Raw genomic sequence first — 57,671 nt, 5'->3', positions numbered from 1 at the left:
GGAACTTTTAAAGATATCAATGTTCCACCTACTTTAGTGGCTTTTGCTGTGGATGTAGTAGATACTAATAAAGTTATATCTCCAGAATTTAAGAAAAAGGGAACTAGAGTTATTCTTTTAAAAGCTCCAAAGGATGAGTTTAACATACCTAAATTTGATGAATTAAAGAAAAACTATAATATAATTAATAAGCTTATAAATGAAGGACTAATCCTATCAGCACACAGTGTTAGAATGGGAGGTATTGCAGAAGCAGTATCTAAAATGAGCTTTGGAAATAAAATAGGAGTGAACTTTTCTAACAATATTAAACCTAAAGATTTATTTAGAGAAGACTATGGTTCAATAATCTTAGAAATAGAAGATAAAGTAGAGTTAAAAGAAGACTTTAAGGATGTAAATTATTCTCTAATAGGATTTACACAGGGTTCACCTAAGATAAAAATTCAAAACGTTGAAATTAAGATAGATGAGTTATTAGAAAAATGGGAAAGCCCACTAGAGAAGATATTCCCAACAAATACTGAAGAGATAAAAGAAAGTATAGAATTAAAATTATACGACACAAAATCAATTAAAACACCTACAATAAAAATTCCAAAACCTAAAGTATTTATTCCTGTATTCCCAGGAACAAATTGCGAGTACGACGTTGAAAAAGCTTTTAAAGTAGCTGGAGGAAAAACTGAAATAAGTGTATTCAGAAATTTAACAGCAACTGATATAGAAGAATCAATAGAAGTAATGGTGAAGCATATAAATGATTCTCAAATAATCATGCTTCCAGGTGGATTCAGTGCTGGAGATGAACCAGATGGATCAGGAAAGTTCATAGCTACTGTATTTAGAAATCCTAAGGTAAAGAATGCAGTAATGGATTTCTTAAATAATAAGGATGGATTAATGTTAGGTATATGCAATGGATTCCAAGTACTAATAAAGCTAGGATTAGTTCCTTACGGGGAAATAAGGGATATTGATGAAGAGTGTCCTACTCTAACTCATAATAAAATTGGAAGACATATGTCTAAAATCATAACTACAAAAGTAGTATCAAATCTTTCACCTTGGTTTAATAATGTAAAAGCAGGGGATATGCATAGCATAGCCATATCTCACGGAGAAGGAAGATTTGTATGTACTGAAAGCATGGCTGAAAAGCTATTTAAGAATGGACAAGTTGCAACACAATATGTGGATTTAAGTGGAAATCCAACCTATGATATAGAATTTAATCCTAATGGCTCTATGTATGCAGTTGAAGGTATAACAAGCCCAGATGGAAGAATTCTTGGAAAGATGGGTCACTCAGAGAGAATAGGAGTGAATGTCTATAAAAATGTAGTAGGAGAAACAGACCAAAAGCTATTTGAGGCAGGAGTAAACTACTTTAAATAAGGTGCTGAAAAATGGCGGCATTGAAAACTACAAGATAAAGTACTAAAAATCGAAGGTATATAATTCAACAGAGAATCTTCGCTGTGTTAAGAAGTTCTAAGTTTGTGCCTTTAAAAATTGTCTACCCAGTCCTATGCAGCGTCCTACTGCAGGTCTGGCTCCCATCCGTCCTAGATGGGAATTACGACAATTTTTAAATTCACAAACTAAGAACTTCTAAAACTCGCTCAAAATTCTCTTAATGAATTATATACCTTCTGCTTTTGGTACTTCAAATTAGGTAAATCAAGGCCGCTATTAATTATACAAAACATATATTGAGAACTGTGGTAATAATTATTATTTAGACTATAGCTAATTTACTAACCGGTGTAAGTATTATATTAATTGACTTACCAAAAAAGCGCATAATGCTTTAACCCGATGAGGGTGCAATGGTTTTAGGCGAAGCCTGTTGAAGTTGTATTAGTATTTTCTGATTGCAATTAATTATGGTATAATATAATACACATTATTACATAATTGAATTATATTGTATTATAAAAATGAGGAGGTTGCTTGTGAAAGAAAATAAACTACTATTAATATGTACTCTAATTCTATCAATATCAATAATTGTTGGAAGCATATTTATTGGCAGTTACATGTGTAGAGGCAATAAAGATACTAATGTAAATCAGGATTCATACTCATTGACCAATAGTAAAGCACTAATGACAGAGAAAGAGACAGCAGAATATTTAAATATGCCTCAAGATAAGTTTATTAGTTTAATAACTTATGAAGAATCGCAAATGAAAAAAATGAATAGCTATGATACTTATAGTTTTATACCATTTTTAAAAATTGATGGAGTAAAATATTTTAATAAGGAACAAGTGAACAAATGGGTGGAATATAACACAACAAATAGGAGAGATATTAATACTAATTCAAAATAAAGATTAGTGTAGAATCCTTTTAACATATTTAATCTAACAGAGCCTAATAATATGTACTTAGTAACTTTACAGTGTGGCTACGCCATGCAAAATTATCATTTTGCTTTTTGAAGTCCTCATAATATTTACTATAGTACTTTTTAATTGCAACTGATTAAGGCATGTAAGATTACTGGCCAGCATATATGCATTAGCCAAGCAATCTTACATGCCGCCATTTTTTTGCACTTTACTTATATTAACATGCAGATGTAGTTTTATGCTTTATTGACTGTTTAAACTATTATCATTATCATATATATCATAGACATAATAGATTTTGAGATTTGATAAAGTGTATGTAGAGATTAAAAATTTATATAAATAATCTATAAAATAAAAAGGATGAATAAATATGAAGGATTTAATTGACAAGCTTTATAAAGAAAATTATTTAAATGAAGTGGAATTACTAGATTTATTAAATAACATAACTGAAGAGGATAGGGAGTATTTAAGGTCTAAGGCTCATGATACTAGAATGAGGATATATGGAAATAGAGTATTTATGAGAGGACTAATTGAATTTACAAATTATTGCAAAAATAATTGTGTTTATTGTGGAATAAGAGCTTTAAATAAAAATGCTGATAGGTATAGATTAGATTTAGATGAAATTTTAGAATGTTGCAGGGAAGGATATAGATTAGGGTACAGAACTTTTGTGCTGCAAGGTGGAGAAGATGATTTTTATAGTGATGAAAAGCTTGTGGAGATTGTTAGAAGAATAAAAGATGAATTTAAAGATTGTGCAATAACCCTATCTATAGGTGAAAAGTCTTATGAGTCCTATAAAAGATATTATGATGCAGGGGCAGATCGTTACCTTCTAAGACATGAAACTGCATCTGAAGAATTATATAAAAAGCTACATCCTAATATGAGTTTTGAAAACAGAAGACAGTGCTTATTCAATTTAAAGGAAATTGGATATCAAGTTGGTGCAGGATTTATGGTGGGACTCCCAGGTGAGACTAATGAAGATTATGTAAAAGATTTAATGTTTTTAAAAAAACTTCAGCCTCATATGGTAGGAATAGGACCATTTATTCCTCAAAAGGATACTCCATTAGGGAAGGAAATTGGAGGAACAGTTGAAACTACAATATTAATGTTGTCTCTTGTTAGACTATTGCTGCCAGAAGTTCTTTTACCTTCTACTACTGCACTAGGTACAATAGATCCACTAGGAAGAGAGAAGGGACTAAAGTCAGGGGGAAATGTAGTTATGCCTAATTTATCTCCTCAAGGAGTAAGAGAAAAATATGCACTATATGATAATAAAATATGTACTGGAGATGAGGCGGCCCACTGCAGAAATTGCATTGAAAGAAGAATTAATAGTGCAGGTTTTACAGTGGATATGGGAAGAGGAGATAATTCACTCTGGAGTAGAAAATAGTGGAATTTTGTTATAAAATGTTGACTAATGTAAAATGAAATGATAATATTATAAAAAAATTAAATATTTATATTTATCTCATATAATTTCGGTAATATGGTTCGAAAGTTTCTACGAGGAGGCCTAAACTTCTCACTATGGGTAAATCTGTTTATGGTTATATTTATAAGTCTAGCAGCGGATTACCTTCCAAATGCTAGGCTTTTTATTATGCCTAATAATTTCTAAAAATGTTTTATTACATTTTTAGAATACCAACACAAAAAAAAGGGAGGACAACATGAACAAGACAAGTACAGGTAAAGAGTCACTATTTGAAAGAATCTTTAAATTATCTGAAAATAGGACAAGTGTAAAAACAGAAGTAATAGCAGGACTTACTACATTTATAACTATGGCATATGCATTACTAGTTATACCAAACATATTAAAATTTTCTGGAATGAATGCAGCGGGATTAAAAGGTGATGCAGCTGCAACACTTACAGCACTTAATGATCCAGTAATTGGATCGGCTTTTGCAGGAACATGTATAGCATCAGCTATAGGAACTATTATAATGGCATTATATGCAAACTTACCTTTTGCTGTAGCACCAGGTATAGGATTAACAGCTTTCTTTTCATATAGCGTTTGTCTAACATTGGGATATACTTGGCAGCAGGCATTAGCAGCAGTTTTAGTATCAGGAATATTATTTATTATAATAACTGTAACATCTATAAGAGAAAAGATCGTAGAATCTCTTCCAGAAAACTTGAAATTAGCTATAACTGGTGGTATTGGATTATTTATAGCTTTAATAGGCTTAAAAAGCGGCAGCGTTATAGTTGCAGATCCAGGTACATTAATTAAGTTTGGGGATTTTACTAATAAGAGTACATTGCTTACTATAATTGGAATAGTTATAATGGGAATTTTAATGGCACGTAATGTTAGAGGTGGTATGTTAATTTCAATAATAGTTACTACAATAATAGGAATACCTATGGGAATAACTAAGGCCTCTGAAATTCAAGTATTCTCAATGCCTGCCTTAGGTGATACATTCATGGCTTTTGACTTTAAAGGATTATTAAGTCATGGAGGCAGTGGATTTATAGGAGCAATAACAAGTATATTCATGGTAGTTATAACTTTTAGCTTGGTAGATTTATTTGATACAATAGGTACACTTGTAGGAACAGCTCAAAAAGCTAACATGATAGACAAAGATGGAAAAGTAAAAAATATGAGAAAAGCACTATTATCAGATGCTGTTGCCACTACAATAAGTGCGTTTTTCGGTACTCCAACTATGGCTACTTATGTAGAGTCAACTGCAGGAATAGCAGAAGGAGGAAGAACAGGACTTACAACCTTTGTTGTTGGAATTTTATTCTTTTTATCACTTTTCTTTGGAGGACTTGTTGGTATTGTACCAGCAGAGGCTACAGCTCCAGCCCTTGTAATTGTTGGAGTTTTAATGTTGGGAGCAGTTAAGGAAATAAATTTTGATGACTTCACAGAAGCTCTGCCAGCATTTTTTACTATAGCTATAATGCCTTTTAGTTATAGCATAGCCAACGGAATAGCAGCTGGAATAATATTTTACCCAATTATGAAGCTGGCAACTAAGAGAAGCAAAGAAGTTCATCCTATAATGTATATTCTAGCAGCACTATTTATATTGAGATTCTGGATGTTACCAGGATAAGCGTAATATTATAGGTTTATAAAATAAATTAAAACCTCTCTATTCTAAAATAATGTTTAAGAATAGGGAGGTTTTTGTATAATAAAACAGCCTTAACCTACTAATGGAAAGTTTTAAATAAATGTAAAAATCAATATTTATTTAAAACAAAACTAAAATTAAATATAATAAAATTATAGCTATTAAGTAAAACTATATAAAATGGGAAATGCATATAAATATACTTAAGACGAAAAATATTATTAGTTTAAGTTATTAATTATGGAGGATCTGATGTACCTTGGCTAAAGTTATTGTAAAAGGAGATTATTTGCACAATATATATGAAAAAAACCCTGACACAGGAAACTACATCATTCCTATTTCACTAGAAAAGTATACAGACGTTTTTAATGATTGGGATAATGCACCTTTCAAAAAAAGAGATATGAACCCTAATTTAGCAGATTTTTTGGAGGACTGTTCCAAAGATATCCCTTTTAAGTATGGACTAGATGTGGTTTTTTCTATATCCAATGAAAAAAAGGATGTATCAAGGGAGCGGATGTTAGTTTCCAGCTTTAGAATGTATTATTCTTCATATTTTAAGAATGAATCTAAATTTTTAAAAGGTGCATATACTAGACTTGTTAAGTATACTTCTACAGCATTTATATTCCTTTCTACTGCATTTCTTACGAAAAAACTATATGAGGAAAATGTGTTCTTTAATACTCTTAAAGAAGGTATACAAATAGGAGCCTGGGTATTTTTATGGGAAGCTATTACTTTCTTCTTCTTTAAGAGAGGAGAAGTAACTGATGAAATAAAAAGATATAAAAGATTAAGTGAATGTAATATTTTTTTTAAATACAATGGAGAGTTTTAAATGAATGTAAAAATCAACATTCATTTAAAACAGAGCCAAATAAATATGTACGAGGTGATGAAAAATGAAAATAGCATTAGCCCAAATGGATATACTTTGGGAGGATAAAGAGAATAACAAAATAAAATGTGAAAATTTCATAGCACAAGCTAAGGAAAAGGGAGCAGATATAATAGCATTTCCAGAGATGACCCTTACAGGCTTTTCTCAAAATGCTAGTAAAATAGGGGAGACAAATAATGAAACAATAGATTGGTTTAAAAATCAATCTATTAAATATGGAATAAACACTTGCTTTGGATACGTTGAAAAATGTGATTTAAAAGGCAAAAATAAATTGGCTGTCATATCTCCAGAAGGCAAAGAGATTAGCAGCTATACAAAAATTCATCCTTTTTCATATGGAAATGAAGATAAATTTTATTACAAAGGTACAGATATAAATTTATTTAATATAGGAGATGCTGTAGTATCAACAGCTATATGCTATGATTTAAGATTTCCAGAGATATTTCAAGCAGCTTCTAAGAGAGCTGAACTGATTATTGTAATTGCAAATTGGCCTAAAAGCAGGATAGATGCTTGGATAACTTTATTAAAGGCAAGAGCCATTGAAAACCAATGTTATATAGCTGGTGTAAATCGCGTAGGAAATGGAGATAGTATTGAATACTGCGGAGATTCTATGATTGTAGATCCTAAAGGTAATGTGTTAGCTAGTTCACGAGATAATGAAGAAATAATAATTGCTGAAATAGATACAAAAATTGTAGAACAAATTAGAGAAAGCTTCCCATATAAGATGGACAGGCAGGAAGAGCTATATATTAGATTATTTCAGCAAAATTATTAGGTTATGTTTTAAATGAATGTAAAAATCAACATTCATTTAAAACATAGCTAATTAATAAAGGTTGTCCTAAAACCAAAATAATTGATATATATGGCTATGTCTATTAATTAAGGTCTTAAGATAACCTATTGTAATTTTCAGTAGATTATTTTTTAAAATAATATAGCTTTCCGTCTTCAATAGAACAATCTATAAGATCTTTGCCATATAAGTAGGACAAGAAAGCAGAAACAGAGGATAAATTCACTATGTACTTTTTCATTCCCACAGAAATATCATTTAAAACTATTATGTTTTCTAATATATCTTCTCTTGTACAAGGTTGATCTAATAGTTCTAGAATAGTGTTTATATGTTTTTCTATATTGCATAAGTTTTTGTCTATTAAATCTACAAGTTCATCTTTTGTAAGGACATTTTTACCATGACTGATTATAAAATAATCTGCATCAATGTCTTTAGCCCTATTTAAAGTTTCAATAGTATCACCTATATCAAATAAGAAGGGAAAAGGGTATTTTTCTAAAGTTTCATGACTAAAAATACTGTCTCCAAGAAAACAAACTTTTTCCGGGGTTATTACAGCTATATGTTCTTGAGAATGACCAGACATTTGTAGAATCTCAATCTTTTCATCATTAATTTTATTTGTACCATAGTCCAAAACAAAATCTACTTCAAATGGCTTTATATTTTGAGAAAGCTTTTTTATGGGATTAGATGAAAATGCAATAACTGAAAGTAATTCTGGATTTTCCATATAAACTTTTTCTTTTTTTGATGTATAAACGAGAGTACCAGAATAGTTTTCTTTAAAGTAGTGATTTCCACCACAATGATCTAGATGGCCATGAGTGTTTATTATATATTTAGGGTGAAGATTATTACTTTTTAAAACTTCATCAATCTTTTTAGCAGAAGAATTATTAAGCCCACTATCTATAAGTAAACAAAATTTATTTTTAAAAGCATAAATACCTATATTAGTTGGAGCATCTAAATAATATGTATTACCTTTTATCTTATTTAGTTCCAATAGAGACACTTCCTTTGAATTAAATTTTATAATATAAAAATATATCATAATTAATTTAAAATAACAAATTTTCTTGTTGACAGGCAGTCAAGAAAGAGGTATTATACTAATGTAAATATTTACATCACATATATAAATATTTATACTTATGATGGCAGTTGACCATTAGGGCAATTGACATGATTAGTTCGTAGGCAAGCAGGCAGTTGACCGAATAGGCAATTGACCTGCTTTTTGGTTACAAAGTGGTTTATAAAGGCATAATTAAATCTAGGAGGGATGAGTAGTTGCTAGTAATAAAGAAGAATGGTAATTTTCAGAATTTTGAAACGAATAAGATGAAATTATCTATGATGGGAGCCTCAGACGATATAGATGAACCTTTAAACGAATCAGATTTAAAAATTTTATCCGATAAAGTTATGAAAACAATAAATAGTAATTATAGTGAAAAAATAAGTTCAGCAGATATACACAAAATTGTAGTAGATGTTTTGAATGAGAATGGATTTGCCAATGTAGCAAAAGCCTATGAAGAAGGTTCTAAGTAGATATATAAGACCTCTGGAAGATTTCAGAGGTCTTTTTTTTTAACGTTCTATTAACAATGTGGCATATTAGCTTTACATATTACCAATACTAGTGCATAATAGTTTTTAGTGATATTTCAATGGTTAAGGAGGAAAAAACATGTCAAACATAAGCAATGACGAAGAAAATATAAACGTTAATATTGAAGAAAATAATGAAAACAAAATTAATGAGGAAGTAAGTAATGAAAAAATAAATGAATTAGCTAATGAAGAAACAACTAATAAAGAAATGACTAAAGAAATAGCTAGAGAAGAAATAATTGAAGTAGAAAATAAAAATACTGAAGGGGTTAATAATAAAGTAAGCTTTAAAGATGCATTTTCATCAATAAGTGTAGACATATTAATCACAGCAGCGCTTTCAGTTGTAGGTATAATTTTATTTGATGTTATTCTAAGAGTAACTGCAGGCTATTATGTAAAAGAAAAAGCATCTGTGTTCTTAATTATATATTTAATAATGACACTATTATACACAAGCATTATGGAAAGCTCTAAAGGAAATACTATAGGAAAAAGATTAGCTAAATTAAAATTAACTAAAATGGAGTAGACTTAGGAGAATACATATGAAAAAGAGAAAAGTATATGAATTTGATATAGTTGATACAGAATTTCCAGGCTTTGGAGTAGCATATCATGAAGGCACAAAGGTATTAATAAAAAATGCTCTTCCAGGTCAGAGAGTAGAAGCTTTTGTAAATAAAAAAACAAAGGAATATGCTAAAGCAAAGTTAAACAATGTTATTAAAGATGTAGATTATAAAGTTAAGCCAGAATGTTCAATTTTTGAAATGTGTGGAGGCTGCAGTCATCAATTTATTTCATATGAAAAGCAGCTGGAAAATAAGAAAGAGCAAGTTTTGAAGTTATTTAAAGAAGCTAATATTGATGGATTTGAATTTCTAGGAATAGAAGGCAGTCCAGAAATTTATGGATATAGAAACAAAATGGAATTTACCTTTGGAGATATGGAAAAAGGGGGAGAACTTACCCTTGGAATGCATGCTCAAGGTAAAAGCTTTGGTATTATAACTGCAGATATATGCAAAATAGTAGATAGCGATTTTAGATTAATATTACAGACTGTACTAGATTATTTTAGAAATACTGGGTTACCTCATTATAGAATAATGAGCCACCAAGGCTATCTTAGAAATTTAGTAATCAGAAAAGGCAAAAATACTGGAGAGATCTTAATTAACTTAGTAACCACTTCTCAAGTAGAATTTGATATGGCTGAAATAACCGAAATACTTAAAGAGCTTAACTATATGGGAGAGTTAAAAGGAATACTTCACACAATAAACGACTCACTATCTGATGTAGTTCAAGCTGATAGAATAGAAACGCTATTTGGAAGAGACTACATAATAGAAGAAATACTAGGTTTAAAGTTTAAAATATCACCTTTTTCTTTCTTCCAGACAAACTCTAAAGGTGCTGAGAAGTTATATAGCATAGTTAGAGAATTTATGGGAGATGCAAATTCAAAGACAGTATTTGACCTTTACTGTGGAACAGGCACTATAGGCCAAATATCAGCCCATAATGCTAAAAAAGTTATAGGAATTGAACTTATAGAAGAAGCTGCAAAAGCAGCTAATGAAAATGCAAAACTAAATGGCCTTAATAATTGCCAGTTTATAGCTGGAGATGTAGCAAAGGCTATTGTAGATATAAAAGAAAAACCAGATATAGTAATTCTAGATCCACCAAGACCAGGAGTCCATCCTAATGCACTAAAATACGTGGCGAAGTTTAATCCTAAGGATATAATCTACGTTTCATGTAATCCAAAGACATTAGTTCAGGATTTGAAAGTGCTAATTAGTGAAGGCTATAAGGTGGATAAGGTTAAGGTAATGGATATGTTTCCGCATACGCCGCATGTTGAGGTGGTTGTTAAACTTATGAAGAGCGAAGTGATGAAGTAAGTTTTTTACAACCACCCATGCAAGGGCTCCCCAAGAATCCGAGAGAAGCGACAGATGATTGGTAGGAGCCTACTGCTGAGACAGTTGTAAGGCTAATAAATAGGCTGATATTAAAGGCTTTGAAGGCTTTTATGAAAATTTGATAGTGTGCTATATATTCCCTCAGACTAATGGTTTGAGGGAATTATTCTTTAGGGGGTCTAACTTTTACGCAGAACTATCTGGTCTTTTGACCCTTGTATTTCTTACGCGATCCATAGTTAAACTGGAGGAAAGTAGATTAACACTCTATATGCGTTATTCCTTGAATAGAACTTTTTCTCATACGTTTCATATAATATTATATAAATCATTAATCCAAAAAATAGTTAAAGTATGTAGTTTGTGAGGTGATACATTGGAAAGACTAAATCCAGATAAGTTGTATGTTGATTTCAGAACTGGTGTTACAATGACCCATCCAGTAATAGGACGTAAGTACACATTAACGCATTCAGATATAACCGCAGACCTTTTTCTTATCATAGGTCTAGAGTTTGCCTATGACAAGGTCAATGCCATGAGAGATGAAGTGCTTGCAGAATGGAGAATGAATAATGGATTTCTATTTCTATATGTATATGTTTATGTAGATGGTCAGTTTGGTCCAGCAGTATCAGCTGTGCGTAATGCAATTTTCAGGCGTGAGCTGCCGTTAGCTTTGGAAGCTATCAGATATGGGGATAGAAGATTTTTTGCTGCTCATCCTGATTTAGACAAAGCGCCGATATGGATACGTTTTGACTCAACAAATCCGGAGTATAACCGGTTCGAGAACTGGGGTACTCCTAATGATTATAAGTAAGATGCACCTCTAATATGATATTTTTGTCCGCCGCTGGATTCTTTCTTCCTATAATTGTTTATGTGTTATTGTCAATAAAAATTCCTCAAAAATGGGACTGAAAATTCCCCACTTTAGATAAAAAATTATTTGTGACTTTCGTCACAGGAGATTTCTTTTAATATACTTTCTCTTTGTTTCATCCTATAACTCTCACCTTTTATAACTACAAAGTGGCAATGATGTATGAATCTATCTAAGATAGCAGTAGCTAAAACTGGATCATAAAAAATCCTTCCCCATTCATCAAAAACCTTATTTGTAGTAATGATAATAGAGCCATTTTCATATCTTCGAGCGATAATTTCATAAAAATCATCTACATTGCTTTGTGTGAGCTTTTTTAAACCTAGCTCATCTAATATTAGTAAATCTGGTGATATGTACTTCTTTATTTTTGAGTTAAAAGAATTATCTGCTCTAGACATATATAGCTCTTCGAGCATTTGGTTAACTGTAGTAAATAGAACATTATATCCTTGGGCGATAGCCTTAAAACCTAAAGCTATCGCTAAATGAGTTTTGCCAGTTCCAGGTGGACCAATAAATGCTATATTCTCTTTTTTTCTTATAAATTCACAAGTCCCTAAATTATAAATAAATCTTTTATTAACCGTAGGGTGATAATTAAAATTATATTCTTCCAAAGATTTATGTTGTGGGAACTTTGCATTAGAAATTCTCTTAGTATTACTATTATTTTTTCTGTTTAATACCTCGTCATTTATTAATAACTCAATAAACTCCATGAAAGATAAATTATCTTTTATGGCTTCTTCATTCCTCATATCAATGGTTTTAATAACCCCTGAGAGTTTCAAATCTTTTAGTTTAGATAAAAGCAAATCATTCATTCTTTGCTACTCCCCCTGATAGTAATTTATTATATTCATGCAAACTTCTTGCTATTTCTGTAGCTTCAGAGTTAACATAGCTTTGAGCTGGTATCTCATCACAAACTACACCTCTATCACAGATATTTTTTATCATTTTATAACTTATAGCATTAAATGTTATAGCTCTTTTACAGGCTTCGGTTATAGTTCCACTATCATATTTTTTTCTTAAAGAGAGTACTCCAGAAATTGCTCTATAATCATATTTTCTATTTTTAAGATTGGTATTTAAGTATTTCTCATAAAATTCCAGTGCATGAATTCCTATTTTAGCCATTTCTAATTTTTGTCTTGACAAAATGTCCTTAATAGAGATATTCTTACTTCTAGGATAGTGGTTTATATCTGTTATGAAGTTGCCCTTTTCATTGGTCTGCAAACTATGGAGGGCGATTTCTTTTTCAGATAAAAATATCCTTAAAAGTCCATTCATTTCTATTACTTTAACAGTTTGTCCGATAAACCCATAAGGTACAGAATAGTAATTACCTTTATAGGAGATATGGCAGTTTGTATTTACAAGACACTCACTGCTGTGAGATAGGACGAAGTCCTCAATTGGTAGAGATAATAATCTATTCTTTTCTGTAGATGTGAATACTTCTATTGGTGTTTTTTTAGTAGTCCCATGTATTCTTTTATTTGCAATATTATCAAGCCACTCTCTTAGGAAAGTCTTTGCTTCGTCAGCATCCTTAAATTCTCTTCCTTTAAAGCAATTATTTTTTACATATTTGACAGATGATTCAACTTTTCCTTTATCCGTAGAAGTATAAACTCTGCAGGGCTCCGCCAAAAATCCATAATAAGATGCAAATGCAGCATATTCTTTTTGAATTACAGGCTCATAGAAGTCGGTTTCTAAAATACCAGCCTTCAAGTTATCAATTTTTATACTTTGTGGGATGCCTCCAAAATACTTAAAAGCAGCCTTATGGCACTCAATAAAGGTCTTAACGCTTTGGTCAAATACTATTTGAACGTACATATACCTTGAATAGCTTAATGTCATTACAAAGATCCAAGCTTTTTTATATGTGTTATTTATTTTTAAAGTCCCTATATAACCAAAGTCTACCTGAGCTTCTTCACCAGGCTGCGAATGAAGAACCATGTATACCTTAGAAGGGATATCCTTTATTGTTTTAACATATTTTTTAACAGTGTCATAACCTCCATCAAAGTTAAAATCTCTTATTAAGTCTTGATGTATTCTTTTGGCCGTCAGGCCTTTATTTGCTTGAATTTGAATATATTCCTTATGTGGATCTAAAATTGATGGCCTAGTCTTTTTAATAACCTCACCTTCGGTTTCTATTGCTGTCAAAACCTTTCTTACAGTCTTCCTATCAATTTTTAACATCCTTGATATTTGAGACTTATTCAATCCTTTTTTATAAAGTGTTTCGATTGTTGTATGCATTGCTATCCCCAACATATCCTTTCCTCCTATGTACTTGTTAAAATAATTTAACTACATAGGATAATATTTTTAAAGAGAGGTGAGGATTTTTTAATCCCATAAGTGGGTATTGTTATATTACCATTAACAGTTTATGTTAAGCAGATGTGCTTTGATTTAAAGGAATCTATTAAGGAATTATTAGAGATGCTGGAGGAACAATTATGAATTTTGGATTAAGAAATAGTGATTTAGAGTATATTGTTAATACTATAAAAAGTTTTCCAGAAGTAAAAAAGGCTGTAATTTTTGGTTCTAGAGCAAAAGGAAATCATAAACCTGGTTCTGATATAGATATAGCCATTTGCGGAGAAAAAATAGGTTTTAGTATAATAGCAAGACTTCATGTACAACTTGAAGATGAGAGCTCTATGCCATACTTATTCGATATAGTTGATTTTACTCATTTAAATCATAAGGAATTACGAGAACATATAGAACGAGTTGAAAAAGTTATTTATGATGATAAATTAATTTAATAAAGTAGAAGAAGTAAAAATCCTAAAAGTATAAAAGAAAATATATTTGTAGGATTTTTCAATTTAGAAATATGGAGGGAATATGTTCCTTGATACGGGCAAGACGAGTCAAGAAGTATAAGTGAAAACTGTACTTGGTGGATAAGAAGAAAATATGAACAGGGGAAGCTTTCGGTAAACTATACAAAATTCTTAGGCTACGACAAGGGTGAAGATGGTAATCTAGTGATTAATGAAAAATAAGCCAAGATTGTAAAAAGGATTTACACAGGTTACCTTGATGGAAAGGGTGCTAATAGAATAGCAAAGGAACTTGAAGAAGAAGGAGTTCCAAATTGGAATTGAAAGTCAGAATGGTACGAAAGTAGTATAAGAAAAATGCTTAGTAATGAAAAGTATAAGAGAGATGCACTATTTCAAAAGACCTACACGGTGGATTTCCTTATAAAGAAAAGGGTAGAGAATAATGGTGAGGTTCCTCAATACTATGTTGAAGAAAGCCATCCTGCCATAATAGATAAAGAAATGTGGGAGGCAGTACAGCTTGAAATGGAGAGAAGAAGAGTCTTTGCTGAAAAATATAACATTAGCAAATTAGATTATGCCACAGTTGATAATCCTTTTGCTGGAAGAGTTATTTGTGGACACTGTGGCAGTACCTTTGGGAGAAAGGTATGGAACTCCAACAATGAAAGACTTAGAAGAATTATTTGGAGATGTAATAAGAAGTATGTAGTTAAAGGTGAGAAAAGCTGTGAGAATAAGCATATAGATGATAGAGTTTTATACCAAGCTTTTATAAATACCTTTAATGTAATGATTGAAAGTAGGAATTACTTCATGGAAAAGTGGAAGGAACATTTGAAAAGTGATAACTTGCTTCAAAGATATAAGGCAAAGCAGTTTATGAGAATTATAGAAAATGCAGAACCAATAGAAGAATTTGATATGGATTTGTTTTTTAGGATTATCGAAAAGATTACTGTGTTTGAAGGGGAGAAAATCATTGTAACCTTGCTTGATGGAACGGAGATAGAAGTTGTAATTGAATAAGGTATGTAAGAATAGCCAGTTGGAGTGAACTATAAAATTCACTTTGACTGGCTTTATTTATTTGATAAAAAGATTGCAATGGTAATTTTGTGAAAAATATGGCAAAATGCTGTATTTTTATGTATAATTACAGTGTACTATTATACATATTTGAATATAGAGCGAAATTAATAAAAATTTTGTATTTTAGTCCTACATGGACATTATATGTCTATCTAAAAGATTATAATAAAGATAGATAGTGGTGATAAATATGATTGATGAAAAAGATGTAAAGGTTAATCGTATATTAACAATATACTCAAAATTAGTACATGGTGAGATTGTTAATAAAAGGGAAATGGCTGAACTATTTAATGTAAATGAAAAAACAATTCAGAGGGACTTAGATGATATAAGGGTTTATTTCAGTGACAACCGGGAAAGTTTAGGCTCTAAGGATATTGTATACAGGCGTGATAAGAAGGGTTATAGTCTTGATAATAGAGATGACATACTTACTAGAGAAGATATTCTTGCTATAACAAAAATATTACTTGAAAGCAGAGCTTTTTGTAAGGATGAACTAAAGCATCTAACTAATTCTATATTAGGACAAGTTGATGCTAAACAAAGGAAGTATGTTAAAGATATAATTGGGAATGAACTATTAAATTATGTTCCTTTGAAGCATAGTGACTTGCTCTTATCAAAAATATGGGATTTGAGTGAATTAATAAGGAATAAAGAAGTAACACAAATAACATATATAAAGATTGATGGTGTAGAAGTAAAAAGAATAGTTAAGCCAGTAGCAATTATATTTTCGGAATATTATTTTTACTTAATAGCTTATTTTAATGATTTTGATTCACCAACTGTATTTAGAATTGATAGGATTAAAGAATATAAAGCATTAGGAGAAAAATTCTATATACCAAGTTCAGGAAGATTTGAAGATGGAGAGTTTAGAAAAAGAGTTCAATTTATGTATGCTGGTAAGCTTATGAAAATAAAATTTGAGTTTACAGGATCTTCAATAGATGCAATATTAGATAAGTTGCCTACAGCAAGGATCATAGAAACATTAGAAAATAAATTTATATTAGAAGCTGAGGTTTATGGTAAGGGAATAATTATGTGGTTATTGAGTCAGGGGAAGAATATCAGAGTAATCTCACCAGTTGAACTATACGAGGAGATATTAAGTGAAATTGATCAAATCAGAAGATTGTATTAGATAACCTATAATAGTAATTGAAATGGATTATTTTATAATAACCATATTAGTTAAATACAATATGTTTTATGGAAAGAGAAACTATTAATATAATACTAAATTAAATGGAGGAATAGTAATATGGGAAAAAAAATGAACTTTAAAAATAGTGATTCGTTAACTTTGGTAAAAAAATTATTAGATGAAGCAGAGCTAACTCTAAATGATAAAAATAGAACTACAGCCGATGTTGGTGGAGAATTAGGAAAAATAATGGATAGAATGTTAAAATCAGAGGCCTTTGGTATTGGAGCTGCTGGAGCTGGTCTTGCAGTAGGTGGTATTGCTGGAGTTGGTCTGCTTAGTGCTATGGGAAGTGTTGCAGGATTAGGTGCAGCTGGAATAACCTCTGGATTAGCTGCCGCAGGTGCTTTAGTTGGAGGTGGAATGGTAGCAGGTATAGGAGTTTTAGCTGCACCAGCTGTAATACTAGGCGGTGGAGCTTATGCACTTGCAAATAAAGCAAAGGAAAAGAAATTAATCCAAGAGAAAGAAATGCTTATACAAAGAATTATGTTGGCTCATGATAGGATTATGATCAGACTTGAGCAAGATAAGGAGGCATCAGTAGAACGATTGAATCACTTAAAGTTAACATTAGATATGTTAATGGGGGTAAAAAAAGATATGGAGTCTGATTTAAATGGCTAAAAAAGCATTTGAAAATGAAGTAGATGTATTGAAATATCAACGTGAAAAAATAAATTCATTAGATAAAGGTTATTCTCAAATGAATAATGAGCTAGATGAGTTTGAAAAACAAATACAAGAATTTATTAAGAGTCAGAATATAGATAAAGCTAAAATTGCAGAATTTATTGCAAATAATAAAATAGAGAACCCTAGTTTAGAAAAAGTTGAAAGTAAACCTCAAAAGAATTTTGATGATTTAATAAATCAAGCACATCAGAGTGGATATTCAGATGTAGATTTATATGAGATAGCAACAATAAAAGAAATTAATGAGACTAATCAGTTATTAAACAGATATTATAGTGAATTTACTGATCAATACAAGTTAGATAAATATGATTATGCTATTTCTGGAATCATAGGTACAATTGCAGCTTTAATAGATTATTTCTTGGTCACAAATGTAGATGGTAAGAAAGTTGTGCCAGGTAAATTAAAATCAGGGGTTGAGGACTTTTGGAACAAGTTGTTAACAGAGGAAAAAATCGAAGTGTTGGAAGAAAAGTACAAGGTTCCTTATGATATTTCTTTAAATACTTCTAAAATTTCTCAAGAAATACTTGGATTATGTCCGTTATATCATAGATTTCAATCTTTGGGACACGATCCGATTATAGGATTCATATTTGGCGTTGCAGACTTAATGAAAGGTCAATTAACCGCTATAGATGGTAATGGAAGATTGATTATTCAATCAGTAAAAGGTGCAGAAACTAAATCACTTATAGAGGCTATAATTACAGTTTTTGGACATTTTTTATCTGATGTAGGTACAAAGAGTAAAACTGGAAAAATTCTTAGTGTACCAGCACCATTAACACCGGTATTACAGTTAATACAAACAGGTTCTATTGAATATAACGGACAAAAATTTACTGTGGCTGATTTGTCTAAAAAGATGTATTATGATGGATATAATTTTAATCATTTTATCGGAATGAGTATACCAGTTCTTTTAATTGAAATATTAACAAGATTATCTTTTGTTATAAAAGAAACATTCTTTTCAAAAAGAGATGTTTCTATAAAGGATAATCCAAAATTGATAATAATGTTATGTATAGCAAACGGAATATTATTTGCAGAAAATGTAGGTAAATTAGCATTAACTAAAAATCCTTTTTCTATAAATTATGTTTCATGGGTTGCTACTGCAAAATATGGTTTTAAAACATTAAAGTGGATTGCTTATGATAGAGAAATGCAAAAAGTAGCATATGCACAAGAGTATATTGATACTAGCTGGAAATATTTGATGTTATCAGCAGAGAAACTAGATAGAGAAATACCAGTTTATTACATTGATTAGCTAAGTAAAAATAATATTATTATTTTGATAAGTATTAAATAACTATGAATTTTAGAAGGGAGATTTTAAAATGGATCAAAAGAAAGAGATAACAGAGTTTTTAAAAAGTATTGAAAATAATATCGATATAAATATAATGTGGGATAAAACGATAGATAGGTATGCTAAGAGTATTGCAAAAGCAAAATTAATAATGAATCATGAAAAAATAAATGAGGAAGTTAATGATAAATTAATTGTTAAGTTAGATAATTTTATAAATAAATGTTCAAACCCAGAGTTTCACATAGCGTTTGTAGGAGCGATAAAAGCAGGAAAGTCGACTCTAATTAATTCGTTATTAGGATGTAATCTAGCATCAACGGCAGTTACACCAGAAACAGCTTCATTAACTAAGTTTAGAGCATCAAGAGGTAAAAATTATATTAAGTTAACTTTCTATAATGATGTTGAGTGGGAAATGTTATGGAGAAGCGTTCAACAATCTAAATCAGACATATTTTTAGAAGAGTTTAGTAGCTTAGGTGCAGAAAATGAAAAAGTAAAGTGGATAAATAAAGGAAGTATAATAAAAGAATTTGATGAGATTAAAGACTTAAAAGAAGAAATAGAAAAATGGACATCTTCAAAAAAAGCAACTCATTATTTTGTTAAAGAAGTTGAAGTAGCATTAAAAGATTTCTTATTGCCAGAAGGTGTTGTGTTTGTTGATACTCCAGGATTAGACGATCCAGTTAAATATAGATCAGACATCACTAGAAAATATATAGATAGAGCAAATGCGGTATTAGTTTGTATAAAATCCGATGCACTTACTGGTGGAGAATTAGCTACTATTTATAGTGTTTTTGCTAATTCAAGGTATAATCTAGAAAAGATATATGTTATAGGTACTCAACTAGATACTTTAAACAGACCAGAAGAAAATTGGAAAGATCAAAGAGCTGAATGGATAAAGATACTTAGAAGAGAAGATTGTTATAATAGTTTACAGTTAGCAGAAAAAAATATAGTAGCAGTAGCTTCTCACGTAAGCAATTTGGTAAGAGAATATTCTAATATAGAGCAGGGGTCAGATGATTGGTGGGATTTAAGTTCAATTGCTACAAAATTTAGAATCGTAAATATTGAAGAAAATCTAGACAAGCTTAATAATTTTTCAAATATTGGAAATTTAAAAATAAAGTTAAGAGATGAGATAATTGAAAAACACAAAGATTTATTATTAGAAGATTTAACGCAAGATTATAAGAGCAATAAAGAAGACATAATAATGAAGTTTAATGTTATCAAGGAAAGGCAAGAAAGTGTTTTAAAAGCTAGTAATGAAGGTATAGAAGAAATAAGAAAAAAAAGAGAAGAAAGTTTTAAACTTTTAGAAGAAAGTAAAGCAGAAGAAAAGGAAATGCAACAAGTATTAAAACAAATACAAATGGCTACATCTAAAAGAGCAGATCAATTATTTAACACTATAAATGGACTTTGGAGGGGATAAGCATGCTTACGAAATTTCCATCAAAATTTCCTTTTAAATTTCCGATACCAGGGCCTCTTGGAGGATCTTTAGTAGATATTATAATTGGTGGTGCAAAAAAACTATGGGATAAATTCACTAATGGTGAATCTACAAAAGAGATATCAGAAAGGGATAGATTAAACTCAGATAATATTAATGATGTTATAGATTATAATAAACTATTAAATGAATTTATAAAGGAAATTGAAGAAGATATATATGCACTTGAAAAAAAAGTTGTTGTAGAATGTACCGAATACTATGAAGAATTAATTTTATTAGTTCAGGCAGTTGAGGATAGCAAAGAGGTTAACTTGCAGAGTAATAACATAAAAAGGGCAGTTGAAAGACTTAAGAGAGATGCAAAAGGAAGTTTAGCAAAAAGTATTCATAGAAAGATTTCATTAGATAATAGTGAGCTAAAAAGAATTTTAAGTTTACCAGCAGGCCAATTAAAAAAAGATAGGATACAAGGTTTTAAAGAAGAAGTAATTAAGCAAGTATTAGGTGATTTTATAAATGATGTAAAAGCATCTATCGAGGATTTAAGCTATGATATATCAGAACAATTAGATAGAATAATTTCGGATGTAAGAAAAAATAATGAAATGTTATTAAATGAGCTCACACTATTAGAAAATGCTAAAGATAATGAAGAAGATGCTAAGAATTTAATAGAATTAGCTGAAACAAAAATAATATTAAGTAATGTAATAATAGATGAGTTAAGGATGTGATTTTATGGTTTTTTTTAGTTTTATTAGTAGTTGTGCTAAATCAGTAGGTAGAGCTATAGGCAAAGGGGTTGAAAAAGTTGGAGAGTGGACAGGTTCTGAAACACTTCAGAATATAGGCCAAGGAATCCAATCAGCTTGTGAGGATGTTTCAAAAGATACAGGTAAGACTGATAGATATGATAAGGAAAGAGCTAGGTTAGAGGAAACAAAAAGAATAAATATGATATTAACAGAGTTTTCTTTAAAACTTGAAAAAAAAGCAGATGAAATTGAGTGTACAGCTATAAATGAAAGTAAGGTTTATTTTAAAGAATTAATGAATGAATTACATAAGTCGAAAGCAAATACGGGGATTAATGTTTCTAGAATTGAAAGAACTATGTCAAGAGTAGAAAGAGAAATAAAAGGTAACTTAAAAACTTATATTTCCAAAAGGGTATCTATTGATGATAGCGAATGCTTACAAGTTTTAAAACTGGATGCAGGTTCAAGTAAAGAAAATAAAATGAGGAAATTCTCAGAAAAGATTTTGCAGCAAGGATTAAATAATCTAGTTAAAGATGTCAAAGTAGTTATAAAGGAACAAAATGATATACTGACTGATGTAATAGGAGAAAAATTGGAAGATATCAAGTTTAATTTAGATAAACAAATAGAAGAATTTAATCTGCTAGAAGATAGTAAGTCAAAGACGGAAGAGGAAGTAAATAAAATTAAAGATGAACTTATTGCAAAAATTAAATTAAGTGAGGCATGTATAGATTCACTTATATAATGAAGGAGTTAAATTATGGGGTTTTGGAACTATATTGGATTAGCAAGTAAAAAAGATATTGAGAATATAAATACTCAAATGGATGAAATAAAAAAAATAATTAATATAGGTATTAAATCTAATGGGGATATTAAGAAAAATAATAATCATTTACAACAAAGTATGTCTGATGAGTTTACTAGTATAGAAAACAATATTAATACTATGAACGCACAGTTAAAGGAAATAATTGAAGATGTAAATAACAATAATATTTCAAGAAATGAAAAATTGATTCAGAAATTAAATGAATCTAATATTCAAAACCTTAAATCTAACGATGAAGCTAAAAAACAAATAGCGGATTTAGGGAATTCATTAAATCCAATATATTTAGAGATTACAGAGATGAAGAAATATAATGATGAAAAATTTACAGATAATGATAAATCATTAAAGCAATTTATAAAAGAATTTAAAGAATATAAAAAGAATGTAGATTCTTTAAATAAAGATTTGTCAATAATACAACAGATGATAAGGATGGTTTGGGTAAATGATATAGTTGATACGTTAGAGAGTAAACTACCTAGTGAAAAGTAACAAATTCTGATTCATTTAAAATTTCGGGTGTATAAATAGCAATAAATTAAAATGAAACAGGATATAAGCAAAGCAATAATGAAGATGGGTAAGCTTCTTTACAAAAACAACCCTCTTAAATCCAAAGGGGGTCTTGGGGGTCTAATCCCAATATTAATGCGTATTAGTATCATCTTTCTATCAAAATACATGTTGAGGTGGTTGTTAAACTTACGAAGAGTGAAGTGGTGAAGTAAGTTTTTTACAACCACCCATGCAAGGGCTACCCAAGAATCTGAGGGAAGCGACGGATGATTGGTAGGAGCCTACTGCTGAGACGGTTGTGAGATTATATAAAAAATAGATAAAGAATTAATAATTATGAATTATAAGCCTTTGAGATTTTAATTATACTCAAGGGCTATATGTATAGTAATAAAATGTTTATTAAGGCTTAATTCAGTGCTTTGAATATACATTTGAATTAGCGTGGAAAACAATGAAAGATTATTTAGAGCAAGAAGTATGAACTGTGGGTTAAAAGATTCTGACTTAGAATATATTATTGATGTTATAGGTAGATTTTCAGAGATCAAAAAAGCAGTGATTTTTGGTTCACGTACAAAAGGTAATTATAAGCCAGGATCAGATATTGATATAGCTATTTATGGTGAAGATATAAATTTTGATATATTAGCTAGGCTTCATTCAATGCTTGAAGATGAAAACCTAATGCCATACCTATTCGATATAGTTGATTTTACTCATTTAAATCATAAGGAATTGCGAGAACATATAGAACGAGTTGGAAAAGTTATTTATGAGTATAAATTAACTTAATAAAGTAGAAAAAGTAAAAATCCTACAAGTATAAAAGGAAATATATTTGTAGGATTTTTTTAATTTGTAAGTTTTAAAAATGTGGGGGAAATATGTTCCATGATACGGGGCAAGACGAATTGAGAAATATTTCTGAAAACAGTAGATGGGGCATAGTTAGAAGGTTTTAACAAGGAAAGGTAAGGGTAAACCATAAAAGATTTTTAGGATATGATAAAGATGAAAATGGAGAACTTATTATAAATGAAAAACAGGCTGAAATAGTTAGAAGGATATATAAAGAATACCTAGAGGGAAAAGGTATAAGAGCAATAGCAAAAGGTCTTGAAGAGGATAATATTTTAACAGGTGCAGGGGGAAGAAAGTGGCATGACTCAACAATACAAAAGATTTTAAGGAATGAAAAATATTCAGGGGATGCTTTACTTCAAAAGACTGTAACAGTAGATTTTTTAACGCATAAAAGAGTTAAAAATAAAGGAGAAGTTCAACAGTAATATGTTAAAGATAGTCATCCACCAATAATATCAAAAGAAACATTTCAAAGGGTTCAGGAAGAAATAGAAAGAAGAGAAAATCTAGTAGGATACTCAGAAGAAACAAAAAGCAGACACACCAACAAATATGCCTTTTCAGGAAGGACAGTATGTGGCGCCTGCGGCAGTAAGTTTAGGAGAAAAAGATGGGGTGGAAATGAAAAATATAAAAAATATGTGTGGCTTTGTGCTAACCATATTGATAATGGGAATGAAGCTTGTAATATGCAAGCAGTAGATGAAGAAAAATTAAAAGCAGCTTTTGTTAAATCTATAAATAAGGTTATTGAAAATAAAGAAGCTTTTATTTCAAACATGATAGAAAATATAAATGGAGTATTAGAAAGCAAAGAAGATAGTAATGAGCTAAAGGTAATAAATAAAAGGTTGGAAGAATTGAAGGAGCAGATGATGAACTTGGTAAGGCTGAATGTAAGAAGTGGCTTAAACAATCAGATTTATGATGAGGAATACCAAAGACTCGAAGAAGAGATGCAGCAGTTAAAAGAAAAGAAAGCTAAGTTTGATAATACTGATTTAATAAGGGAGAAGGGGCTTCAGAAAGTAAAAGAAATTGAAAAGGTATTAGATGGGAGAGAAGATATTATTAAAAAGTTTGATGAGGAACTTTTTTCACAGATGGTGGAGAATATAAAGGTTATTAGTTTGGTGGAAGTGGAGATTATCTATAAAATAGACATTGTTGTTAAAGGAATTTTATGATATAATAAATTATTTAATTATATGTAGAATCAAAGTGGAAATTTATGGTGTAATTTAAGTATATTATATAATAGTATGTTTAGAAGGAGGTGTAATAGTATATGGCAACAGGAGAACATGTGAAATTGTTAATACAAGCTCATTATGATAATGAAGATCGTTTTAGAACAGTAGTATTACAACTTGCTGCATATGAAGCAAACAAGGGGCATAATGCACTTGCTAGAGAAATAAGAGATATTGTGGATTCATCTAAATTTAAAAGAAATAAAATTGTTCAATTAAACAATGGTTTTAATGAATTAATTAATAGTACATTACCAGAGCATAATTTGAGCGAAATAGTAGTAACTACAGAAATAAAACAAAGAATTCAAAGAATCCTTAAAGAGTATAGGCAGCGAGATAAGTTAAAAAAACATGGACTTAATAATAGAAGAAAAATACTATTAGCTGGGCCTCCAGGTACAGGGAAAACAATGACAGCATCTGTGTTGGCATCTGAATTAAACCTACCATTATGTACTATAATGATGGATAAAATGGTGACTAAATATATGGGAGAAACAAGTGCTAAACTTAGACAGATATTTGATAATATATTAGAGTGCCAAGGAGTATATCTTTTTGATGAGTTTGATGCTATAGGTTCTGAACGTAGTATGGATAATGATGTTGGAGAAATTAGAAGGGTATTAAATTCCTTTCTACAGCTAATAGAGCAAGATAAATCAGAGAGTATAATAGTAGCAGCAACGAACAACCCTAGGCTTCTAGATCAAGCATTATTTAGAAGATTTGATGATATAATACATTATAATTTACCAGATGAGTCTGAAATTGAAAGGTTAATTAGTAACAGATTAGGTGAGTTTGCTGATAAAGGAATAATTTATGCCAACATAACAAAGAAATGTAACACATTAAGTCATGCGGAAATATCAAAAGCTTGTGATGATAGTATTAAAGAATCAATTTTATGTGATAAAGAGTTTGTTGATGAGAAGTTGCTTCATAAGATGATAGAAGAGAGACTTTCATCTTATATGAGAGGTGAGGAGTTTGGAAATTAAGCACTATAGTAATATTTTTTTAGATAAAACAGGAGAAGCCTATAAATATACATCTAAAAGCCAAGGGGGAAGGGGAAATATCCTTCCTCCAAGGAATAGAATTGAACATGGGAAAAAGATTCAAAATAAGTTACAAGATATATGGAAACAAGTAGAAAATGAAAAAAAAGATACAACAGCTGTATCGCTAAATACGAAAATGGGAACTTATTTAGAATTTGAAAGTACACCTAATTTTAATTTAACTACAAAAAGTTTAGAATCTATTAGGGCTGGAATAAAACTTTTAAATGTTAAAAAAGAAATAAAAGATAAAGAAACATTTGTAAGTAAAGCAACTGTATTTATACCTAAAGGAAAAGAAAATCATTTTCTTAAAAAAGTAAATGAATATTTAACGAAGGAAACTAAAAAAGGACGTCCAGTAAATGAAAATTTAATTGCATCAGTTAATGATATAAAGCTAGCAGTATTAGAATCTTTTTGGACAGGTTCAAAAGAATGGATCCCGAAAGAAGAATTAGTATGGTGTGAGATTTGGATAAGTAGTGATTCTGATGAGGAAGAATCTGAATTTAGAAATGTATTAAAGGGATTAAATATTGAAAATAAAAGAGAAAAAATATCTTTTCCAGAGCGTAGAGTTTTATTTATAAAAGCAAATGGTCAATTGTTACAACAGCTAATAGAGCACACACATTTAGTTGCAGAAATACGAAGAGCTACAGAAACCGCAGCCTTTTTTGTCAATTTAGAAAATGTTGATCAGACAGAATGGGCTAATGAATTATTAAAAAGATTGAGAGTAAATGAAAATAGCAATACATGTATAAGTATATTAGATACAGGAATTAATAACGGGCATATGCTTTTAAAACCTATTTTAAATGATGAGAAATGTTATGCTTATGATAATGAATGGGGTACACATGATCATGAAGGACATGGTACAAGCATGGCAGGGTTAAGTGCATTTGGAGATTTACAAAATGCTTTAGAATGTAATAATGAAATAACGATAGATTACTGTTTAGAATCATATAAAATTTTGCCTCCTAAGGGAGAAAACAATCCTCAATTATATGGTGCAATAACAACAGAAGCAGTAAGTAATTTGATTATTGACAATCCTAAGAAAAAAAGAATCATATGCATGGCAATAACAGCGCCTATATATGAAACAAGAGATGGAAGTCCTTCTTCTTGGTCAGCATCAATTGATGAATTGACGTCTGGGTATATAGATGGTATTCAAAAGCTTTTTTTAGTTTCAGCAGGAAACATACAGGATAGAGATGACTGGATAAATTATCCTGACAGTAATATTACTAGGACGGTTCAAAATCCTGGACAATCATGGAATGCGGTTACAGTTGGAGCATATACTGAAAAGTGTACACTTGATAACGGTCAATATGGAAATATGAAAACAGTAGCCCAAAGTGGGGAATTATCACCTTATAGCTCAACATCAGCTATTTGGGATAATAAATGGCCAATAAAGCCAGAGATTGTTCTAGAAGGTGGAAATCTTATTAAAGATTCATATGGATGTTATGGTGGAGAAGATAACTTATCATTATTAACTACAAATTACATACCAAGTAGGAGTCAATTTACTACTATTTGGGCAACGAGTGCAGCTACGGCACAAGCTGCTTGGATGTCAGCTAAATTACAAAGCATGTATCTTAATGCTTGGCCTGAAACAATTAGGGCATTGTTAATTCACTCAGCAACTTGGACTGATGCAATGAGAAGCCAATTTCTAGATGGCGATACTAAAACTGATTATAGAAAGCTTTTAAGGACTTGTGGGTATGGAGTACCAAATTTAGATAAGGCTATTCAATGTGCAAATAATTGTGTCAATTTAATTATACAATCTGAATTACAACCGTTTGATAAAGTTGATAGTAATTATAAGAGCAAAGATATGCATATACATGAAATACCTTGGCCTAAAGAGGTATTAGAACAGCTTTTTGATACGCAAGTTGAAATGAAGATAACATTATCGTATTTCATTGAACCTGGACCAGGAGAAGTAGGTTGGAAAGATAGATATAGATATGCGTCATGTGCATTAAGGTTTGATGTTAATGGCTCGGATACAAAAGACGTATTTATGAGTAGAATATCTAAAGCAATAGAAGATGAAAATAATGATATAATTAAAAGTGGCGGTGGTAATGTTAATTGGTTATTAGGACCTAATAACGGAAATGTTGGTTCTATACATTCGGATGTTTGGCAAGGAACTGCAGCAGAGTTAGCTACTTCAAATTTAATTGCTGTTTATCCAGCAATTGGTTGGTGGAGAGAACGGCATCATTTAGGACGTTGGAATCACAAAATAAGATATTCATTAATAGTATCAATTTCAACTCCAAAAGTTACAACTGATTTATATACGCCTATAATCAATAAGATTAAAGTTGCTAATAAAGTTAAAGTGGAAATACCAACATAAAATATATTTCAATTAGTGTTTCCTTTTCACCTGTTATAACATCTTCATGCATGTTGAGGTGGTTGTTAAACTTACTAGGAGCGTAGCAACGAAGTAAGCTTTTTATAACGGTTCATGCAAGGCTTTCCCATGAAAAGGAGTGGAAGACGAACTTTGAATGGCAGAAAGCTACTGCTGAGACAGTGGTGAAGATAGTAAAGAAATAGCCTGATATCAAAGGTTTTCAAGGTTTTTAAGTAAATATTAAAGTGTGTTTTATGTTCCCTCAGACTTAGGTTTGAGGGAATTTTTATTTGTGGGGGTTGTATTTTTATGAAGAACTAAGGATATTTGCGTTATGGTATAGGTTTTGCGGAAATGTTTAGGAAGGAAGATGAGAATGTCAATACAGGCTATTTTATATGGAGATAATAATAAATACGAAAAAAATACGCAGTATATAGTCCAGTGACTTTTTAAAATGTTTAAATTATTTTTTAGTATTGACATACTAAGTTTTGAACAGTACAATATTAATTGTGATGATGTAAAAATATTGAAAGGAGGATTCTCTTGAATATAAACATAGATTTAGCTTTAAATATGTTATATCAAAGACAAATATTTACTCGAGAACAACTCTTAAATGAAATTCTAAGAGTTAAACTAACACAGAAGGAATTGCAGCTAAAAAATAAAGACATAAAGGATAAAGATAAGTTATTTCAATTTATGAAAAAGACAACAGAAGATGAGCTAGGTTTCTTCCCTGCAGATAGAGATGACTTTGTAGAAATATATGAAGCTTTAAAAGAAATCGACCTTATAGATTTTACCCTTGAGATATTCAAAAATGATAAAATGGGTACTATCATTTCACCAGGTTATTTAACAGCTTATATTAAGGATAAAACACAAAAGATTAATCCTAAAAAAATACTTATAACTGAGGCTGAGAAACATTTAGCAGGATTAAGGGGATTTATAAAAGAGTTTAAAGAGTCAGAAAGTACATTAACTACTCAAACAAAGCAAATGCATCTGCTTTTACAATTGGCATTTGGTGATTATGAAAATGTCAGGATAATATTCGAATCTATATATAGTAGGTGTCTTATTGATGAAAAATTTGATTACATATATTCAATTCCATATTTTGGAGGAAAACGAGATAATATTGGAGGCCAGTTTATTACAAGAGATAATGATGGCATAGCTATTGAAAATATGCTAGAGCACTTAGGTGAAAATGGTATTTTAGATATTATTGTTCCTGCAAAGATAACTTTTGCTGGCATGGAATATGAGAAGCTAAGAAAATTTATAACAAATAACTATAATGTAAAAAGTATATTTATATTGCCTGAAGGAACTTTTAGACCAGCAACAGCTATTAAAACTTATTTATTTACTTTCACTAAAATTTCACAAGATGAAATTGAAATAGGTACTTTAAAGCCGGATAAAGATATATTTTGTGTAGAAGACAAAAAACAAATAAAAACTAAAGAATTTCTATCTCATGAAGATTGGAGAGTAGAGCTCCTACTTTCTGATGACGATGAGAATATTAAAAAGTTTAAAAATTCTAATTTAGAAAAGACAAAGCTAAAAGATGTAGCTGAAGTCTTTAGAGGAAAATCTATTCTAAAAAAAGATACTAAAGTTGGAAGTATTTCAGTACTCAATATATCTAATATAGAAAATGGAGAAATTAACTATGATAGCATGGATACTATTGAAGAAGAAGAACGCAAAATAAAAAGATATGAACTAATAGATAATGATGTCTTGCTTTCTTGCAGAGGTACAGCTATTAAATCAGCAGTATTTAAACAGCAAGATAAACTGATTATTGCTTCAGCTAATGTAATTGTAATTAGACCTAATGAGAAAATACTTGGTGAATATATCAAGATATTTTTTGAAAGTCCTATTGGTATGGCCATTATTAAAAGCTTCCAAAGGGGAACAACTATTATGAATATAAATCATTCAGACATAATGGAAATGGAAATACCATTACTATCTATAGATGAGCAGGAGCAAATAATTAAAAATTATAATGAAGAATTAAACATCTATAAAACTGCAATAAACACAGCAGAAAATAGATGGAACAAAATAAAAAACAACATTTATAACAAATTAATGTAGGGGGTAACATGAATGGCAGTAAATTTAGATTTTGAAAACAATCTATGGGAAATGGCAGATAAGTTAAGAGGAAATATAGAAAGTAGTGAGTATAAGCACATAATACTAGGACTTATATTCTTAAAATACATCTCTGATGCATTTGAAGAAAAATATGCAGAATTAGTAGAAGAAGGCGAAGGCTTTGAAGAAGATATAGATGCTTATGCTGAAGAAAGTATATTCTTCGTGCCACCAAGTGCAAGATGGGAAGTTATAAAGCAAAATGCAAAACAAAGTACAATAGGGCAAATAATCGATGATGCTATGATTGCTATTGAAAGAGAAAATGCTTCATTAAAAGGAGTACTACCTAAAAACTATGCAAGACCTGAAATTAGTAAACCAAAGCTTGGAGAACTTGTAGATTTATTTTCATTTGATTTAGGAAGCAAAGAATCAAGAGCACAAGATGTGCTAGGTCGTGTATATGAATATTTTTTAGGGAAATTTGGAAGTTCCGAAGGTGAATTTTATACTCCACCATCAATTGTAAAGCTGCTTGTAGGGATGATTGAACCATTTAAAGGTAGAGTATACGATCCATGCTGCGGATCAGGCGGAATGTTTGTACAATCTGGTAAATTCGTAGAAGAACATCAAGGAAGAAAAGATGATATTCACATATTCGGTCAGGAATTTACAGCTACTACATGGAGACTTTGTAAAATGAACCTTGCCATTCGTGGAATTGATGGTAATTTAGGTGAAAGAGATGCTGATACTTTTGGAAATGATCTTCATAAAAATCTAAGAGCAGATTATATCTTGGCAAATCCACCTTTCAATATTAGTGATTATACATTAATACAAGATGACGTACGTTGGAAATATGGTATTCCACCACAAAATAATGCTAACTATGCTTGGATAGAGCATATTATAAGCAAATTATCACCTAAAGGTGTTGCCGGTTTTGTATTAGCTAATGGTTCTATGAGCACTACAACAAAACAGGAAGCTGAAATAAGGAAAAATATTATAGAAGCAGGACTTGTAGATTGTATCGTAACTATGCCAAGTAACCTATTTTATACAGTAACTATACCAGTATGCTTGTGGTTTATTTCTAAGAAGAGAGAAAATAGAAAAGACAAAATTCTATTTATTGATGCTAGAAAAATGGGTACAATGGTTACTCGTAAACATAGAGAGTTATCCGATGAAGAAATTAAACAAATATATGATACTTACCACAATTGGCGTGATGAAAAAGATTATGAAGATGTTCAAGGTTTCTGTAAATCAGCTAGTCTTGAAGAAGTTAGAGGTCATGAATATATCTTGACACCTGGAAGATATGTAGGAATTGAAGAAGTAGAAGAAGATTCAGAACCGTTTGATGAAAAGATGACAAGGCTAACAGGTGACCTTGCTGAAATGTTTGCAAAATCTCATGATTTAGAAGATGAGATAAAGAAGCGATTTGGGGTGATTGGGTATGAGTTTTAGTGAATGGAAAGAGGTTGCGTTGGGTGAAGTAGCTAAAGTTACAAAACTGGCTGGATTTGAATTTACTAAACATATTGAATATGTTGAAGATGGAGAAATAATAGCTATTAGAGCATTGAACGTTAAAAATGGTACATTTGATTTATCTGATGTAAAGAGAATTAAGAAAGATGTATCTCAAGGTCTTACTAGATCTAAATTGTATAAAGATGATATCGTATTAACGTATACAGGCGCGAAATTTGGTGAAGTTGCAATAGTCAAGTATAATGATAAATTTCATTTAGCTCCTAATGTGGCTAAAGTTACTGTGGAAGAAGAATACAATGCATATTTTATATATAGTTTCTTAAGAAGTCAGAATTTTAGACAGCAACTAATAAATTATGCAGGAGGAAGTTCTCAACCTACTATTCCAATGATGGCAATTAGGCAATTGAAAGTGCCTGTTCCACCATTACAAGAACAGAAAGTCATTGCTGATACTTTATCATGCCTAGACAACAAAATAGAACTAAACAACCGTATCAACAAAACCCTCGAAGAAATGTCACAGGCTATTTTCAAAAGTTGGTTTGTGGATTTTGAACCATTTCAAGATGGGGAGTTTGAGGATAGTGAATTAGGAATAATACCTAAAGGATGGAAAATAAATTCACTCTATGATTTTGCCGGATATATTAATGGAGCTTCATTTAAAAAGGATGAGTACGCTACTAGTGGCTGTCCAATTATAAAAATCACAGAGCTAAAGAACGGAATAACAAGTTCTACAGAATATTTTTCTGGAACAAAAGATGAGAAATACTATATTAAAACAGGAGATATTTTATTTTCTTGGTCAGGAAATCCTCAAACTTCAATAGATACATTTATATGGGTTGGTGGAGATGCAATTCTAAATCAACATACTTTTAAAATCTCTATAAAAAATAATGATTATTGTTTTATATATTTATTATTGAAATTTTTCAAACCAGAGTTTACAAGAATCGCAAGTAGTAAACAAACAACAGGACTTGGACATATTACTGTTAGTGATTTAAAAAGGATTAAATTCCCATATAATGATAAGGTCGTTGACGAATTTTGTATTATATTAAACCCTGTAATAGAAATGTATGTGAAAAACTTGATCGAAAATGAAAAATTGAGAGAGATTCGTGATACACTACTTCCAAAACTGATGAGTGGTGAAATAAGAGGTCCAATAGAGGAGGTGCAATAAGATGGAAGAAAAACAAAAATATACTCTATATGCAATTGACGCTAATAGTTGTCCTGAAAATGATGAACCTATAATTGATAAACAATGTTCAGGTTGTAAGTTTTATAAAGGGTTTGAATTTTATAATGGGCAAAGATGCATTAAATGTTCAGCTTATCATGAGGGGGAAATGGTAAATGAAGAATAATTTTTGTGAATCACATTTAGAGGAAGCCACTCTTGAGTGGTTTAAGGAGCTAGGCTACGAAGTAGTCTTTGCTCCTGACATTGCACCAGAGGGAGAGTATGCGGAGCGTGAGGATTACAGTGATGTTATATTGTGTGAAAGATTAAAAGATGCTCTTTCAAGAATTAATCCTAAAATGCCTAGTGATGCTATTGAAGAGGCTTATCGAAAGATTTTGATACCTCAAAGTCCAAGTTTAATTATGAATAATAAGGCATTTCAAAAGATGATAACTGATGGAATTGATGTTACGGTAAAGCAGGAAGATGGTAGTTACAAGACTGAAAAAGTTTATGTGTTTGATTTTGAAAAGCCACTAAACAATGATTTCATGGTAGCAAATCAATTTACAATTATAGAACATGGCAAGGAAAAGAGACCAGATGTAATAGTATTTGTAAATGGTATTCCACTAGTGATTATAGAGCTTAAAAGCGCTAGTGATGAAAATGTAGATATAACGGATGCTTATAATCAGCTTCAAACCTACAAGATGACAATACCTTCCGTGTTTACTTATAACTCATTTATGGTAACTAGTGATGGAATTAATGCAAAAGCTGGTACTTTAACTTCTGATGAGGATAGGTTTATGTCCTGGCGTACTATTGATGATGGAGATGTTGCCCCAGTATCCATTCCACAGCTTGAAGTGTTAATTAAAGGTATGTTTCAACGTGATCGTTTCCTCGATATCATTAAGCAATTCATATTATTCCAAAGTGATGGTAAGCATACTTTTAAAATACTTGCAGGATATCATCAATACCATGCTGTAAATAAAGCAGTAGAGAGCACAAAACGTGCAACTACGGAAAATGGAGATAGAAGAATAGGTGTTGTATGGCATACTCAAGGAAGTGGAAAAAGCTTATCTATGGTTTTCTATGCTGCAAAGCTTATAATTAGCACAGAACTTGGAAATCCAACAATTGTAATTATTACAGATAGAAACGACCTTGATGACCAGCTTTTTGGTACATTCCTAAAATGTAAAGATATACTTAGAACTACACCAGTTCAAGCTACTGATAGAACAAATTTAAGAGACTTACTTAATAACCGTACTAGTGGAGGCATTATATTTACAACTATTCATAAATTTGCACCAGAAGATAAAAGTGAAGATGTAAAACCGCTTACAGAGCGTACGAATGTAATTGTTATGGCTGATGAAGCACATCGTAGCCAATATGGATTTGGTGCTGATATTGTAAAAGGTAATGATGGTGCTGATATAAAATATGGTTATGCAAAATATATGCGTGACAGCTTACCTAATGCATCTTATATAGGATTTACTGGTACACCAGTAGAATTAACTGATAAAAATACTCGTGCAGTATTTGGAGATTATATTGATGTTTATGATATGACTAGAGCAGTTGAGGATGGTACAACCGTTAAAATATTCTATGAAAGCAGAATTGCCAAACTTGAACTTCCGGAGGAAATGAAGCCTAAGGTTGATACTGAGTATGATGAAATTACAGAATATCAAGAAATAGGGCAAAAAGAAAAGCTAAAGAGTAAATGGGCAAGGCTTGAAGCAATTGTTGGAACAAAGCAAAGAGTTAAGTTAATTGCAAAAGATATTGTTGAACATTTTGAAAAGCGCCAGCAAGCTCAGGAAACTGAAGGCGGCAAAGGTATGATAGTTGCTATGAGTAGAAGAATTGCTATTAATTTATATAAAGAGATTATAGCAATTCGTCCAGATTGGCATAGTGATGACTTAATGGCTGGTAAAATTAAAATAGTAATGACAGGCAGCTCTTCAGATCCTGCTGATTGGCAGCCATTTATAGGTACAAAGGCAAATCGTGAAACACTTGCTAAACGTATGAAAGATAAAAATGATGAGTTACAATTGGTAATTGTACGTGATATGTGGCTTACAGGATTTGATGTGCCAAGCATGCACACAATGTATATTGATAAACCAATGAGTGGACACAACTTAATGCAAGCTATAGCAAGAGTAAATAGAGTATTTAAGGAGAAACAAGGTGGTCTTGTCGTTGATTATATTGGAATTGCTGAAAACTTAAAAGAAGCACTTTCTGAGTATACGGAAAGTGATAAAAAGACTACTGGAGTAGACACAGAGGTTGCATCTATTGTACTGCTTGAAAAACATGATCTTATAAAAGAGCTACTTCACGGGCATGATTATAGTAAATTCTTTACTGGTAAAGCAAGTGAAAGAATGCAAGCCATTGTAGAAACTATGGATTATATCATTGGTCTTAGAGAGGATAGGAAGAATGATTATATAAAGCTAGTAACAGAGCTTGCAAGAGCATATTCTCTATGTGCAACAACAGATATTGCAGAAAGGTTAAATGTGGAAGTTGGATTCCATAAGGCAGTAAAAGTAAGTATCGTAAAAATGATTACTGATGACAATAAAAAGAAAACTACAGCTCAGCTTGATAATGAATTAAATCAACTAATTTCAAAATCAATATCTTCAAATGAAGTAGTGGATATCTTAGGATCAGTAGGACTTAATAAGCCTAACATTGCTATTCTTTCAGACGAATTTCTTGAAGAAGTTAAGGGGATGAAACAAAAGAATTTAGCAGTAGAGTTACTTAATAGATTGTTAAAAGATAATATAAAATCTTTCTCTAAACGCAACCTTGTTCAGTCTAAGAAATTCTCTGAATTATTGGAAGCTTCAATTAGAAAGTATCAAAATAGAACCATTGAAACTACACAAGTTATTATGGAACTTATAGAACTTGCTAAAGAAATCACAGAAGCAGAAAACCGTGGTGAAGCTACAGGACTTACTCCTGATGAATTAGCATTTTATGATGCTTTATCAGATAATGAATCTGCACGTGAAATTATGGGTGAAGATATACTAAAGCAAATAGCAAGGGATTTAACTGTTTCAATAAAAAACAGCATAAGCGTAGATTGGGCAATTCGTGAAAGTGTGCAAGCTAAGATGAAGATGACTATTAAAAGGCTATTAAAAAAATATGGTTACCCACCAGATAAAACAACTAAAGCAGTAGATATTGTAATGGAGCAAACAAAACTTATGTGTTTTAATGAAGTTATTTATGCACCAAGTGCTGGGGATAACTTTTACGCTGATAAGATTGCAGAGGACTCAAGAGAGTATTAATGAATAATGTAGGCAGAGATGGTGGGAACATCTCTGCTTATATGAATATTGATGAAAAGTATGGAGGTATAGTATCGCTGATATAAAATTTGAAATTAAACGATCCATCGGTACTCTTTCAGAAGTATCAAAAGGTTGGAAGAAAGAATTAAATTTTATAAGTTGGAACGATAAAGAAGTAAAATATGATATTAGAGACTGGGATCCTGAACATTAGCAAGTTCAACCTTTCAGGTTTCACAAATACCCACTGAGGTGTAAAAGTTTCCAATTTCAGATTGAAAATAACACCTAAGATATTAGATAGAGTGAGTTATACATAGATGATTCAGTTAGGTTTACTTCCAATAATAATTCGGTTGCCACAGTTAATTATAAAAGAATAATTACAGGAGTTGCTCAAGGAGAAGCTGTAATTAGAAAATGTATAGTATATAAAATTTTTTATTAATATTGTTCTCAATAAAGGAATGGGTTAAAAATGGCTGAATAAATCAAAGAAAAGCTTTCACAAAAATTTGATGTGAATTTGTTTTTAAAGCTAATAGATAAGATGACAGTATTTGAATAGGAAAGGATTATTATAAGCTTGCTTGATGGGCCTTAGATAGAAGTTGTAATCGAATAATAAATTAAGAGACTGATTGTGGTAATTTTTAGCACGTTCAGTCTTTTTTTATTGAATATAAAGAAGAGGATAATGGCTATAATTAAAATAAAATATTATGTTGTATTTTAATTGTAAAAAGGAAGCGGTGTTTTAGGAAATGTTCAAGTTGGAGGAATATATTACTAAGAGAAAAAAGGAAGATAAAATTGATGAATTCGATTTTAAGAAACATTCAGAGAATATGGCAAGTATTATTAAGTATGTAACAGATTATTTTAATAATTATTTGAACTTAGAGGATTACGATTATGAAAAGATAAAAACAGAACAAACAATTGACAAGTTTAAGAGTGATATACAAAAAAGATATCCAGAAACATATGACTATATAATTTCATATTATTTAGATAATAAAAAACGATTGGATAAATATGTTGCTAAAGCTTATGAAGACATGAAAGATAGTGAGCTATTTTATAAAGAAGAGGATTATGATCAAGTTGCTGAGTATGTTATTGAGAAAAAATTAAATGTTACTATGAATGAAACATTATTCTATAAGTTATCTGTAATGGCACGAGAATATAGAAAAAATGAAAATGAATGTCCATCTATTTCAGAAATGAAAGAACTTGATAATGTACTAGTGGACTGGGTAAAGTATGTATTTAGAAAATATCATGTAAATTTATTGAATTATGCAAGCGAGGTTGCATATCACTACTACAAAACTTATGTGGTTATAGAATATGATAGAGATACAGATACTTTTTACCATATAAATAAGTATGATTATAGGTATCAAGAAAATCCATTTGATATTGATAATATTTATACTAGAAATGAGCATAGAGAGTTTATTAAGAATCATAAGGGTGAACTTGAAATGCTGATAATGTATTGCTGGCTAAATGATGATATAAAAGATTTAGATTATTGGTCAGAATATGTTCAGCTTTCTATTGATTCAAATAGAGTAAAGTTATCAAAAAGAAAGCGTGTGTTTATACCAGTTCAGATTTCTAATATTAATTATCCATCTGAAATAATAACTGCAGGTAAATATATTGAAACAGTTAATGGATTAATTGAGAAAGACCCAGGACAAAACTATATATTAAGGATATCTTATGGAAAAAATAATGATGAAATATGGAAAGATAAAAAGTCATTAGAATCTATAATTAAAAATTTACAAAGTAGCTTTAAGCGATATGGAGCTCCTAGTCTTATAGAATTTCAATCTCCATATAAAACAGTAGGGTATAGTAAGGAAAATTTTTTTAATAGTTACCAAGGATTTGAGAAAGGTTTACTTAAATTTACTAAGACTAAAATAGCCATAATAAATGGAAATATTAAAGGAAGTAAAGGAAAAGAATTTTTATTTTCATCTATAGATGACATTGTTATGTTATATAATACCTGTAAACAATTGAACCTAAGATTAAAATTATCGGTGGATTTTACTGATAGTAATAGAAAAAATATTTTGAAGGAGAAGATGGAAGAGACAATTAACGCTTTATCTTCAATAAGAAGTTTTATTGTTGGAATTCATCTTAATAATATTGATTCATGGAGTAATTATAGGAGAATATTTGATGAAGATAATAATCATACATATATGAATATTTATGAATATCCAACAGTATCAACTTTTATGCGTGGGTTAGCTACTATTGTACAGGACAGCAAAGTAAGATATTTAATTCCGGAGAAGGTTAAAGATGAAGAGAAACTTGAAGGATTAATAGATATACTATATCGTGCTGGCTTTTGTTTTGAAAAAAGTGGTAGTATTGGTGAAAAGTAGTGAAATAGATATATATGATGAAACTGAATTTCACTCATGGGTTAAAAAGATTAATGTCACTTTAGCTGGAAAAAATTATTGCAATATGATTGAAGAACATAATCGTGAGATGGAAAACAGAAAAAATATCAATAAAAATGCGTACTTAGATAATCTACCTTTTGGAGTAAGGTTGAGGATGAAAGGGGAAATTTTTCCTAGCCTAAATGGAAGAAAAACAGTTGTATTGAGTATAGACACTTCAGAAAAGATAAGAGGTAAAGCTTATAAATTTATGAGTACTTTTATAAATTGTATATCTAAAATTGGTGGCAGAGTATATGTTGACAAAACGGAAGATAGTGATAATACGATGTTTACGTTGTTAGAAAGTAGATATAAATGTAGTTTATATGAAAAGCAAGTTAAGTTAAGAGATAAGATAAAAACAGAAAACAGAAAAATGAGTCCTTTATACGAGTTGGAATATAGTGGTGATTTGTATTTTGAAGTTTTTGGTGAAAAGAAAGATAAAAATATAAAGGATAATTGGGAATTATTACAGGCCATAGAGATTTATAAGTCAGATATTTTAGAGAGTAAATTAGTAGATTTGCTTTATAAATTAAGAGATGATGCAATATCTAAAAAAATTATCATAGATCAAGAAATGGTGAAGCAGCAAGAAGAGAGAAAAAAAGAAATTAAAAAATGGGAAGAAGATAAGATACGTGAAGAACAAGCTCGTATAGAAAAAGAAAAATTGATAAATAAACAGAAAATGCAAGAAAATATAAAAATTCATATGGATAAATGGGAATATATTAATAAAGTTTTAATGTATATTAATGATTTGCGTTCTATGTCAGGTGTAAGCGACAATGAAAGAAAGCTAATTTTATATTATTGTGATTATGTTGAAAAAATCTATAGTAAATCAGAATTTTACAAAGAAATTTTAGAGTTTTCACAAGAATTAGAGACGTAAAGGTAGGAATAGAAATGAAAATAATAATTGAAGATACTAATCTAGTTGATAAAGAGTTAGATAATAAAATTCGTGAAAAATTAAAAGATAAAGTTCAAGAACTTGATAAGAGCAAAAAATATACAATGAATCTAGAATTTTGTGAAGATTTGATTAGATGTGAGTTTGAAATAGATTCATATGAAATACCGGAAGAGGCCTTGCCACCATATCAAAGGGGAAAAGAATTAAAGGGTGAAGAGAAAATGTACGAATTATTAGACTATCGAGTTGATTCTGCTAAAAATATAGTTAAGGAATATGGAATAAAACTAGGAAGCTGTAATATTAAAGGAACACCATTCATGGAATTAAATAAAATAGAGTTATGTTTTGAGGAAGAAGATGCTCAGTTAGATTATAGTAGTAAACGAAAAAAAGAAAATAAAATCACAGTTAATATGGTAATGCCAAGTCTTTCAGGATTTATTGAAAATATCAAGAAGGTTTCTGAGTATATTGAAAAGAAAATAGAAACTGAATTAGAGAATGCATTTGATGATAAAAAAGATTATGATAAATATAAATCACTTGTTGATAAATTTGAGTTATATAATATATTAACCGATTTTAAAAAAGAATATGGTGATAGGTGGATGTATTCTAGAGAGTATAAATCGGAGGTGAAAGAGAAGTTTATAAAGACAATAGAAATTAAAGCTGGAATTGTTTCTGATGATATATTAAAAGAGAGTATTTTGAAACCACTTGAGTTTAAGATGGTATTAATATATGAAATACCTGTTTATAAAATGAATAAGAAAAATAGCAGAGTACATAAGTATATTGGCCATATTAGATTATTAACAAATGGAAGAATAATTAATGTTAAGTATCGACCAAATAGTAAATCATATGTAATTCCTGATGAAATTTTTGAACAGTGTTTTGTTAGTGTAACCTCCAAGGAAGATAATAGAAAACTTTTAAAAATGATCGAATATCTTATTAATAAAGTTGATGAAAATTGCCAGAGCTTTGGTTATAAACTTGAAAAAGAAATAATTTATAATATATTAGTATATATGGATCTAAAGAGTGTTTTAAAGAAAGCTAGAGAAGCATGATGAAGAACATATCAAGTTAAACCTTTCAGGTTTCACAAATACCCCTGGGGTATAAAAGTTTCCAGAGAAAAAACTCAAAGTGCAGTGGACTGGACAAACAAAGAAGATGTTTAGGAAAATATAAGAGCAACGGTAAAAAGATTATTAAAAAGAAATGGTGCAAAGGATGTGGAAGATTTAGAGAATATAAAATTAATGTAATTCATTGTAAGAGATATAATAAATTATGGAGGTGACGACATGGCGGATATAAAATATGAAATTAAAGAAACTATAGGAGTACTTTCAGAATCATCTAAAGGATGGAAAAAAGAACTAAACCTAATAAGCTGGAATGACAAAACTCCTAAGTTCGATATTAGAGATTGGGATCCTGAGCATAAGAAGATGGGTAAGGGAGTAACTTTAACAAATGAAGAATTAAAAAAGTTAAAAGATATTTTAAATAATATGGAGTTATAGATATAGTAGACAAATGTATTTAAGTACTTTAACGTAGTTTTATATGTAGGAAATCAGCAGAAGATTACTGTCAAGAAAATTGTTAGGATTTTAGTTTCAAAAGATTAGTAATATATAAGTAGTATTATAAAAAACAGTATATTATTTTATATAAGAACATTTCTAGGTTAGAGTAAGACTTAGAGATGTTTTTTTATTATTAGCAAGTATTTTATCACAGGAAAAATATAAAACTCCCTAACCTGACATTATTGCTAAGTTCAAATTAGAAAGTTAAAGTTTAGATTGAGGAGCCACTGCGATAGCAGTTTAGTACAATAGGTTAATATGGCTATGAAGGTGGCAAGAGGGTAGGAATAATTACCTTGAGTGAAAAACAACTTAAAATATTTTTTAAATGTCATATTGAACATTATTTATTAATAGTATATTATTAATAATGAATATTAATTAATTTTAAATATTTCTTGATTATAACTGACATAGATTAAATAATAAATTTTTGAGGGGATGAAAATATATGGTTAAAAAGCTATATTATACTGCATTTACTTATTTAGTGTTAGGACTTGCTGTAGGAGTATTTTATAGGGAATTTACTAAGATGAATGGATTTAATGGCTATACAACCTTAAGATTTACTCATAGTCATATATTAGTTCTAGGATTTTTATTCTTTATGATACTTTCCATACTTGCTTCAATATCAAAATTTGAATATTTAAAAGGGTTTAATGCTTGGTATTGGACATATAATATAGGGCTTATATTTGTTATTGTAACCTTTATATGGAGAGGAATTCTTCAAGTAAAGGGCTTAAATTTCAATGGATTAAATCACATCGCAGGCTTGGGCCATACTATAGTAGGAATTTCTTTGATATGGTTTATGATTATATTTAAAAGAATTTTACAAGAAAAGGTAGCAGCTACCGAGAACAAATGTCATTAAGTTAAGGATAAGTAAAATGAGAAATAATTAATCTGGAAATTTCAAAACACCCCAATAATTGATTTGGATACCTTTTTACTAGGTATATCTTATAAATTATTGGGGCGTTTTAATCGAGATATAAGTATAGTCTCTTAAGAAACTATTACAGAAACAGGCAATAATAGAACTTAGAAAATATTAATGTAGCTAGAAAAATTGGGACACTAACAAATAGTGCCATTAGCAAGTTCAACCTTTCAGATTTCACAAATGCCCCTTGAGTGTAAAAATACCCCTGGGGTGTAGAAATTTAATGATTGAGCATTATAAAAAGATACATACCAGAAAAAGAGCTTTTAAGGCAGAATTTGAATTGTTGAATGAGTAATAGAAAGGAGCAGAAGATGAAAAATAATATAGGTGCAATAAAAAATAAGATTGCTACAGTACGTCTTCATTTAGAATTGAAAGACGATTATCTGTCGGATTATCAGAAAAGAATGCTGAGAAGATATGGAGAATCTACTAGTGGTGAGTCCATAACTAGAGATATCCTTATACCTTCAGATATGCCATTGCATAACCTTCATTATACAATTCAAAAACTATTTGGATGGCAGAATTCACACCTGCGTAGTTTTTATTTACCAGAGGATATATATAATAAATTGACCGGTAGTACTGTTAAGGGCTGGTCTGATTTAATAGGTATGCTATTCCAACCACCATCTGAAACAGAAGATGATATTTTCTGGGATGATGATTATCAGAAAGGAAGTATCACTACATGGCTAAAGAAGAAATACACAGGTCCATATATATATGGCGGAACTATGGAGCATCCAGAAATAGCGAAGCAAGATATACAGGAGTTCCTAGACCATTTTGAGATGGTGGAGGTTAAGGAATCATTCGGAGACTATATGGAACGAGCAAAACAAGATAAGAATGCTAAAATAAGAATAATACGAAGAGCACCGTTAATTGAGCTGACTCTTGAAGAGATGAATTCATCCCTTATTATTGATGGTGGCACTGAAAGCTTGCTAGAACGATTAGAAGTAAATGAAGTTATTGCAGCTCAAGGTGAAGATATTGCTTCGAAAGGGCTATTTCCTGTAACAAAGGAACTTTTTTATAATTATGACTTTGGAGACAATTGGATAGTTAAAATAACTAAGCACGAAAATTGTGATGACCTACTGAAACAAAACATTATTGGCGAGTATGAGCTTGAAAAAGCAGAAGATACTGTATTGATTAAGCATAAACCAGTTTGTATTAATAAAGATGGCATATCTGTACTTGATGATGTTGGTGGATTAAGTGGATTTGCTGATTTCTTAGGGATTATTTATGAAGGAGAAGATAAGGAAGAAAGGGCTAGTACTCGTGCATGGGCACAGAGTTTTGGCTGGAATACTAGAAAAGTCTCCAATAAAATGATGTTGTAGTTATGAACTGTTTTCATAGTAAAAGGAGGAAGTTAAAATGGACAAATATAATATAATAGACTGGAAGTAAGAAAGTCACGATGGTTTTAGAGTAAGGAGAATTGTTAAAGGAACATTAAGAGGATGGGCTAAGACAAAAAATCTTTGTTTTTGCAATTTGTAAATTTAGTATATAATTCAAATCTTATAATCGCATATAGTACTATTGTAATTGTTCGCAAGTACGAATATAATAAAAGTAATAAGTTTATAATTAAGATATTAATTATGTAAAGCAAGTTTTAAAGTGTCGGAGGATTTACTATGGATTATATTTCTGTAAAGCAAGCAGCAGAGAAATGGGGAATATCCGAAAGGCGTGTTCAAGTTTTATGTGGAAAAGGTAGAGTTAAGGGCGTTTTCAAATTAGGGAACTCTTGGGCAATTCCTAAAGATGCGGAAAAACCTTTTGATGCAAGGAAAAAGGATAACACTTAAAGTAAAATATAGGTATAGTATATAAACGGAGGTGTTTAAGAATGAGCATTGATAACATACGCCTAAAAAACATTACAGTTTTCGAGGAACTAAAAATGGATTTTTCAAAAGGGATTAATGTTATTATAGGAGAGAATGGAACAGGTAAAACAACTTTACTAAAGATGATATATGCTGCGTGTGAGTGGAGTAATGAGACTACAGATAAAGATAGAGCTAAAAATATCTTTAGCTATTTTAATTATGGGAAAAAAGATATAAATTTATTAAAAAGCTATGAGAGAAAAGATGATTATTCAGTTTTTGAAGCAATAAGTGAAAATACTAAATTTGAACTTAGTTTGTCACATGATGGTATATTTAGCTTAGATAAATGGCTGGAGTTAGGTATAAAATCAATTTTTATACCTACAACTGAGATGTTATCACATTCTAAGGGTTTTTTAGCTATGAATCAAAAATATACAATGCCATTTGATGCAACACAGATTGATATTATAGTAAATGCAGAGCTTCCAGAAACAAGAGAAGTATCAGAGTTAAATCAAAAATTATTAGATGTAATTTCAAAAGTAATCGATGGAGAAGTGATTTACGAAAATGATACTTTTTATGTGGTTAAAAATAATGGAATGAAGGTAGAATTTTCTTTTGAAGCAGAAGGACTAAGGAAGTTTGGGCTTCTATGGAAATTAATTAGAAATGGCTTAATAGAAAAAGATACAATACTGTTATGGGATGAACCAGAAGCAAATATCAATCCAGAATTAATGCCAGTGCTTATTGAGGTGTTATTAGAGCTGCAAAGAAACGGTGTTCAAATATTTATTGCAACGCATAGTTATAATCTTGCAAAATATTTTGAAATAAAAAGAGCAGAAAAAGATAGTGTATTATTCCATAATTTATATAGAGAGAAAAAAACTTCGCAAAGAAAAGATACTGATGAAGAAAAAATATTAGGTTTCTTTGAAAATAGAGGTGTTAAGGCTCAAAGTAGTGAGTATTTCGGAAAATTAACCAATAATCCAATAATTGTAGCAGATACTAAACTGTTTGATGAAGTTATTGACAAGACTTTTTAGGAGAATTTTATGATAAATAGAGTATTGTTAGATGAAAATAAACAGTATTGGTTTGATTTTTCAAAAGTAGAGTCAGTATGGGAAATACATGATATTAGTAATAAAATTACTTTGAGTGATGTGGATTTCATTGCTAAAACAGATAAAGAAATACTATTTATAGAGTATAAAAATGCTAACATCAGAGATGCAAGCAAACCTAATGAGTTATATGAAAGTTTAAAAAGTGATAGAAAAATGAATCAACTTGTTAAAAAATATTACGATAGTTTATTAGTGTTTTGGGCTTTTCATAATAAAAGTGAATTACCAATAAGGTATATTTTCTTAGTAGAGGGACCACTTATAGATGCAGATTTTAGAAGAAGAATAAAACTTAATTTAATGAATAGATTACCATTTAAGTTAGATAATAAAGATGATACGAAAAAGTTTATTTCATCACTTGAAGTATATGATTTAGAGGAATTTAAAAATAATATACCTAATATTGTTATTAAACCAGTGGTTGAAGTGGAGAAATAGAAGTAGCAAGTTCAACCTTTCAGGTTTCAGAAATACCACTGGGGTATAAAAATTTCCATAGTAAGCTCGTTCCACTGAGTTACCAGCAAGAACCCCCGGGGTTGTAAACATAGGAGTGATGTTATGAAAAGAGATGAAATAATTATGTTAGCAGAGGAATTGCTTAAGAGTGTTCCGGATATAAAGAAAGATATAAGGTTCATAGACGTTGATATGCTATAGATATTTTGGTAAGTTAAACTACAAGGTTATTGAAACAATGGTGGGATATTCAACAAAAACAATACAAAGAGAAATTGAAAAGAGTAAACTGGCAATGGTTGGAATTATGTTCGGATTTGAAGATGAATTCTTTAGGGCATTATTAGAGGAATAGAAAGTATCTACGAAATGTGGGTACTTTTTTATTATTTAGAAGGATTAAAAAAATCTTATGTAGAAGATATATTGTGTTAATGTTTTTAAGAATATTTATAGAAAATTTGACAATATATATTATAATAATAATTAGTATAACTAATGAGGAGGATAATTTTATTATGTATGATAGTGATATTAGATCGTTTCTATATAAAGATTTTACAAAAGAACCAATGTATATAAATGACATTAGCACTATCGTTGTTCCTGAAATGAATTTATTTAATGGGTATGTTAGAATAGATATTGCTGTAATTAATGGATTATTTCATGGATATGAAATAAAGAGTGATATGGACACTTTGCAAAGATTACCAAGGCAATCTGAATATTATAGTAAGGTTTTTGACGAAATGATACTAATAACAACTGAAAAATATATAAATGAGGTAGAAAAAATAATACCTTCATGGTGGGGAATTAAATACTGTGACAAAAATGGTGAATTAAAAATTAAAAGAAACGGACAGTACAATAGTAATGTAGATTCATATTCAAGGTTAACACTTTTATGGAAAGAGGAACTTATAGAGTTACTTTCTAGGTATAGTGATAAAAAATATAAGAGCAAAACAAAGATTGCTCTTATAGATATAATTTTAAAGGAAGTGCCTAAGGATGTGATAATAGACTATACAAGAGAAATTATCAAACTTAGGACTGATTGGAGAGCTGTTTCAATATTGCAGTTATGTGATGAACTGTAGAGATTGTAACCCAATCTTTATTTCCTCCGGGTTTGTTCTTTTCTATAGCTTTTTCATGTATTAATTTGTCGCCATATGAAAAATCTTTTCCATAGAAGAAACTGGAATTGATTATATTATCACACATATCAAATATTGAAACGGTATAAACGCTGCACATGGAGACGGTAGTAAAGCTGCAAAGGAAACACAGTTAGAACCTTCATATAACTGGGATTAAACAATGGTGAAAATAGTATATGCCTCTTAATATGGGGTCAGAAAACAGGGAGAAAAATTTAATATATTTATTAAAGTTCTTGAGATATTTGTTTATACTCAAGAACTTTTGCTTTAAAATTATAATAGTAAAATTAATAGAAGGGATGGTATTTAGATGAATAAGAAATTTATAATTGAACAATGTAAAAGACTTGATGCTATACATAGAGAAGAGAATGAAGAATTAAAACAGGAAAATGACCCAAATTGTAAATGGATACTTATTCATAATGAAGGACATAAAGAGTTAATTGATAGATTTGAAAAATTTCTTGAACATACAAGTACTGATGATAAAAGAATTGCTAAAAAGTGGTTAAGAAAAAATATTAAAAAGTCTAATGATATTATTAAAAGCTTAGATGAAAAATATAATAGGTTTGCTAATGATGAAATTATGAATGAAGAGGATGAAAAAATTTATAAGTTAAATGACGGAATTTGCTGTATTGCTTATGCTTTAATTAATATTATTGACAGAAGAAGATATATAAGCAAATTAAAATAGCTTTGTTTTGCTAATACAAAACAATAGGATGTTAAGTTGTAGATTAAGAATGGGGGATAGGAGAACTGTAAAATGAGTAATTTAAATAATTTAGTAAATATGTTTACAAATGATATTGCGGAATTAGTAACTGATTCTTTAAAAGATGAAAGAATAGAAACTATTTTAAATACTGATGGAAGATTAAAGGGGGCCAGTGAGTGTTGCAAAAAAGGTTCATTCATATATTTTTTGTATGATAAGAATAATGAAATAATCTATATTGGTGAGTCTGGGCAAACCATAAAGAACAGATTGTATACAGATGGTAGTGGATCTCATTGTAATAAAGAATGGTTTAATGAAGTAAAAAGCCTAAAGTACTATAAAAATAATGAAATGGATTTTAATAGCAGAAAGTTAATAGAAAGAGCATTAATAAAGAAGTATAATCCTAAATATAATGATGGGAAACTTAAGAAAGAAAAATAAATTAGAACTAATATATTAAAATAGCAGTGTATGTTATGCTATGAGTAAAATTATTATCTAAATAACCACTACAAATATTTAATGTAAGAAATAGATGAAAATTGACTCTATCACATACTCTTTCAGGAGAGGTTCTGCGTTTATAGTGGAGTTTCCATTCATTTAAACCTGTTTGTCAAATGCAAAGTGTTCTTTTTAGTTTTTCTTCGCAAATAATATAAGTATCCACTTTTTTCTGCGCTGTACATGGTGACATGAAAATGTAGGGAAGTTCCAACATCGAAATAGAGTTAATATATTATGTTGGAATATTTATGCGTTTTGTTATCAAGCATTCATATAAAGATTTAAACGAACTATTTAAAAATGCAAAAACAAAAGAAGAACAAGATTTTTATATTGCTTTATCTGATATAATATTACAAAAGGAACAAGAAAGAGTAATAGATAAAAATTAATAGATACTTAATACTATATTGGAGTGGAAACATTTTATAATAAAGCTGGCTTAGTATATTGATAATAAGCTAGTAGAAACTTATTAAATAAATTGTTAGATAAAGGTTTACTTAAAAAGGTAGAGGCATCTAAAACCGATCTACATCAATATTATATTTTTGGTATGCATTTAAAGGAGCTAGCAGAAAGTGAAGAAGAAAAGAAAGCAATCAGATAAGGATATTTATGATATGGATAATCAAGAAAGTGATGAATATTTTTATTTTATAGTAGGATATACATCTAATGGAGCTCCCTACGGTATAACATGGGAACAAGCGGTAGAAGATGGATTGATAGACCGTAAAGAATTAGATGATGATGAAGAATTACCCTTTTAGTAAGGGAAAGTGAGGGCTTATAGATGAATATAAATAAATTTGAAAATCATATCAATAAAACTATTTTAGATAGAGGATACGATTACTATATTGATGGTAAAATAGTTGAAACTTACAGCCGGTGAGATAACGAATATATTTTTCAAGTCCAAGGAAGTGAGGACTACGAGGTTGCAGTAAAGATAGATAACCAGGGAGAAATTATTTATTCAGAATGTGATTGCCCCTATGAGTAAGATATGATGCCTATAAAAAGCTTTCCTTAAAAGAAGAACAGAAAAGATTAGCAAAGGAGCTTCTCTTTAATGGGAATTTTGAGTATTACAAAGAACTTAGAGAATTAACGACAGGGGACAAGACAGCATTATATAATAACCTAAAGCAAGAACTTAAAAAGGATAAGGGTTGGTATGGCGTTTAGTTATAATAAGCTTTGGAAACTGCTCATTGATAAAAATATGAATAAAGTGGCTTTAAGATATGATTTAAAGATTGTTTATATAATGTTATGATAAGGAAGATGATAATGGTTTATTTAAATGTTTTTACATTTCCAAATGATGATATGGAATTTGATTTTTTAATAGAGGAAAAAAGAACCTGCTATGACTCCTTTTATCCGTTTAAGATATTATCAAGACATGGTTTTGAAAGAATTGATTTTGAGCCAGTCACCATTTTATATGGTGGAAATGGTTCGGGAAAATCAACGGCATTAAATGTGATAGCAGAAAAAACAGGAATCAATCGAGATTCTATCTATAATAAATCTAATTTCTATTCCGACTATGTGAATATGTGTGAGATGCAGCTTGAAGATGATATTCCTAAAAATAGCAGAATAATAACAAGTGATGATGTATTTGATTATATGTTGAATATCCGTAATCTTAATGAAGGAATTGATCAAAAGCGGGAAAGACTTTTTGAAGAATATTTGGATGCAAAATATTCTCATTTCCAAATGAAGTCTATAGCAGATTACGAGCAACTAAAAAAAGTAAATATTGCTAGAAGTAAAACGCAGTCACGGTTTGTGAGAAATAAGTTAATGGATAATGTTAGGGAATATTCAAATGGGGAGAGTGCATTCCGATATTTTATTGAAAAAATTGATGAAAATGGACTATATATATTGGATGAGCCTGAAAACAGTCTTTCTCCAAAGCGCCAGATGGAATTAGTGAAATTTATTGAGGACTCTGCACGATTTTTAGGGTGTCAATTTATTATATCAACACATTCGCCGTTTCTGCTTGCTATGCGTGGAGCAAAAATATATGATCTTGATGAAAATCCAGTTGATGTGAAAATTTGGACAGAATTAGAAAATGTGCGCACATATTATGAATTTTTCAAAAGATATGAAAACGAGTTTTGTTGAAAATTATCTTTACCATTTTAATATGTAGAGATAGGATTTTTATTCAAACTAAATTAGATAAAAATAGCATATGTTTCTTGATATCAGGTTAGAAAACAGGTATAAAATATTGGCGATACAGAGTCCTTGAGTGCAGGTGATGCATTTGAGGACCTTTTTTATCTATGAAAAATGGATATAATATAACACTATCAATTGGAATTTCCTATGCTATAATATCTATGTAACCTACAGCGGAGGGGGGGTTGTGAGATGGATAAGCAGTATAAGAAATATCTTTGTATACTAGTAACTACACAAATATTAATTTGTGCAATTGTTGCATCTATTCTTATATTTTTGTCAAAAAATCTTTATTTCCATAATAATGATGTTCTACGGATGGTAGCAATTAAGGATACAGAAGAGGGTATGCGTGAAATGGTAGATAACACCATTATTCGTATTGATTCTAAGAGGAAGAATGCAATTAAAGAAATAGAAAGTATTATGGATCTAGCATCAGAGTCTCTATCTACCATTGATGAAGGTACAATGTATATTACTGCACAAAACATGATGAATAACATAAATCAAATGGAGTATGGCAAGCCAATTAAGCTGATTATTCATAATATTCTAAAGGGAAAAGTTACTTTGTTTTTAAATGGACAAGTTGTTGATATTACGGATCAGTACAAGGTACAAAAAAGCAAATTTATGAAAAATTCTAGCCTTCATCGAACAGTTAAGGTTGGTGATTCTACACTGTATTTATTTGCAGAAGAAGCAGATATTGATAGAATAGCGAAGAATTATATTTATAAGGAAATCCATAGCTCTGTATATAAAGAAAATGAATATATCTGGGTAAATGAGATTTTAGATTATGCCGGTGGAGATGATTATGCAATTCGAGTGATACATCCAAATCTTAAGGATACTGAAGGGAGCTACCTATCTACCAACACACAAGATATTAAAGGCAACTTACCATACTTAAAAGAACTAAACGGTATAAAACAAAAGGGAGAAATTATCCATTCATATTATTTTAAAAATAAAGTTAACGATGAAATAACGCAAAAGATATCATATGCAAAATTGTATAAACCATTTAACTGGATTATTGCAACGGGAAAGCCTTTAAATGATATTTTTGTTTATATAAATGAGTTGAAAGATTATAATACACGAGTTGTTAACAACACAATGATAATTTGCTTAATCTTCATGATTATTATATTTTTAATTGGTATAGTAATCATCATAAAAGTTCATGGGAAATATCGTAAAAATATTGATACATATGTTAAAACGGAAACGGAACTTGATCCATTGACTTGTGCATTCAGTCGAAAAGCAGCTGAGACCATATTGTCGGAGCGTTTTGAGTTATCAAAACATAGTATTTCTTCCTCATTATTAATGATGTTGGATATTGATAATTTTAAAAAAATCAATGACACCTTTGGGCATGATGTAGGGGATCTTGTTTTAAAGAAAGTATCTCAAGCTATTTTAGATAATATTAGAGAAGCTGATCGGCTATTCCGTTGGGGTGGAGAAGAGTTTGTTGTATTATGTAATAATGTTGATAAGGCTAGTCAATATCAAGTTGGACAAAAGATATTGGAATGTGTAAATGCCATAGTGTTTGAAAGCAACGAAGAATGCTTTAGCGTATCTATTTCAATTGGTAGTTCTTATTTTCATGAAGGAGATGATGATTACATGCAGGCTTTAAAGAGAGCAGACGTAGCACTATATCATTCAAAAAATACAGGAAAGAATAAATATACCAACTCCGAGGAGCTTTGAGCAAGATCAGTTCATACATGTCCTTCACAATGACCCCAGAGGTGTATAATTTTAAAACAAAAAGAAACACTAAGATTATCTTTGCGCTAATCTTAGTGTTTTTTTACGAGAATTGATAGAAAATTCACATGGATTGCAAGTGGTTAGAATAATTTAAATAGTTTATAAAATTTTTTGCATGCCTATTTAGGCAAATAAGCCATCTTATACGAAATAAAGCATGTTATTTTATTAACAATTATGGAAATATTATGACAATGTGATATAATACATGTATGATGGTAAGACCAAAGTTTAAATATATAATGGTTTTATAAAAAATAGTTTAATAATGTAAATATTATAATAATATAAAATGTGAGGGAGAGGGAAAGTATGCAGATTCTTGTATGTGTAAAACAGGTTCCAGATGATTCTATTGAAATCCATTTAGATAAGGATAAGAAAAAACCTAATTTGAATGGAGTCAGTTTAGTAGCAAATGCATTTGATACATATGCATTGGAGTTAGCAGTTCGTTTTATGGAAGCTCATGGAGGAAATGTTAGTGTATTAACTGTTGGAGCAGATGATTCTTTAAACACATTAAAAAATTGTCTTGCTGTAGGGGCTAAAGAAGCTTTTTTTGTAAAAGATGAACTATATGCAAATTTAGACGCTCTTGGAACAGCCGATGTTTTAGTAGATGCTATTCACAAGATTGAAAAAGATAAAGGTGAAAAATTTGATTTAATTCTTTGTGGAAAGGAATCCACAGATGAAATTACTGGTCAAGTAGGAGCAATGCTTGCTGAAAAATTGGGAACAGGGTTTGTTAGTAGCGCAACTGAAATCGATTTAAAAGATGATGCAATGGAAGTTCACCAAGAAACTGATGAAGGATATAATATAGTTTCTATAGAATCTCCAGCTGTAGTAACAGTAAGTAAACCAGATTATGATCCACGTTATCCTACTATTAAAACTAAGATGGCAAGCCGTAAGGCAGTCATTCCGACTTATTCAGCAGCAGAAATTGGAGAGGTAAAACAAGCAAAAGTACGTTGCATTGAATATGTTGAACCTCCTAAGAAAGAGGCTGGTATCAAAATTCAAGAGAAAGATGCTACATTAGCAATAAGCGCTGCTATGGAGCAAATGAAAAAAGATAAGGCAATCTAAGTCAGAGGAGTTTCATTTTGAGGAGGGTAAAGTATGAAAGCGTTATTGTTTATTGAAACATATGGAGAAAAAGCATTAGGCGGAAGCCTTGAATTGATTAGTGCAGTAAAAGCATTAGATGCAGAAGGAACGGCCCTTGTAGTAGGTAACAAGGCTGTTGCAGATACAGTAGCTGCTTTAGGAATTCCAGTTATTTTTACAGATACTGCTACAGACTGTGATACTTTAACAGAAGTATTATCACAAACTGTTAAGGAACAAAATCCAGAGATTATTCTATTAGCCAATACATCATTAGCTAAAGATATTGCACCACGTATTGCAGGACGTATGAATTTAGGATGTGTAAGTGACGTAACAGGAATGAGTATAACTGATGGTAAAGTTATGTACACTAGACCAGCTTACGGCGGTACAATTTTAGAACATATTGAAGTAGAAGGTACAGCCGTAGTTACAGTTAGAAATGGAAGTTTTTCAAAGCCAGAGGCTGGTTCAAATGCAGGTGTTACAGAGAAAAAAGTAGAAATTCCAGCTAGTGCTATTAAGGCAAAAATTGTTGATACAGTAAAAGAGATTTCTGAATCTGTTAATTTAGAAGAAGCACAAGTTATTGTTTCCGGTGGACGTGGAATGGGAAATGCAGAAAATTTCAAACTTGTTGAAGAATTAGCACGAGTACTTGGTGGTGTAGTAGGTGCAACAAGACCGGCAATTGAAGATGGATGGATTTCTCGTGCACACCAAGTTGGACAATCAGGAAAGATTGTAGCACCAAAACTTTATATTGCATGTGGTGTTTCTGGAGCAACACAACATACATCTGGAATGTTAGGTTCTAGTTATGTTGTGGCAATTAATAAAGATGAAGATGCTCCAATTTTTGAAATCGCAGATATAGCTATTGTTGGAAATGCAACTGAAGTTCTTCCAGTTATGATTGAAGAAATGAAGAAAGCAAAATCAGAGTAGATATCTTCCTATCCCCTTTAGGTTAGGAATGAAAATAAAATTACATGTAATTATGTTTTGTGTATAAGTATAATGCTCTATTAATTAGAGCATTATACAATAAAAAATTGGAAAGGAATGATTATCATGTCAGAGTATAATCAATTGACAGAAGAATTAATCTCAAAATTACAGGAGGCAGCTCCAGGACATATTTTAACGGGTGATGATATCAATGAAGATTATTCTCATGATGAAATGCCTATTTATGGAAAGATGGCTCCACAAGTTGTATTTATGGCACACTCTACAGAAGAAGTTGCTGCAGTATTAAAAATATGTAATGAAAATAAGATACCAGTAACTCCAAGAGGAGCAGGTACAGGACTTGTAGGAGGAGCAGTTCCGCTTTTAGGAGGAGTTTTAATTGATATTACAAAGATGAATAAAATACTTTCTTATGACTTAGAAAATTTTGTTGTTCATGTGGAGGCAGGTGTTTTGTTAAACGATCTTGCAGAGGATTGTGCAAAACAAGGATTATTATATGCTCCAGATCCTGGCGAAAAGTTCGCTTGCTTAGGTGGAAACGTTTCAACAAATGCTGGTGGAATGAGAGCTGTTAAATATGGTGCAACACGTGATTATGTACGTGCAATGACAGTTGTTCTTCCAACAGGAGAAATTACTCACTTTGGAGCTACAGTATCAAAAACAAGTTCAGGTTATAGCCTTTTAGATTTGATGATTGGTTCAGAAGGTACCCTTGGAATTATTACAGAACTTACTTTGAAAGTTATGCCAGCACCAAAGGTAGTTGCAAGTTTAATTATTCCTTTTGAAAATTTAAATGATTGTATTTCTACTGTTCCTAAATTAAAAATGGGAAACATAAATCCACAAGCATTGGAATTTATGGAAAGAGAAATTGTTCTTTCTAGTGAAAGATATATTGGAAAGAGCGTATTCCCACAAGTAATTGATGGAACAACTGCAAATGCTTATTTGCTTGTTACTATAGATGCAGGTAGTGAAGATGAATTAAATAACCTTATTGAACAAGCTAGTGAAATAGTATTAGAAGAAGGAGCAATTGATGTTCTTGTAGCTGATACACCTGCAAAGATGAAAGATGCATGGGCAGCTCGTTCAAGCTTCTTAGAGGCAATTATGGCAGAAACAAAATTATTAGATGAATGTGATGTGGTAGTTCCTGTAAATAAAATTGCTTCTTATCTTGAATTTGTAAATAAAGCTGGAGAAGAGTGTGGACTTAATATTAGGAGTTTTGGACATGCGGGAGATGGAAATCTTCATATATATCAATGCAGTAATGATTTAGAAGAATCAGAATTTAAAGCAAGAGTTGATAAGTTCTTCGATATTATTTACCCAGAAGCAACAAAATGTGGCGGACTTGTTTCAGGCGAACATGGAATTGGTAGTGGAAAAATTCGCTATTTAGTAGATAGTGTTGGAGAAATAAATATGAACTTAATGAAAGGCATTAAAAAAGTGTTTGATCCGAATTCTATTATGAATCCAGGTAAAGTATGTTGCCAATTAGATAGTAACAACTAATAAAATAAAATTGACATGCACATATAAAAAAGAAAGGTAGGGAATTAATATGAATTTTAAACAAGATGAAAATCACCAACAATTACAAGAAATGTATCGCGATTTTGCACAAAATGAGGTAAAACCAATTGCAAAAGAAATTGATGAAACTATGCGCTTTCCAAAAGAAAATGTAGCAAAAATGGCTGAGATGGGCTTGCTTGGAATTCCATTCCCTGAAGAATATGGCGGAGCTGGAATGGATACATTAAGTTATATACAATGTGTAGAAGAATTATCTAAATGTTGTGCAACAACAGGTGTTATTGTTTCAGCACACACAAGTCTTGGTGCAACACCAATTTACACATATGGTACAGATGAACAAAAAGAAAAATATTTAAAACCACTTGCTTCAGGTGAAAAGTTAGGTGCCTTTGCATTAACAGAACCTTCTGCTGGAACTGATGCTTCTATGCAAAAGACAACAGCTGTACTAGAAGGAGATCATTATGTATTAAATGGCAGCAAGATCTTTATTACTAATGCAGGATATGCAGACATATATATTGTTTTTGCTATGACAGATAAAAGTCAAGGAACAAAGGGTATTTCAGCATTTATCGTTGAAAAAGATTTCCCTGGTTTCTCTGTTGGAACTCATGAAATAAAGATGGGAATCCGTGGATCTTCTACATGCGAATTATTCTTCGATAATTGCATAGTTCCAAAGGAAAATCTTTTAGGAAAAGAAGGAAAAGGATTTAGCATTGCAATGGCAACTCTTGATGGAGGCCGTATTGGTATTGCTGCACAAGCTCTTGGTATTGCAGAAGGTGCAATAGAAGAAACTATAAAATATGTTAATGAACGTGTTCAATTTGGACGTACTATTTCAAAATTCCAAAATACACAATTTGAACTTGCTAAAATGCGTGCAAATACAGAAGCTGCAAAACTTTTAGTATATCAAGCTGCATGTGCAAAGGATGATCATGAAAGATTTACACATTTAGCTGCTATGGCAAAATTAGTTTCTGCTAACAATGCCAGCGATGTAACAAGACGTTGTTTACAATTATTTGGTGGCTATGGATATTCAAGTGATTATCCAATTGAAAGAATGATGCGTGATGCAAAAATAACAGAAATTTATGAAGGAACATCAGAAGTTCAAATGATGGTAATTTCCGGATGGATGGGTGTTAAATAATATATACCTAAGATTAAATAAAAACAACTTAATAGCAGTATGTATAACCCCCAAGTGTATAAGATATGCACTTGGGGGTTTTCTTATTTTTAAAAATAGCAAGAATAGATAAAGAAATCCAGTATAGCCTGAGATGGAGAGCTATTTCTGGACATTGTGCAACCTATTTTTGTGCAATTGTTTTATATATTGCACAAAAGAAAGTTGCACAATGATATAAAAGCCTTAAAAATAAGCACTTCTAAAAGTGGCATGAAACTTGTTGTAAACATAATGTATAATTTTAAAAATATGTAAATAAATAAGTTGACAAGTGAAAATCAATATGACTACTAAGCTAAGAAATTAAAAAAATATTTAGGAGGTAGAATAATGGGATATATTTTGAATGAAGAACAAACGAGTCTAGTGGATATGGTGAAAGAATTTATGAATAATGAGGTAAAACCATACGTTGCAGAATTTGATACAACAGGAGAATTTCCTAGAAAATTATATGAAAAAGCATTTGAAATGGGTTTGCACTGTCTTGAAATTCCTGAGGAATTCGGTGGTAGCGGTGTTGATTATATGACTACCGCTGCTATTTATGAAGAAATAGGAAAAGTTGATGCTGGATTTGCTACGGGTTTATGTGCCACTAGTTTATCACTAAAACCTGTTTTAATTGCAGGAACACCTGAACAGAAAAAACTTTTTTCAGATAT

57 protein-coding genes, 3 pseudogenes and 1 riboswitch (2 of these 61 running past the window's edge) are annotated in these 57,671 nt (G+C 30.5%); of the genes and pseudogenes, 56 read left to right on the top strand and 4 right to left on the bottom strand.

Translation table 11 applies throughout. From position 1 onward, the window contains the following. From ACWW38_RS02035 to ACWW38_RS02010, 6 genes are all read left to right on the top strand, one after another. Positions 1 to 1,398 carry the 3' portion of a phosphoribosylformylglycinamidine synthase gene (locus ACWW38_RS02035; RefSeq protein ID WP_456259161.1) on the top strand. It extends 2,361 nt beyond the left edge of the window, so the window shows 1,398 of its 3,759 coding nt (coding positions 2,362–3,759); the start codon falls outside the window, past its left edge; its stop codon occupies positions 1,396 to 1,398. A 560-nt stretch (positions 1,399 to 1,958) separates the two neighbouring features. Then, a complete protein-coding gene (locus tag ACWW38_RS02030) occupies positions 1,959 to 2,339 on the top strand; it encodes a hypothetical protein (RefSeq protein WP_456259160.1) in 381 nt (126 codons plus the stop codon). Positions 2,340 to 2,733: 394 nt separating this feature from the next. Beyond that, entirely contained in the window at positions 2,734 to 3,780 is a 1,047-nt protein-coding gene (gene hydE, locus ACWW38_RS02025; RefSeq protein WP_456259159.1) for a [FeFe] hydrogenase H-cluster radical SAM maturase HydE, read from the top strand. A gap of 58 nt (positions 3,781 to 3,838) precedes the next feature. Further along, a riboswitch (purine riboswitch) is annotated at positions 3,839 to 3,938 on the top strand. A gap of 122 nt (positions 3,939 to 4,060) precedes the next feature. Further along, positions 4,061 to 5,476 carry an NCS2 family permease gene (locus ACWW38_RS02020; protein ID WP_456259158.1) on the top strand — a complete coding sequence of 472 codons (1,416 nt, stop codon included), beginning with the start codon at positions 4,061 to 4,063 and terminating at the stop codon, positions 5,474 to 5,476. A 280-nt stretch (positions 5,477 to 5,756) separates the two neighbouring features. Further along, a complete protein-coding gene (locus tag ACWW38_RS02015; protein WP_456259157.1) occupies positions 5,757 to 6,344 on the top strand; it encodes a hypothetical protein in 588 nt (195 codons plus the stop codon). A 64-nt stretch (positions 6,345 to 6,408) separates the two neighbouring features. Continuing rightward, the gene (locus ACWW38_RS02010; protein WP_456259156.1) at positions 6,409 to 7,197 is read left to right on the top strand and encodes a carbon-nitrogen family hydrolase; all 789 of its coding nucleotides are present in this window, start codon (positions 6,409 to 6,411) and stop codon (positions 7,195 to 7,197) included. Positions 7,198 to 7,342: 145 nt separating this feature from the next. Here ACWW38_RS02010 and ACWW38_RS02005 read toward each other — a convergent pair whose 3' ends face one another. After that, entirely contained in the window at positions 7,343 to 8,233 is an 891-nt protein-coding gene (locus ACWW38_RS02005) for an MBL fold metallo-hydrolase (RefSeq protein WP_456259155.1), read from the bottom strand. A 287-nt stretch (positions 8,234 to 8,520) separates the two neighbouring features. On the opposite strand from ACWW38_RS02005, the gene ACWW38_RS02000 reads away from it, so the two are divergent. From ACWW38_RS02000 to ACWW38_RS01985, 4 genes are all read left to right on the top strand, one after another. Next, complete coding sequence (locus ACWW38_RS02000) at positions 8,521 to 8,784, top strand: ATP cone domain-containing protein (protein WP_456259154.1); 264 nt, start codon at positions 8,521 to 8,523, stop codon at positions 8,782 to 8,784. A gap of 139 nt (positions 8,785 to 8,923) precedes the next feature. After that, a complete protein-coding gene (locus tag ACWW38_RS01995) occupies positions 8,924 to 9,379 on the top strand; it encodes an RDD family protein (protein ID WP_456259153.1) in 456 nt (151 codons plus the stop codon). Positions 9,380 to 9,395: 16 nt separating this feature from the next. After that, entirely contained in the window at positions 9,396 to 10,763 is a 1,368-nt protein-coding gene (gene rlmD / locus ACWW38_RS01990) for a 23S rRNA (uracil(1939)-C(5))-methyltransferase RlmD (protein ID WP_456259152.1), read from the top strand. A gap of 397 nt (positions 10,764 to 11,160) precedes the next feature. After that, positions 11,161 to 11,607: a staygreen family protein gene (locus ACWW38_RS01985; protein ID WP_456259151.1), complete on the top strand. Its 447-nt coding sequence runs from the start codon at positions 11,161 to 11,163 to the stop codon at positions 11,605 to 11,607. 125 nt (positions 11,608 to 11,732) lie between these two features. On the opposite strand, the gene istB is transcribed toward ACWW38_RS01985, so the two are convergent. Continuing rightward, on the bottom strand, positions 11,733 to 12,500 hold the full coding sequence (gene istB / locus ACWW38_RS01980) for an IS21-like element helper ATPase IstB (protein ID WP_456259150.1): 768 nt from the start codon (positions 12,498 to 12,500) through the stop codon (positions 11,733 to 11,735). Beyond that, positions 12,493 to 13,965 (bottom strand): IS21 family transposase, encoded by a 1,473-nt coding sequence (gene istA / locus ACWW38_RS01975; protein WP_456260396.1) that lies wholly within the window; start codon positions 13,963 to 13,965, stop codon positions 12,493 to 12,495. The genes istB and istA overlap by 8 nt, the downstream gene beginning before the upstream one ends. Before the next feature lie 203 nt (positions 13,966 to 14,168). Here istA and ACWW38_RS01970 point away from each other — a divergent pair, with 203 nt between their 5' ends. The 35 genes and pseudogenes from ACWW38_RS01970 (at position 14,169) to ACWW38_RS01800 (ending at position 46,816) form a co-directional block, all read left to right on the top strand. Beyond that, on the top strand, positions 14,169 to 14,483 hold the full coding sequence (locus ACWW38_RS01970; protein WP_456259149.1) for a nucleotidyltransferase family protein: 315 nt from the start codon (positions 14,169 to 14,171) through the stop codon (positions 14,481 to 14,483). Between the two features lie 249 nt (positions 14,484 to 14,732). Continuing rightward, positions 14,733 to 14,984: pseudogene (locus ACWW38_RS01965) on the top strand (recombinase family protein); the annotation flags it as partial. 24 nt (positions 14,985 to 15,008) lie between these two features. Beyond that, positions 15,009 to 15,536, top strand: coding sequence for a zinc ribbon domain-containing protein (locus ACWW38_RS01960; RefSeq protein WP_456260395.1), 528 nt, complete (start codon positions 15,009 to 15,011; stop codon positions 15,534 to 15,536). A 253-nt stretch (positions 15,537 to 15,789) separates the two neighbouring features. Then, positions 15,790 to 16,755 (top strand): helix-turn-helix transcriptional regulator, encoded by a 966-nt coding sequence (locus ACWW38_RS01955; RefSeq protein ID WP_456259148.1) that lies wholly within the window; start codon positions 15,790 to 15,792, stop codon positions 16,753 to 16,755. Between the two features lie 120 nt (positions 16,756 to 16,875). Next, the gene (locus ACWW38_RS01950; RefSeq protein WP_456259147.1) at positions 16,876 to 17,445 is read left to right on the top strand and encodes a hypothetical protein; all 570 of its coding nucleotides are present in this window, start codon (positions 16,876 to 16,878) and stop codon (positions 17,443 to 17,445) included. Further along, the gene (locus ACWW38_RS01945) at positions 17,438 to 18,796 is read left to right on the top strand and encodes a hypothetical protein (RefSeq protein ID WP_456259146.1); all 1,359 of its coding nucleotides are present in this window, start codon (positions 17,438 to 17,440) and stop codon (positions 18,794 to 18,796) included. Before ACWW38_RS01950 ends, ACWW38_RS01945 begins: the two co-directional genes overlap by 8 nt. 70 nt (positions 18,797 to 18,866) lie before the next feature. Then, a complete protein-coding gene (locus tag ACWW38_RS01940) occupies positions 18,867 to 20,291 on the top strand; it encodes a dynamin family protein (RefSeq protein WP_456259145.1) in 1,425 nt (474 codons plus the stop codon). Positions 20,292 to 20,293: 2 nt separating this feature from the next. Beyond that, positions 20,294 to 21,049, top strand: coding sequence for a hypothetical protein (locus ACWW38_RS01935; protein ID WP_456259144.1), 756 nt, complete (start codon positions 20,294 to 20,296; stop codon positions 21,047 to 21,049). 4 nt (positions 21,050 to 21,053) lie between these two features. Further along, positions 21,054 to 21,824, top strand: a complete 771-nt coding sequence (locus tag ACWW38_RS01930) for a hypothetical protein (RefSeq protein ID WP_456259143.1) — start codon at positions 21,054 to 21,056, stop codon at positions 21,822 to 21,824. Positions 21,825 to 21,839: 15 nt separating this feature from the next. Continuing rightward, positions 21,840 to 22,406: a hypothetical protein gene (locus ACWW38_RS01925; RefSeq protein WP_456259142.1), complete on the top strand. Its 567-nt coding sequence runs from the start codon at positions 21,840 to 21,842 to the stop codon at positions 22,404 to 22,406. 436 nt (positions 22,407 to 22,842) lie between these two features. After that, positions 22,843 to 22,914: a nucleotidyltransferase substrate binding protein gene (locus tag ACWW38_RS01920; RefSeq protein WP_456260394.1), complete on the top strand. Its 72-nt coding sequence runs from the start codon at positions 22,843 to 22,845 to the stop codon at positions 22,912 to 22,914. Beyond that, complete coding sequence (locus tag ACWW38_RS01915; RefSeq protein WP_456259141.1) at positions 22,911 to 23,225, top strand: nucleotidyltransferase domain-containing protein; 315 nt, start codon at positions 22,911 to 22,913, stop codon at positions 23,223 to 23,225. Before ACWW38_RS01920 ends, ACWW38_RS01915 begins: the two co-directional genes overlap by 4 nt. A gap of 236 nt (positions 23,226 to 23,461) precedes the next feature. Next, positions 23,462 to 23,722 carry a recombinase family protein gene (locus ACWW38_RS01910; RefSeq protein ID WP_456260393.1) on the top strand — a complete coding sequence of 87 codons (261 nt, stop codon included), beginning with the start codon at positions 23,462 to 23,464 and terminating at the stop codon, positions 23,720 to 23,722. 24 nt (positions 23,723 to 23,746) lie between these two features. Then, a pseudogene (locus ACWW38_RS01905) lies at positions 23,747 to 23,977 on the top strand (zinc ribbon domain-containing protein); the annotation flags it as partial. Positions 23,978 to 23,986: 9 nt separating this feature from the next. Next, positions 23,987 to 24,484, top strand: a complete 498-nt coding sequence (locus ACWW38_RS01900; protein ID WP_456259140.1) for a hypothetical protein — start codon at positions 23,987 to 23,989, stop codon at positions 24,482 to 24,484. 101 nt (positions 24,485 to 24,585) lie between these two features. Beyond that, the gene (locus ACWW38_RS01895; RefSeq protein WP_456259139.1) at positions 24,586 to 25,557 is read left to right on the top strand and encodes an AAA family ATPase; all 972 of its coding nucleotides are present in this window, start codon (positions 24,586 to 24,588) and stop codon (positions 25,555 to 25,557) included. Further along, entirely contained in the window at positions 25,547 to 28,030 is a 2,484-nt protein-coding gene (locus tag ACWW38_RS01890) for a S8 family peptidase (RefSeq protein WP_456259138.1), read from the top strand. Before ACWW38_RS01895 ends, ACWW38_RS01890 begins: the two co-directional genes overlap by 11 nt. A gap of 552 nt (positions 28,031 to 28,582) precedes the next feature. Further along, on the top strand, positions 28,583 to 30,166 hold the full coding sequence (locus tag ACWW38_RS01885; RefSeq protein WP_456259137.1) for a restriction endonuclease subunit S: 1,584 nt from the start codon (positions 28,583 to 28,585) through the stop codon (positions 30,164 to 30,166). Positions 30,167 to 30,178: 12 nt separating this feature from the next. Continuing rightward, positions 30,179 to 31,657, top strand: coding sequence for an N-6 DNA methylase (locus ACWW38_RS01880; RefSeq protein WP_456259136.1), 1,479 nt, complete (start codon positions 30,179 to 30,181; stop codon positions 31,655 to 31,657). After that, positions 31,647 to 32,885: a restriction endonuclease subunit S gene (locus ACWW38_RS01875; RefSeq protein ID WP_456259135.1), complete on the top strand. Its 1,239-nt coding sequence runs from the start codon at positions 31,647 to 31,649 to the stop codon at positions 32,883 to 32,885. The genes ACWW38_RS01880 and ACWW38_RS01875 overlap by 11 nt, the downstream gene beginning before the upstream one ends. Position 32,886: 1 nt before the next feature. Next, on the top strand, positions 32,887 to 33,072 hold the full coding sequence (locus ACWW38_RS01870) for a hypothetical protein (RefSeq protein ID WP_456259134.1): 186 nt from the start codon (positions 32,887 to 32,889) through the stop codon (positions 33,070 to 33,072). Then, entirely contained in the window at positions 33,062 to 36,253 is a 3,192-nt protein-coding gene (locus ACWW38_RS01865; protein WP_456259133.1) for a type I restriction endonuclease subunit R, read from the top strand. The genes ACWW38_RS01870 and ACWW38_RS01865 overlap by 11 nt, the downstream gene beginning before the upstream one ends. A gap of 73 nt (positions 36,254 to 36,326) precedes the next feature. Next, a pseudogene (locus ACWW38_RS01860) lies at positions 36,327 to 36,467 on the top strand (YdbC family protein); the annotation flags it as partial. 105 nt (positions 36,468 to 36,572) lie between these two features. Next, positions 36,573 to 36,704, top strand: a complete 132-nt coding sequence (locus ACWW38_RS01855; protein ID WP_456260392.1) for an Ig-like domain-containing protein — start codon at positions 36,573 to 36,575, stop codon at positions 36,702 to 36,704. Between the two features lie 316 nt (positions 36,705 to 37,020). Further along, on the top strand, positions 37,021 to 38,679 hold the full coding sequence (locus ACWW38_RS01850; protein WP_456259132.1) for a hypothetical protein: 1,659 nt from the start codon (positions 37,021 to 37,023) through the stop codon (positions 38,677 to 38,679). Then, the gene (locus tag ACWW38_RS01845; protein ID WP_456259131.1) at positions 38,669 to 39,646 is read left to right on the top strand and encodes a hypothetical protein; all 978 of its coding nucleotides are present in this window, start codon (positions 38,669 to 38,671) and stop codon (positions 39,644 to 39,646) included. Before ACWW38_RS01850 ends, ACWW38_RS01845 begins: the two co-directional genes overlap by 11 nt. A 14-nt stretch (positions 39,647 to 39,660) precedes the next feature. Further along, positions 39,661 to 40,752: a hypothetical protein gene (locus tag ACWW38_RS01840; RefSeq protein ID WP_456259130.1), complete on the top strand. Its 1,092-nt coding sequence runs from the start codon at positions 39,661 to 39,663 to the stop codon at positions 40,750 to 40,752. Positions 40,753 to 40,992: 240 nt separating this feature from the next. Then, positions 40,993 to 41,214: a YdbC family protein gene (locus tag ACWW38_RS01835; RefSeq protein WP_456259129.1), complete on the top strand. Its 222-nt coding sequence runs from the start codon at positions 40,993 to 40,995 to the stop codon at positions 41,212 to 41,214. Between the two features lie 520 nt (positions 41,215 to 41,734). Then, the gene (locus ACWW38_RS01830; protein WP_456259128.1) at positions 41,735 to 42,166 is read left to right on the top strand and encodes a DUF2871 domain-containing protein; all 432 of its coding nucleotides are present in this window, start codon (positions 41,735 to 41,737) and stop codon (positions 42,164 to 42,166) included. Between the two features lie 386 nt (positions 42,167 to 42,552). Continuing rightward, on the top strand, positions 42,553 to 43,602 hold the full coding sequence (locus tag ACWW38_RS01825) for an IS1096 element passenger TnpR family protein (protein WP_456259127.1): 1,050 nt from the start codon (positions 42,553 to 42,555) through the stop codon (positions 43,600 to 43,602). 303 nt (positions 43,603 to 43,905) lie between these two features. Beyond that, positions 43,906 to 44,079 (top strand): helix-turn-helix domain-containing protein, encoded by a 174-nt coding sequence (locus ACWW38_RS01820; RefSeq protein WP_456259126.1) that lies wholly within the window; start codon positions 43,906 to 43,908, stop codon positions 44,077 to 44,079. Positions 44,080 to 44,120: 41 nt separating this feature from the next. Further along, positions 44,121 to 45,164 carry an AAA family ATPase gene (locus ACWW38_RS01815; protein ID WP_456259125.1) on the top strand — a complete coding sequence of 348 codons (1,044 nt, stop codon included), beginning with the start codon at positions 44,121 to 44,123 and terminating at the stop codon, positions 45,162 to 45,164. 9 nt (positions 45,165 to 45,173) lie between these two features. Further along, positions 45,174 to 45,689: a hypothetical protein gene (locus ACWW38_RS01810; protein WP_456259124.1), complete on the top strand. Its 516-nt coding sequence runs from the start codon at positions 45,174 to 45,176 to the stop codon at positions 45,687 to 45,689. Between the two features lie 208 nt (positions 45,690 to 45,897). Then, the gene (locus ACWW38_RS01805; protein WP_456259123.1) at positions 45,898 to 46,065 is read left to right on the top strand and encodes a hypothetical protein; all 168 of its coding nucleotides are present in this window, start codon (positions 45,898 to 45,900) and stop codon (positions 46,063 to 46,065) included. A gap of 163 nt (positions 46,066 to 46,228) precedes the next feature. Continuing rightward, positions 46,229 to 46,816 (top strand): sce7726 family protein, encoded by a 588-nt coding sequence (locus tag ACWW38_RS01800; RefSeq protein WP_456259122.1) that lies wholly within the window; start codon positions 46,229 to 46,231, stop codon positions 46,814 to 46,816. Here ACWW38_RS01800 and ACWW38_RS01795 read toward each other — a convergent pair. Beyond that, entirely contained in the window at positions 46,764 to 46,943 is a 180-nt protein-coding gene (locus tag ACWW38_RS01795) for a beta family protein (RefSeq protein WP_456260391.1), read from the bottom strand. The two genes, ACWW38_RS01800 and ACWW38_RS01795, sit on opposite strands and share 53 nt — an antisense overlap. A gap of 249 nt (positions 46,944 to 47,192) precedes the next feature. Here ACWW38_RS01795 and ACWW38_RS01790 point away from each other — a divergent pair, with 249 nt between their 5' ends. The 11 genes from ACWW38_RS01790 to ACWW38_RS01740 all read left to right on the top strand — a co-directional run. Then, complete coding sequence (locus ACWW38_RS01790) at positions 47,193 to 47,585, top strand: transporter (protein ID WP_456259121.1); 393 nt, start codon at positions 47,193 to 47,195, stop codon at positions 47,583 to 47,585. Positions 47,586 to 47,657: 72 nt separating this feature from the next. Further along, the gene (locus tag ACWW38_RS01785; protein WP_456259120.1) at positions 47,658 to 48,056 is read left to right on the top strand and encodes a GIY-YIG nuclease family protein; all 399 of its coding nucleotides are present in this window, start codon (positions 47,658 to 47,660) and stop codon (positions 48,054 to 48,056) included. 314 nt (positions 48,057 to 48,370) lie between these two features. Beyond that, positions 48,371 to 48,514 carry a hypothetical protein gene (locus ACWW38_RS01780; RefSeq protein ID WP_456259119.1) on the top strand — a complete coding sequence of 48 codons (144 nt, stop codon included), beginning with the start codon at positions 48,371 to 48,373 and terminating at the stop codon, positions 48,512 to 48,514. 189 nt (positions 48,515 to 48,703) lie between these two features. Next, a complete protein-coding gene (locus tag ACWW38_RS01775) occupies positions 48,704 to 48,895 on the top strand; it encodes a hypothetical protein (RefSeq protein WP_456259118.1) in 192 nt (63 codons plus the stop codon). 526 nt (positions 48,896 to 49,421) lie between these two features. After that, positions 49,422 to 50,279, top strand: a complete 858-nt coding sequence (locus tag ACWW38_RS01770) for an AAA family ATPase (RefSeq protein WP_456259117.1) — start codon at positions 49,422 to 49,424, stop codon at positions 50,277 to 50,279. A 252-nt stretch (positions 50,280 to 50,531) separates the two neighbouring features. Further along, complete coding sequence (locus ACWW38_RS01765; RefSeq protein ID WP_456259116.1) at positions 50,532 to 52,079, top strand: diguanylate cyclase; 1,548 nt, start codon at positions 50,532 to 50,534, stop codon at positions 52,077 to 52,079. Positions 52,080 to 52,454: 375 nt separating this feature from the next. Further along, the gene (locus ACWW38_RS01760; RefSeq protein WP_456259115.1) at positions 52,455 to 53,240 is read left to right on the top strand and encodes an electron transfer flavoprotein subunit beta/FixA family protein; all 786 of its coding nucleotides are present in this window, start codon (positions 52,455 to 52,457) and stop codon (positions 53,238 to 53,240) included. 33 nt (positions 53,241 to 53,273) lie between these two features. Then, complete coding sequence (locus ACWW38_RS01755; RefSeq protein ID WP_456259114.1) at positions 53,274 to 54,212, top strand: electron transfer flavoprotein subunit alpha/FixB family protein; 939 nt, start codon at positions 53,274 to 53,276, stop codon at positions 54,210 to 54,212. A 126-nt stretch (positions 54,213 to 54,338) separates the two neighbouring features. Beyond that, entirely contained in the window at positions 54,339 to 55,772 is a 1,434-nt protein-coding gene (locus ACWW38_RS01750; protein WP_456259113.1) for an FAD-binding oxidoreductase, read from the top strand. Between the two features lie 49 nt (positions 55,773 to 55,821). Then, the gene (locus ACWW38_RS01745) at positions 55,822 to 56,964 is read left to right on the top strand and encodes an acyl-CoA dehydrogenase (protein ID WP_456259112.1); all 1,143 of its coding nucleotides are present in this window, start codon (positions 55,822 to 55,824) and stop codon (positions 56,962 to 56,964) included. A gap of 372 nt (positions 56,965 to 57,336) precedes the next feature. Continuing rightward, positions 57,337 to 57,671, top strand: partial view of an acyl-CoA dehydrogenase family protein gene (locus ACWW38_RS01740; protein ID WP_456259111.1) — the 5' end (the start) only. It continues 799 nt past the right edge of the window; 335 of the gene's 1,134 nt are visible here — the first part of the coding sequence; the start codon lies at positions 57,337 to 57,339; its stop codon lies beyond the right edge, outside the window.

This window comes from Clostridium sp. JNZ J1-5, assembly GCF_053901425.1.
Note: the sequence above shows the minus strand (reverse complement) of the source record. Positions and strands in the feature narration are given on the sequence as shown.

Excerpts from the sequence above, each read along its gene's own strand:
- hydE (WP_456259159.1), top strand. The coding sequence starts at position 2,734 with ATGAAGGATTTAATTGACAAGCTTTATAAAGAAAATTATTTAAATGAA.
- ACWW38_RS01945 (WP_456259146.1), top strand. The coding sequence starts at position 17,438 with ATGGCTAAAAAAGCATTTGAAAATGAAGTAGATGTATTGAAATATCAA.
- ACWW38_RS01930 (WP_456259143.1), top strand. The coding sequence starts at position 21,054 with ATGGTTTTTTTTAGTTTTATTAGTAGTTGTGCTAAATCAGTAGGTAGA.
- ACWW38_RS01970 (WP_456259149.1), top strand. The coding sequence starts at position 14,169 with ATGAATTTTGGATTAAGAAATAGTGATTTAGAGTATATTGTTAATACT.
- ACWW38_RS01935 (WP_456259144.1), top strand. The coding sequence starts at position 20,294 with ATGCTTACGAAATTTCCATCAAAATTTCCTTTTAAATTTCCGATACCA.
- ACWW38_RS01835 (WP_456259129.1), top strand. The coding sequence starts at position 40,993 with ATGGCGGATATAAAATATGAAATTAAAGAAACTATAGGAGTACTTTCA.
- ACWW38_RS01810 (WP_456259124.1), top strand. The coding sequence starts at position 45,174 with ATGATAAATAGAGTATTGTTAGATGAAAATAAACAGTATTGGTTTGAT.
- ACWW38_RS01960 (WP_456260395.1), top strand. The coding sequence starts at position 15,009 with ATGTGGGAGGCAGTACAGCTTGAAATGGAGAGAAGAAGAGTCTTTGCT.
- ACWW38_RS02010 (WP_456259156.1), top strand. The coding sequence starts at position 6,409 with ATGAAAATAGCATTAGCCCAAATGGATATACTTTGGGAGGATAAAGAG.
- ACWW38_RS01770 (WP_456259117.1), top strand. The coding sequence starts at position 49,422 with ATGGTTTATTTAAATGTTTTTACATTTCCAAATGATGATATGGAATTT.
- ACWW38_RS01995 (WP_456259153.1), top strand. The coding sequence starts at position 8,924 with ATGTCAAACATAAGCAATGACGAAGAAAATATAAACGTTAATATTGAA.
- ACWW38_RS01825 (WP_456259127.1), top strand. The coding sequence starts at position 42,553 with ATGAAAAATAATATAGGTGCAATAAAAAATAAGATTGCTACAGTACGT.
- ACWW38_RS01875 (WP_456259135.1), top strand. The coding sequence starts at position 31,647 with ATGAGTTTTAGTGAATGGAAAGAGGTTGCGTTGGGTGAAGTAGCTAAA.
- ACWW38_RS02020 (WP_456259158.1), top strand. The coding sequence starts at position 4,061 with ATGAACAAGACAAGTACAGGTAAAGAGTCACTATTTGAAAGAATCTTT.
- ACWW38_RS01820 (WP_456259126.1), top strand. The coding sequence starts at position 43,906 with ATGGATTATATTTCTGTAAAGCAAGCAGCAGAGAAATGGGGAATATCC.
- ACWW38_RS01830 (WP_456259128.1), top strand. The coding sequence starts at position 41,735 with ATGGTTAAAAAGCTATATTATACTGCATTTACTTATTTAGTGTTAGGA.
- ACWW38_RS01940 (WP_456259145.1), top strand. The coding sequence starts at position 18,867 with ATGGATCAAAAGAAAGAGATAACAGAGTTTTTAAAAAGTATTGAAAAT.
- ACWW38_RS01785 (WP_456259120.1), top strand. The coding sequence starts at position 47,658 with ATGAGTAATTTAAATAATTTAGTAAATATGTTTACAAATGATATTGCG.
- ACWW38_RS01755 (WP_456259114.1), top strand. The coding sequence starts at position 53,274 with ATGAAAGCGTTATTGTTTATTGAAACATATGGAGAAAAAGCATTAGGC.
- ACWW38_RS01795 (WP_456260391.1), bottom strand. The coding sequence starts at position 46,943 with ATGTGTGATAATATAATCAATTCCAGTTTCTTCTATGGAAAAGATTTT.
- ACWW38_RS01950 (WP_456259147.1), top strand. The coding sequence starts at position 16,876 with ATGGGAAAAAAAATGAACTTTAAAAATAGTGATTCGTTAACTTTGGTA.
- ACWW38_RS01800 (WP_456259122.1), top strand. The coding sequence starts at position 46,229 with ATGTATGATAGTGATATTAGATCGTTTCTATATAAAGATTTTACAAAA.
- ACWW38_RS01880 (WP_456259136.1), top strand. The coding sequence starts at position 30,179 with ATGGCAGTAAATTTAGATTTTGAAAACAATCTATGGGAAATGGCAGAT.
- ACWW38_RS01750 (WP_456259113.1), top strand. The coding sequence starts at position 54,339 with ATGTCAGAGTATAATCAATTGACAGAAGAATTAATCTCAAAATTACAG.
- ACWW38_RS01900 (WP_456259140.1), top strand. The coding sequence starts at position 23,987 with ATGCAAGCAGTAGATGAAGAAAAATTAAAAGCAGCTTTTGTTAAATCT.
- rlmD (WP_456259152.1), top strand. The coding sequence starts at position 9,396 with ATGAAAAAGAGAAAAGTATATGAATTTGATATAGTTGATACAGAATTT.
- ACWW38_RS01815 (WP_456259125.1), top strand. The coding sequence starts at position 44,121 with ATGAGCATTGATAACATACGCCTAAAAAACATTACAGTTTTCGAGGAA.
- istB (WP_456259150.1), bottom strand. The coding sequence starts at position 12,500 with ATGAATGATTTGCTTTTATCTAAACTAAAAGATTTGAAACTCTCAGGG.
- ACWW38_RS01780 (WP_456259119.1), top strand. The coding sequence starts at position 48,371 with ATGCGTTTTGTTATCAAGCATTCATATAAAGATTTAAACGAACTATTT.
- ACWW38_RS01895 (WP_456259139.1), top strand. The coding sequence starts at position 24,586 with ATGGCAACAGGAGAACATGTGAAATTGTTAATACAAGCTCATTATGAT.
- ACWW38_RS01765 (WP_456259116.1), top strand. The coding sequence starts at position 50,532 with ATGGATAAGCAGTATAAGAAATATCTTTGTATACTAGTAACTACACAA.
- istA (WP_456260396.1), bottom strand. The coding sequence starts at position 13,965 with ATGCATACAACAATCGAAACACTTTATAAAAAAGGATTGAATAAGTCT.
- ACWW38_RS01790 (WP_456259121.1), top strand. The coding sequence starts at position 47,193 with ATGAATAAGAAATTTATAATTGAACAATGTAAAAGACTTGATGCTATA.
- ACWW38_RS01870 (WP_456259134.1), top strand. The coding sequence starts at position 32,887 with ATGGAAGAAAAACAAAAATATACTCTATATGCAATTGACGCTAATAGT.
- ACWW38_RS01925 (WP_456259142.1), top strand. The coding sequence starts at position 21,840 with ATGGGGTTTTGGAACTATATTGGATTAGCAAGTAAAAAAGATATTGAG.
- ACWW38_RS01915 (WP_456259141.1), top strand. The coding sequence starts at position 22,911 with ATGAACTGTGGGTTAAAAGATTCTGACTTAGAATATATTATTGATGTT.
- ACWW38_RS01865 (WP_456259133.1), top strand. The coding sequence starts at position 33,062 with ATGAAGAATAATTTTTGTGAATCACATTTAGAGGAAGCCACTCTTGAG.
- ACWW38_RS01840 (WP_456259130.1), top strand. The coding sequence starts at position 39,661 with ATGAAAATAATAATTGAAGATACTAATCTAGTTGATAAAGAGTTAGAT.
- ACWW38_RS01850 (WP_456259132.1), top strand. The coding sequence starts at position 37,021 with ATGTTCAAGTTGGAGGAATATATTACTAAGAGAAAAAAGGAAGATAAA.
- ACWW38_RS01955 (WP_456259148.1), top strand. The coding sequence starts at position 15,790 with ATGATTGATGAAAAAGATGTAAAGGTTAATCGTATATTAACAATATAC.
- ACWW38_RS01745 (WP_456259112.1), top strand. The coding sequence starts at position 55,822 with ATGAATTTTAAACAAGATGAAAATCACCAACAATTACAAGAAATGTAT.
- ACWW38_RS01760 (WP_456259115.1), top strand. The coding sequence starts at position 52,455 with ATGCAGATTCTTGTATGTGTAAAACAGGTTCCAGATGATTCTATTGAA.